This window comes from Heyndrickxia sp. FSL K6-6286, assembly GCF_038630395.1.
In the GTDB taxonomy this organism is placed as follows: domain Bacteria; phylum Bacillota; class Bacilli; order Bacillales; family Bacillaceae_C; genus Heyndrickxia; species Heyndrickxia oleronia.
This window is the reverse complement of record NZ_CP152029.1, coordinates 3,461,700-3,519,370: the sequence shown is the minus strand read 5'-3', so window position 1 is coordinate 3,519,370 and position 57,671 is coordinate 3,461,700. Positions and strand designations below refer to the sequence as shown.

Sequence of the window (57,671 nt, the reverse complement as noted above, 5' to 3'; positions counted from 1 at the left end):
CTTTTTATTCATTGCCCATGATTTAAGTGTTGTGAAACATATGAGTGACCGAATTGGGGTTATGTATCTTGGTAATTTAGTAGAGCTTGCTGACAAGGATAGCCTATATTCTGAGCCTCTACACCCATATACACAAGCATTGATTTCTGCGATTCCAGAACCAGATCCTCGGAAACGAAAAGAGAGAATTGTTTTACAGGGGGATGTACCTTCGCCCGCTAATCCACCAACAGGATGTCCCTTTCATACAAGATGTCCCGTTGCGAAAGAGGAGTGTTCGAAGGTTAAGCCTACTTTAAAGGAGGTGAAACCCGGACACCAAGTTGCATGTATTCTATATAACTAAAGAGAAAAAATGGGGGGAAATACCTTGAAAAGAAAATCAATACTATTACTAACTGCACTAATGCTAGTTATGTCTATGTTTCTAGCAGCATGTGGTAGTAAAGAGAAATCAAGCGAATCAACTGATGGTAAGAAATCTGCTTCAAGTGGTCCACAAGATGGTGGAACATTGGTATACGGTGTGGATACAGCACCTGAAGGAATCTTTAACTTTAATTTCTATGGCAATAAATCTGATTCCGAAGTTTTGCAATTTATTGATGATGATTTACTCACTTACGATAAAAACATGAAGGCGCAACCAAATATTGCTTCATGGGAAACAAAAGATAACAAAGTTTATACTTTTACATTCAAAAAAGGTGTGAAATGGCAAAATGGTGAAGAACTAACAGTTGATGACTGGATCTTCGCAATTGAAACTCTTGCTGATAAAGACTATGATGGCCCACGATATGTAAATGTTAAAGATATCGAAGGAGCTCCAGCATATCATGATGGAAAAGCTAAAGAAATTACTGGACTTAAAAAGATTGATGATTATACAATCGAGATTACATTTGATAAACCTCGTGTAAATAATCTTGAAAATTTATGGACACACCCACTTTCACGTAAAGAATTTGAAGGAGTGAAAGTGAAAGAAATGTCCGCATCACCACAAGTTCGTCAAAAACCAATTGGTACTGGCCCATATAAAATAAATAAAGTGGTACCAGGAGAATCAATTGAATTAGTACGTAATGAAGATTACTGGCAAGGTAAGCCACATATTGAAAAAATTATTATTAAAGTAGTTGACGCAAGCTTACTTATTGGTGAATTGAAAAACAATACAATTGATTTTTCACCATTTTCACCAGTTAGCTATGATGAGATCAAAAAGCTTGATAATATCAACATCCTAAAAACTCCTGGTGTATCTTACTACTATGTAGGATTCAGACTTGGAACTTGGGATGGTAAAACAAACGTAGCAAACTATGATAAGTATCAAAATAAAGAACTTCGTCAAGCGATGGCATATGCTATTAATCGTGAAGAGTGGAATGATGCATTCTTCTTCGGTCTTGGACATCCTGTAAACCGTCCTATACCTTCTTCTCACTGGATTGCAGCTGACAATAGTGAGTTACCAAATGATTATAAATATGATCCAGAAAAAGCGAAGAAAATGCTAGATGAAGCAGGCTATAAAGATAAAGATGGCGACGGCTTCCGTGAAGATCCTAAAGGTAAAAAATTTGTAGTGAATTTCAGCCATTATCAAACAACAAACCCAACATTTGAAGCTCGTGCAAAACAAATTGCTCAATATTGGGAAGAAGTTGGATTAAAAACAAAAGTTACTATGACAGAAGCAAACCTTTACTATGATATGTTAGAAAAAGGAGATAAATCTGTAGAAGTATTCTTTGGTGGATGGAGCACAGGATCTGATCCAGATCCATCAGGCTTATGGAGATCAGATGCTCTTTGGAACTATCCTCGTTGGGTAAATGCCGACTCTGATAAATTACTTGATGATGCGTTAGATGTGTCTATTGTAGGAACAGATCAAGAAAAACGCAAACAGCTGTATGTAAATTGGCAAAAATTATTCAATGAAGAAGTACCTGCTATTCCAATTTCTGAGTTAGATGATACGTTTGCATTAACAAAGCGTGTTAAAGGAGTAGAAGTAACTCCACTTGGTACGAATAGTCCACATGAATGGTGGATTGAACAATAATATCTACTTAAGCTGTAATATAGATAAGGGGAATGCACATGTTGAAATATAGCCTTAGAAGAATACTTGGCATGATCCCAATGTTACTCCTTATCTCCATTGTAGTATTTACCCTGGCAAAACTAATGCCAGGGGACTCCTTCAGTGGGGAGATTGATCCGACAAATACTGATCCGCAATATATCGAACAGATGCGTGAAAAACTTGGTTATAATGATCCTGTCTATGTTCAATATTTTAGGTGGATATCAGATTTTGTCCAAGGAGACTTTGGAAAATCTACACGTTATAAGATGGATGTATCTGATGTAATTGGGGAGAGAATACCAAATACTATTTTTCTTTCAGCTACATCATTAATTATTACGTATTTATTCGCATTTTTTATGGGTTCATACGCAGGGAGGAAACCTTATACACTCGGTGATAATCTTATAGGTGGTGTAAACTATCTTGGATTATCAATACCATCTTTCGTTGCTGCGGTATTTGCAATCTATTTCTTCTCATTTCAATTAAACATTTTTCCATCAAATGGATCAGTTGATATTACAGTAACTGAAGGTACATTTGAATATTGGTTAAGTAAAATTCATCATGTTATTTTACCAGCTTTAATTTTAGGATTATTAAGTACAGCAAGTTATACTCAATTTTTAAGAAATGATATTATCGAGAATAGTCGAAAAGACTTTGTCCGTACGGCAAGAGCAAAAGGAACAAAGGAAAGCAAAATTTACAATGTTCATATTTTGAGAAATTCTATCATTCCATTAGTTACATTTTTAGGATTTGATATTGTTTCATTAGTTGGTGGTGCCATTATCACAGAAACAATATTTACATATCCTGGTATTGGACAATTATTTATTGATTCAATTAGAAATAATGATTATCCAATTATTATGACTTTGACAATGATGTTCTCGTTTTTAACATTATTCGGGAATTTAATTGCTGATATATTATACGGGGTCGTTGATCCGCGTATCCGGTTAGATTAAGGGGGATGGACATGGAAATCGTTACAGATAAATCAATAGGAAAAGTAAATCAAAAAAGTCTTTCTCCATGGGCCATTGCTCGTCGTAAATTTATCAAAAATAAGCTAGCCATGGTCAGTTTAATTTTTTTAGTTATTGTTGCTATCGTTTCATTGTTAGCACCGATTATCACTACACAAGATATTACTAAGATTTATATTAGTCAAATGTCTTTATCTCCTTCAGCAGAGCATTTTTTAGGCACAGATAAAAGTGGACGAGATGTGTTTACTAGACTATTGTACGGTGGAAGAGTTTCGTTGTTTTTGGGGCTATCGTGTACTTTCTTAGTTATTTCCTTCGGTACGATTGTAGGAGCTATTGCTGGCTATTTTGGTGGCATTGTGGATAGTTTACTAATGCGCTTTACTGACTTTGTACTAAACTTTCCGTTCATGGTTTTTGTTATTGTATTAAATGCCATTTTATTCGGAAAGGTATCCGGTTTATGGGTATTGATTGGTGTAATTAGCTTTCTAAGCTGGGGCGGTGTAGCTCGTATTGTCCGAAGTAAGATATTAGCTGAAAAAGAAAATGAATATGTGTTATCATCCGTATCCATTGGCTGTTCATCATCAAAGGTAATAGTAAAACACTTACTACCTAATGTACTTTCCACTATCATTGTACAAGCAAGTATAACATTTGCCAGTATGATAGTAGCCGAAGCAGGATTAAGTTATTTAGGGTTTGGTGTTCCGCAGGAAATACCTAGCTGGGGAAACATGTTATCATCAGCGAATGAACCAGATGTCTTGCAATATAAACCGTGGATTTGGATACCACCTGCATTAATCATAACTTTGACGACTTTATCCATTAATTTTATTGGTGAAGGATTGAAAGATGCACTAAATCCTAAATCATAATAATCGATTCCCATCTAAATTGGTGGGGATTTTTTTGTGCCCAAAATATCCTTCTTTTTTCTACATTTCTCCGCAAAAGTCATCACAATATAAAATTTTTTTTAACAAAAAATCCTATTATTCTAATATATTAAACCTTCAATCTAGTTTAAAAGTTTAAAAAAGTCTTGCAAATGTAACGGTATTGTAATAATATTTATTCAAATATAATAACTTTCAGAATAATTAAAGAGTTTGAGGTGTAAAATGAGCACAAAAACAAACTTCAATAATCAGGCACCGATCTTAGAGGTAAAGAATTTAGAAACCGCCTTTAAAATTGATGGGGAGCTTTATAATGCAGTTGATAATGTATCTTTTAATGTTAAACCAAAACAAATTATTGGTGTTGTAGGTGAATCTGGCTGTGGGAAGAGTGTTATGTCCTTATCAGTAATGAAGCTATTACCCAAAGGAATAGGTTCTATCCGGAATGGTGAGGTCATATTTGAGGGTAAAAACATCGAGAAACTAACAGATAAAGAAATGAATAAAATTCGTGGGAAGGATGTTTCGATGATCTTCCAGGAACCGATGACATCGCTGAATCCTGTTTTCACGATTGGCTATCAATTACAAGAAACTCTCTTCAATCATATGGATATATCGAAAAAAGAAGCAAGACTGAAGGCCATTGCATTATTGAAAAGTGTTGGTATTTCACGTCCCGAGAAAATAGTGGATGAGTATCCCCACCAATTATCAGGTGGTATGAGACAGCGTGTGATGATCGCCATTGCAATTGCATGTCAGCCAAAGCTATTAATCGCAGATGAACCAACAACGGCATTGGATGTTACAGTTCAAGCACAGATACTTGATTTATTAAAGGAAATTCAAGAAGTCAATAATATGGCAATCATTTTAATTACCCATGATCTCGGTGTTGTTGCTGAAATGTGTGATGAAATAATAGTAATGTATGCAGGAAAAATTGTGGAAAGAACGGATGTAGATACATTATTTCATAATCCTAAACATCCATATACAGAGCTTTTAATGGGTGCAATTCCTAAAATGGATGAGGATGTAAAAAAATTAAGTACTATTGAAGGGATTGTTCCTTCATTGAAAAATATGCCTCAAGTAGGCTGTCGTTTTGCTAACAGATGTCCGAAGGCTATGCCGGAATGTAAAACAATTACTCCACAATTGGCAGAAACGGAAGCAGGTCATGAGGTTTCATGTTTACTCTATGAAACAAGTAAGCCGAAAGAGGGGTCGAAAATTCAATGAGCAATACGGCAACAATTAATCAAACCGAAGAGAAAGTAGAAAACTCTGAGAAATTATTACAAATTGAGAATCTAAAAACCTATTATCCTGTTAAAGGCGGTTTTTTAAGAAGAACGATTGCTGAAGTTAAGGCTGTGGATGATGTAAGCTTTGAAATAAATAAAGGCGAAACCTTGGGGTTAGTTGGTGAATCGGGATGTGGTAAATCTACAACAGGCAGAACCATTTTAAAATTGCTAAAACCAACTTCGGGAAAAATAATCTTTGATGGTAAAGATATTACTAATTTAAATGGAAAGCAACTTAGACTTGCAAGAAGGGATTTTCAAATGGTTTTCCAAGATCCATATGCTTCCTTAAATCCGAAGCAAATGGTTGGTGATATTGTGGCAGAACCAATTAGAAATTTCTCCAATAAATCCTTAAAGGATTTAAAAGACGAAGTAATGGAATTATTGCATAAAGTTGGATTGCCTGAAGATGCCTATTACAAATATCCTCATGAGTTTTCGGGAGGACAAAGACAAAGGATAGGAATTGCTCGTGCACTTGCTTTGAGGCCGAAGTTAATCGTTGCTGATGAACCGGTATCTGCACTGGATGTGTCGGTGCAATCCCAAGTATTAAATCTATTAAAAGAGCTGCAAGATGAATTTGATCTAACCTATCTATTTATTGCGCATGATTTGAGCGTAGTTAAACATATGAGTGATCGAATCGGTGTCATGTATTTGGGGAATTTAGTGGAAATTTCCGAAAAAAACAGTTTATATGCGGAGCCTTTACACCCATATACACAAGCATTAATTTCAGCAATACCAGAGCCTGATCCAAGAAAACGAAAAGAAAGAATTGTGTTACAAGGGGATGTTCCAAGTCCTGTCAATCCTCCATCTGGATGTCCTTTTCATACGAGATGTCCGGTTGCGAAAGAAGAGTGTTCGAAGGTCAAGCCATCTTTAAAGGAGGTGAAGCCAGGACATAAAGTTGCATGTGTGCTTTACAATTAATGACTAATAATTGGGGGGAAGAACATTGAAAAGAAAATCCATATTATTATTGGCAGCACTAATGCTAGTGATGTCAATGTTTCTTGCTGCCTGTGGAGGAAAAGAAAAAACAGGCACGGAAACAAAACCTAAAGAGGAAAAGACTAAAACCGAAGAAACTGGTGAAGGGCCAGAAGATGGTGGTACATTAATTTATGCGGTTGATACAGCTCCAGAAGGTATTTTTAATGTAAACTTCTATGGGAACGCATCTGATTCAGAGGTGCTTCAATTTATTGATGACAGTTTAATTAAATATGATGAAAAAATGCAAGCACAACCTAATATTGCTTCATGGGAAACGACAGATAATAAAGTGTTTAAATTTACTTTCAAAAAAGGTGTTAAATGGCAAAATGGTGAAGAGTTAACAGTAGATGATTGGATTTTTGCGATTAAAACACTTGCTGACAAAGATTATGAAGGTCCACGTTATGTAAATGTTAAAGATATTGAAGGTGCACCTGCCTACCATGATGGTAAAGCGGACGAAATTTCTGGACTTAAGAAAATTGACGACTATACTATCGAAATCACATTTGATAAAGCACGCGTAAACAATCTTGACAACTTATGGACAGCTCCACTATCTCGTAAAGAATTTGAAGGTGTGGCTGTTAAAGATATGATGAGTTCACCTCAAGTTCGCCAAAAACCAGTAGGTACTGGTCCATATAAAGTAAATAAGGTTATCCCTGGTGAATCGATTGAATTAGTACGAAATGAGGATTATTGGCAAGGAAAGCCTCATATTGAAAAGATTATTTTAAAAGTAGTTGATTCAAGTTTAATCATTGGAGAGTTAAAAAATGAAACAGTAAACTTCTCTTCATTTGCTCCTGTAAGCTATGACGAAATTAAAAAATTAAGCAATATTGATATTCTTAAATCTCCTGGTGTTTCTTACTACTATGTAGGTTTCAGACTAGGGACTTGGGATGGCAAGAAAAATGTTGCAAACTATGATAAATATAATAATAAACAACTTCGCCAAGCAATGGCCTATGCACTTAATCGTGAAGAATGGAATGATGCATTCTTCTTTGGACTAGGGCATCCTGTAAACCGTCCAATTCCATCATCTCACTGGATTGCGGCAGAAAATAGTGAATTACCGAACGCATATGAATATGATCCAGAAAAAGCGAAGCAAATTCTTGATGAGGCTGGTTATAAGGATACAGATGGTGATGGCTTCCGCGAAGATCCAAATGGCAAGAAATTTGTAGTAAACTTTGGACATTACCAAACAACAAACCCAACTTTTGAAGCTCGTGCGAAGCAAATTGCTCAGTATTGGGAAGAAGTTGGTTTGAAAACTAAAGTTACAATGACAGAAGTAAACCTATATTATGATCAATTAGAAGCTGGAGATAAAGCTGTTGAAGTCTTCTTCGGAGGCTGGAGTACAGGTTCCGATCCAGATCCATCTGGTCTATGGGGTTCAGAGGCACTTTGGAACTATCCTCGTTGGGTAAATCAAGACTCTGATAAATTGCTTGCTGACGCATTAGACGTTGAAGTTGTAGGTACAGACCAAGATAAGCGTAAACAATTATATGTTGATTGGCAAAAATTATTTAATGAAGAGCTACCAGCAATCCCAATTTCTGAACTTGATAACACAGTTGCTTTAACAAAGAATGTCCATGGTGTTGAACTTCGGCCACTTGGATTAAATAGCCCACATGAATGGTGGATGAGCAAAAAATAAGAAATATAAGTATTATTGATAAGGGGAATGAACCATGTTGAAATATAGCCTTAGAAGACTATTAGGCATGATTCCTATGCTACTCCTTATCTCCATTGTAGTGTTTACCCTGGCAAAGCTTATGCCAGGGGATTCCTTCAGTGGGGAAATAGATCCGACGAATACTGATCCACAATATATTGCAGATATGCGGGAAAAATTGGGTTATAATGATCCAGTCTATGTTCAATATTTCAGATGGATTTCGGATTTTGTTCAAGGGGATTTTGGGAAATCTACACGATATAAAATGCCTGTTTCTGATGTAATTGGTGAAAGAATTCCAAATACGATCTTTTTAGGAGCGATTACACTACTTTTAACTTATATATTTGCGTTTATTATGGGGATGTATGCAGGTAGAAAACCCTATACTATTGGAGATCACATTATAGGTGGGGTAAACTATTTAGGATTATCAATTCCTTCTTTTGTAGCAGCAGTATTTTGTATTTATTTTTTCTCCTTTCAATTAAATATTTTCCCTTCTAACGGGTCAGTAGATATTACTGTAACAGATGGGACATTTGAATATTGGTTAAGTAAAATTCATCATGTTATATTACCTGCCCTCATGTTAGGGTTATTAAGTACAGCGAGTTATACTCAGTTTTTACGTAATGATATTATAGAAAGTAGCCGTAAAGATTTTGTTCGAACAGCAAGAGCAAAAGGTACGAAGGAAAGCAAAATATATAATGTACATATTTTGAGAAATTCAATTATACCTCTTGTGACCTTTTTGGGATTTGATATTGTTTCAATTATAAGTGGTGCGATTATCACAGAAACAATATTTACCTATCCCGGAATTGGACAACTATTTTTTGATTCAGTAAATAATAATGATTATCCAGTATTAATGACATTGACAATGATGTTCTCGTTTTTAACTTTATTTGGGAACTTAATCGCTGATATATTATACGGGGTTGTCGATCCTCGTATTCGGTTAGAGTAGGAGGATGGACATGGAAATAGTTACGGATAAACAGATTAATAAGGGGTTGCAAAAAAGTCTTTCTCCTTGGGCAATTGCAAGAAGAAAATTTACAAAAAACAAATTAGCGATGATAAGCTTGTGCTTCTTGGTTTTTGTCATGATCATATCTTTTTTAGCACCTTTCATAACAACACAAGATATAACCAAAATCTATATCAGTCAAATGTCTTTATCTCCTTCAGCTGAGCATTTTTTAGGCACAGATAAAAGTGGACGTGATGTTTTTACTAGATTGCTTTTTGGTGGAAGAGTTTCACTGTTTTTGGGTTTATCTTGTACCTTATTAGTTATTGTTTTTGGAACACTTGTGGGGGCAATTGCAGGCTACTTTGGAGGAATAGTGGATAGCATGCTGATGCGCTTTACGGATTTTGTATTAAACTTCCCATTTATGGTTTTTGTTATGGTGATAAATGCTATTTTATTTGGGAAGGTTTCCGGGTTATGGGTGCTAATTGGTGTTATTAGTTTTCTCAGCTGGGGCGGTACAGCCCGTATGGTTCGTAGTAAAGTATTAGCTGAAAAAGAAAATGAATATGTTTTATCCTCGGTATCAATAGGTTGTACGTCATCAAAAGTCATCTTCAAACACCTATTACCGAATATTCTCTCAACGATTATTGTTCAAGCAACTATTACTTTTGCAGGCATGATCGTTGCTGAGGCAGGTTTAAGTTATTTAGGCTTTGGTGTTCCTCAGGAAATTCCAAGTTGGGGAAATATGCTGTCTTCAGCAAATGAACCGGATGTACTCCAATATAAGCCATGGATTTGGGTTCCACCTGCATTAATCATCACATTATGTACGCTTTCCATTAACTTTATTGGGGAAGGTTTAAAAGATGCTTTGAACCCAAAATCTTAACGTGTGAAAAATCCCACCTTTTGGTAGGGGTTTTTTATTAGTTTTTCATTCAAATAATACTATCATTATTCTGTTAAGCAAGGAATAATTTTACTTCCCTTTGCCCATACTGTTGGATAAACAGTTGATGCAAGGGGGTTAATAAAATGCTGTATCTTCATGATGTGTGGGTAAATTGGTTTGAAGGGGAAGAAAATGGATACAATGTTTGCCATTTTCACGAATGGAGAAGGGATGATACGATTGAATTATTAGATCAAGTCCCATTACTATTCGTTGAACCCGTATTATTTGATTACATAGAAAATGATTTAAGTGAAATTCCTTCTGAAATGATGAATGAGGTATATCAAAAAGCCTTTTTAAGAAAAAATCATGAACGAGTACAACTGGATTATTGTTTTGTTATTACTGATGGAAAAGGGATATTAGCAGTAGATACGATTGGTTATAATATCCCAATTAGAAAAAGTAGATTAATTCCACGACAAGAACAATTAGTTTATGAAATGATTGGTCAGCATGAACCGGCGAAATATGCTTTTGAAAAAGAACAGGTAGTTAAAGAGCATCATATTCTCTCACCTAATCCTGAAATTATGCAAGGTCTCACAAGAAAAGAAAGACAACTCAAACAATTGCTTTTTATGGCGTTGGACCAATTATATTCTTCTAAAAACGCTGCAGAAATACGTTACTGGTATACAGAATGGTCACCTGAGCTGTATGGGGAAATCCAAGTGATGGATTTTGAGGATGTTTGGAATCGTCTTTACGAAGATGTGAAGTATGGTTGGACAGAAAAACACTCTAATCTATGTGAGAATCTAATTAAGGGTCAAGCTTTTTTTGAAAAACTATGGGAGTTAGAACACGGACCGAAAGTAAATTAATAAAACAAAACAAGACTTTTGAAAGAAAGTCTTGTTTTGTTTTATTAACCTAGTACTACACAATTCCCTTTGTTATCACATTTTGGTGGTGTTTTACCACCACTTCCACCTATTGTTTCCTGATATGCATACGAACTAGTAGCAAGTGGAGTAAAAACTAAGCAGGCTATTAACAATATTCCAGTTGCAGTAGAAACTAACGACTTCTTCACAGTGTATCACCTCCTAGACTTTGGTATATATACATATTTCTACATTATTGGTTGAATCCCTCCAAATAAATACATAAAATTCGAAATATAAATAAAAATGCTACAGATTAACTGTAGCATTTAACAAAAAATTAAATTAAAATTTAGAGATTATCTTCTCTTTCTCCCTAAGCCCATACCATTTTCCATTTTCTTCACCATTTTACTAGCTACTTTATTTGCTTTTTCAGCACCCATGTCTAAAATTCTATCCAGCTCATCAGATTCGATTAATTGATAATATCTTTCTTGAATAGCTGAAAGTTTCTTGACGAGAACTTCAGCCAGGCCGCTTTTAAATTCGCCGTATCCTTTGCCTTCATACTCGGAAACAATATCATCAATTGGTCGGTTATCGATAATAGAATAAATGGATAACAGATTGGAAATTCCTGCTTTATTCTCCTTGTCAAAACGAACAACTCCATCTGAATCTGTAACTGAACTTTTAATTTTCTTTTCGATTGTCTTTGGATCATCAAGCAATGAAATAAATCCTTTCGTATTTGGATCTGACTTACTCATTTTCTTTGTTGGATCTTGTAAAGACATAATTCTGGCTCCGACTTTCGGTATGCGAACCTCAGGAATTGTGAAAATATCATTATATTTTTTATTGAATCTTTCAGCTAAATCTCTTGTTAATTCAAGGTGTTGCTTTTGGTCTTCACCTACTGGGACGAGATCCGTATTGTAAAGTAAAATATCTGCTGCCATTAATGGTGGATAAGTTAATAAACCGGCAGTAACTGAATCTTTACCTTGAGATTTATCTTTAAATTGTGTCATTCGTTCTAGTTCACCAATATAAGCAACACATTGTAGCATCCATGCAGCTTGTGCGTGTGCAGGAACTTCTGATTGAACGAAAAGAGTAACTTTTTCAGGATCAATCCCGACTGCGATATAAAGTGCAGCTAGACTGCGAATGTTTTTGCGAAGCACTAATCGGTCTTGAGGGACAGTGATAGCGTGTTGATCGACAATACAGAAATAACAATCATATTCATCTTGAAGCTCGACAAATTGCATTAATGCTCCGATATAGTTTCCTAATGTAATGGTGCCTGAGGGCTGAATCCCTGAGAAAATTGTTTTCATATTGTTTTTTCCTCCTAAGTTTCTTGATTGACATTTTAGTATGGAGTTAATTTATGAGAATCCTGTATAGGATTTTCATGATCAGTTCTTTTTCTCCAAACACAAAAAAACCATTCATCCCTACAAAAGTAGGGACGAATGGTTTGATCCGCGGTGCCACCCTAAGTGCTAAAAAATTAGCCAGCTTAGTACCATGTGTTAAAACATGGAATCTCGTTAACGAGAGATTAATCGCCAAAAACTAATAAGATCAAAAAAATCCGTTCATTTTTGATGCTCCAAAGTCCATTCCATAAGCTTCGCTTGTTTGTTTTCACCAACCACAAACTCTCTAAAAAGCAAAAATCAAATGTACTATTCTTTATCATAGCTATAACAATAATAAAATTTTACCATAGTATATCCGAGAGGGAACAAAATGTCAATAAAAAGGGAAAATTAATTGGAATTCGGTTTAAAGGAAAATGTGATGGGTAATATAATCATAAAAGTAATAGAGAGGAAATAAATGAATGCATTGGTATGAAAAGCTCAATCAATATTTTCCCATAGAGGAAATGAAATCAAAAGAGCATATGGAAGCTCTATTAAAGGAAAGAAAGGATATTTATCATAAAGATGAGGGGCCTTATCATGTTTTAATGTATGCAGAACTGCCAAACTTTATTTTTATCGATTATCTTTTTGTCTCAAAGGAATCCCGTGGGCAAGGCATTGGCCATAAATTGATGGAAAAAATGAAGAAAAAGGAAAAACCAATTATTCTTGAAGTAGAACCAGTAGACTATGAGGATTCAGATACTGAAAAACGATTAAAGTTCTATAAACGGGAAGGGTTTGAGCATGCGTCATCCATCGGTTACGCTCGTAGGTCATTGGCTACGAATGAAGTGAATAAAATGGAAATTCTCTATTGGTCCCCAGGACATGGCAATGAGGAGGAAATATATGAAGCGGTTGTAAAAACATATAATCTCATTCATACCTATAAAGATGAAAAATTCTATGGTGCCTCATATGAACCAGTACATGATGTTGTAACTTTTAATGAAAATAATCATGAAGATATTTTAAACGATCTATAAAATAGTGATTGAGATTGATAATCAATGATAGAAAATAGGTGTTGTTATTATAGGAAATATACGAAGTAGGGTGTAGTTATTTGGCAACACATCTATATGACTATTGTCACAGGGCTGTCATTTTTATAAGGGACGAAACTCATTTTTTGAAAAACTATATTCATTATTGTACAAATAGTGTATAATACATAATATAGATTTTTAATTTAAAGTCATTTTAATCTAAATGAGTGTGTTATAAGCTAAATTGACAATGATTTTAAATTTATTACTATAATATAAAATCCTTATTCATCATTTGTATTGAATGATGAATACAAAATATAGTTAAGGAGTGTGAATGATAAATGGTAACATTATACACTTCACCTAGTTGTACATCATGTAGGAAAGCAAGAACTTGGCTAGAGGAAAATAACATTGAATATAAAGAGAGAAATATTTTTTCTGAACCACTTAGTTTAGATGAAATTAAAGGTATTTTGAGAATGACTGAGGACGGTACAGACGAGATTATTTCTACTCGTTCAAAAACTTTCCAAAAGTTAAATGTAGATTTAGACACATATCCACTTCAAAAGTTATATAAATTAATCCAAAAAAATCCAGGATTGCTTAGACGTCCGATTTTAGTTGATGAAAAACGTCTTCAAGTTGGATATAATGAGGATGAAATACGTCGTTTCTTACCACGTAAAGTTCGTACTTACCAATTAATCGAGGCACAGAAACTTGTAAACTAAATTAGATTTAAATAAATGTTTTTTTATCGCCAAACGCCTTCATACCAGCATTAATTGGATGAAGGCGTTTTGTTTCATAACATGCTTGGAGCCTAGCGATTATTTTACAGAAAATTTTGTCTTGAATAATTTATATAAATCAGCTAAAATTAGCAAAACAATAAGCACATAACTAACACTCTGTTGTGAAGTGTAAAATTTGGCAGTAAGAATTTACTAAAAGTCTATATGGAATGCCCATCTTTGAAACATTGTTTCTAATGAAGTTAGGTTTTAAATAATAAATATCGGTTGAAGATTGCAACACCATTTTTATTACTAAGAAAAGTGCCGTAATCCCTAGAACTGCTGAATCATTTTTAGGTGTAAAAGCTGGATTTGGGCTTTGACCAAAGCATCAAATTACACCAACCTAGCTTAATGAAAAAACACTATGCATGCAAAAAAAAGAAGCTTTTAATAAGGTTAATAATAAGTAGTTAACTTCATCTTTTATGGGTATTAGTGGATTTTAAAATTGGGAAGATATTTTATTTCCAATTAACTCACTTTTATCATAAAATAGGAGTACAAGTGTAAAATATTATTTATTAAAGTGGAAGTTTTTCAAAATATAGTAACTTTTATTAACTATCATACACTGGCCTTTTTATGGGGGAACAGTCCCTTCATAACTTTCAAATAGAAGGGAGAGTAGATGTATGGAAATTGAACGAATTAACGAGAATACTGTTAAGTTTTATATATCTTATGTCGATATTGAGGAAAGAGGCTTTAATCGCGAAGAAATTTGGTATGATCGTGAACGAAGTGAAGAGCTCTTTTGGGAAATGATGGATGAAATTCATCATGAAGAAGAATTTGTTCCCGAAGGTCCTTTATGGATCCAAGTTCAAGCATTGGATAAAGGCCTAGAAGTACTTGTTACTAAGGCACAGCTTTCTAATGATGGTCAACGATTTGAATTACCAATTTCTGAGGAAAAATTAAAGGATTTACCTATCAATGATCGGATAGAAGAATTTCTTGATGAGCATTTTCAATCTAAGCAATTTTTAGATGATAATGATACATTAGAATTTATGTTGGGCTTCAAAGAATTTGAAGATGTAATCTCATTATCAAAGAGAACTGAATTAGATGAATTACAAACAAAATTATTTTCTTTCAAAAATAAATATTATCTATATGTTGAGTTTCCAGATGATCTATTCGAGGAAGAGGATATTGATAATTTATTAAGTATTCTACTTGAATATGGAGATGAATCGTCTTTAACCGTACATCGTCTCCAGGAATATGGTAATCTAATTATTGATGAAAATGTATTTGCAACTATTAATAAATATTTTCATTAGTAAAAAATGAGGATGGGCTTTTATAGATGCTCATCCTTTTTTGTTTATGTTTTTTTAAACTAAAACTGATTATGTTAATCGCTGTTTCTAGTAGGACTTTTAATTGAATCCATCGAATAGTAGTAAGAAAGGATGGTGATCAATTAAACATGCTAACGGCATTAAATGAAACTGGAGAGTTAGTTAATTTAATCTTTGCTCAGGAAAAAGGAACATCAATCAATAAAGATCAACCCTTTTTCTGTCCACATTGTAAAGCGAAAGTAGTCTTAAAAAAAGGAAATGTAAAAATTCCTCATTTTTCACATCTTCCATTTGCAATTTGTGGTTCAACCTCGGAACCAGAGAGTGCATTCCATCTACAGGGAAAAATTGATTTATTTAAGTGGCTACATTATAAAGGTTTGACTGTAGAGGTGGAAAAGTATCTACCTAAAATACAACAACGACCAGACTTATTGGTATGGAAAAAGAGAAAAATATATGCTATTGAATATCAATGCTCTTCCATACCGTTAGATAATATGATTAAACGAAGCAGGTGTTATACTTCTGTAGGTATAGAACCCTTTTGGATCTTTGGTGGAACGCTTGATATAAAAGGGAATCACCACTTAATGAATATATATCAGCTAAATGACTTTCACTGGGCATTTACCCAGTTTAATAGAGATGATCAAATACACCTTTTTAGTTATGACCCCAATACAAAAATTTTCTCCCTGTTATCCCATCTTACTCCCGTGACTGTAACAAAAGTATTAGCAAAGCAAACCACACTTCCACTTTCAAAGCTTGACTTTCCATTTGATTTTTCAACCAATTCCATCAATATTGATTATCGTTTTTGGTTAAATGAAAAGAGAAAATGGGTGCAAAAAAAGATGATCTATGCGAAAAACTTAAAGGATCCTTTCTTAAATGCTATTTACTATAACAACCATTCTCCTTTGCTATTGCCACCTCAAATTGGTATCCCCGTAAATTTCATGGGCATATGCAAGTCTCATCCGATCGAATGGCAATATTATCTTTGGACCGACGGCTTTATTCATACAAAAATAGGGGGAATGATTATTCTGTCAAATCTGGAAAGGATATTTCATAAACGTATACAAAGAAAACATATAAAAATGAGGCAGCTTCCACTAATAAAGCATGATTTTATTAAGCAGATGATCTACCATTATCTAAAAAAACTCACCTATTTAGGTCATTTATTTGAAATTCAAAAAGGACAGTTTCAAATGAATAAATCATTTTCCATTCCAAACAATATAGAGGATATGATAAAGCTTGAAAAAGAGATGGAAAAGAAATTATATAGTGAATAATCATATTTTTTGCAGGATTTTTTCATTTCGCATAGAATGTTATTATAGATATAAATTTCGATTTTCGAAAGAATGGAGGCATCATAATGACTAATACAACAACAAAATCACTACCAAGCCGAAATGAGGTTCAGGAAGAGCTAACTTGGAGATTAGAAGATATTTTTGCCAGTGATGAAGCTTGGGATAAGGAATATAAAGAAGTAAAGGAATTATTACCAAGTGCAGAGAAATTTAAAGGGAAACTAGGAGATAATGCAGAGAAACTTTTCGAAGCATTAACATTTCAAGATGAGGTTGCTGAAAGATTGGGTAAATTATATGCATACTCTCATATGCGTAGTGACCAAGATACTACCAATTCATTTTATCAAGGTTTAGATAGCCGCATGAATAGTCTCCTTGCGGAAATGGGGAGCGCATTTGCTTACTTAGTTCCAGAGATTTTATCTATTGATGAGGATAAACTAGCAAGTTTTCTAAATGAAAAAAGTGAATTACAAGTGTACAAACATGCACTTGAACAAATTAATCTCCAAAGACCACATGTATTATCTGCAGATCAAGAAGCATTATTGGCACAAGCAGCAGAAGTGATGAATGCTTCTAGTAATACGTTTGGTATGTTAAATAATGCGGATCTTGAATTTCCAACCATTAAAGATGAGAATGGCGAAGAAGTGCAAATCACACATGGTCGTTATACTCGTTTCTTAGAAAGTGCTGATCAACGTGTTCGTAAAGAAGCATTTGAAAAGCTATATGAAACATACGGTAATTTCAAAAATACATTTGCTAGTACATTAGGTGGTCAAGTAAAACGAGATAACTTCAATGCAAAAGTAAGAAATTATCAATCTGCACGTGAAGCGGCATTATCAAACAATAATATACCTGAAAGTGTTTATGATAATCTAGTGAATACCGTTAACAAGAATCTTCATCTTTTACATAAGTATGTGAAGCTGCGTAAAAAGGTATTAGGTGTTGATGAACTACATATGTATGATTTGTATACACCTCTTGTAAAAGATGTAGAAATGAAAGTAACATATGAAGAAGCAAAAGAAATGGTTTTAAAAGGTCTTGCCCCATTAGGTGAAGAATATCAAGAGATCTTAAAAGAAGGCTTTGAAAATCGATGGGTTGATGTGGTTGAAAATAAGGGGAAACGGAGTGGTGCCTATTCATCCGGAGCATATGGAACAAATCCTTATATTTTGATGAACTGGCAGGACAATGTGAATAATCTTTTTACCTTAGCACATGAATTTGGTCACAGTGTTCATAGTTATTACACAAGAAAAAATCAGCCATATACGTATGGGGATTACTCAATTTTTGTTGCTGAAGTGGCTTCTACATGTAATGAAGCTTTACTAAATGATTATTTATTAAAAACGATTGATGATGAGCAAAAGAGAATTTATTTACTTAATCATTACCTAGAAGGCTTCAGAGGTACAGTTTTCCGCCAAACGATGTTTGCAGAGTTTGAACATTTAATCCATCAAAAAGAACAAAATGGAGAAGCATTAACTGCCGAAATGCTAACGAAAGAATATTATGAGCTGAATAAAAAATATTTCGGTGGAGATGATATTGTAATTGATGAACAAATAGGATTAGAATGGTCACGAATTCCACATTTCTACTACAATTATTACGTTTATCAATATGCAACAGGTTTTAGTGCTGCAACTGCATTAAGTGCTCAAATTCTTGAAGAAGGGAAACCTGCGGTTGAACGTTATATTAAGAATTTCTTATCTGCGGGTAGTTCAGATTATCCAATTGAAGTGCTAAAGAAAGCAGGCGTGGATATGACTTCTTCACAACCAATTGAAGCAGCATTGAAGGTGTTTGAAGAAAAACTTAATGAGCTTGAAAGCTTATTATCATAATAAAAGGAAAGAGAGGGTGCCAATAATTTGGTACCCTCTCTTAATGGAAACCACGAAATTGATTTCGGTTGTTTAAGTAAAGAAGAAAAATAAATAAAGCTATAAAAAGAATGGGACTCGTAATAAAAAGGGGAAGGAGCTTCATGAGTCCAAGAATGTTCATACAAAATGCAAGGAGGATAAAAACACTGAACATAGGAATCATAAATTTTTTCATTTGAAAGTAAACTCCTTCCGAATATTCTTTCTCTTATATAAGCATATGATCAATCGGATTGCATTATCACTTGTTTTTGACAATATTGTGAAAGTCTTAACATAGACTTGCACATACAAGTTAAATCATGCTATAGTAAGGGTGTGAAGTTGATCACAAACAAACATATACCCCTTTGTTTGACCGTGAAAAATTTCTCCCATCCCCTTTGTTCGTGTTGAAAAAGGCCTTGTATTTGCAAGGTCTTTTTCTTATGCAATAAAACCTTGGTGTTTAAACAAGGACTGTTTTCGTATAGTTTCCTACTCTTGTAAAAGTTATACTATCGGCTTATAGGATCTTATAAAGGTTTGATCGTTCATATATCGTTTGCAGCTATTTTCTCAGTGAAGTGAAGGACTTGTCGATGTATTTTTTTTAGTATCTAAATAGCAAAAGAGCTTAAACAAAAAAAGAATTTGACGCTTAGCCAAATTCTTTTTTTTTATTAGATATGAAAGAATAACTTTAGTACAGTTTCTAAATGGTTCATCGCCTAGCACCTTGAGGTCCAATATAGAGAAGACTTCATTAGGGAAATCCAGAAACCATTATTCCTTTTAAGAAGGTTAAAGTTCAACCTTCTTGGATCAATTGCTTGTTAAGACTAACCAAAGCACTTGTGCTTTAATTATTAAGGATAACCTATTTAGTTTCTTTATCAATATAGCTCCAAAAAGTACCGTATTTCCCTTTTATTACTCTTACCTTCTGTTGTAATACCCATTTTTTTAATTCTTTTTCTACCTCGGTAATTGACATATCATAGACCATTGCTATTTCCTTAGAAGCTACAAGCTTAAAAATTTTTAGAAACTGTTCCAATGATGGTAACTGGGCGGGCACTGGTTTTTCATCTAGCATTTCTTGAATAATTTGAACATAAACCTTATATGGATAAAGACCGGTTATTTTTAATCCTTCATCTTCAATATTTTCATTGAAAAATACAAGCGAAGGAAATTCTCTTACTTCCATTTCAGATAATATTTTTAAATCACATTGAAAAGCTTTTGCTGCACTATCTGAATGGATATCATTCAAAAATTCATCAATATCTAAGTTGATACTCCGAGCACACTCAGTAAGAATATCTAAATTCGATACATTTTGCTTTTCCAGAAACAAAACCTCTTGGACTTTTCGCAGAAACCTGATACCCGCTTTTTTTCCCTGTAATTCAGCAGCTTTAATAGCAATAGATGGAAGATAGGGGGTTGATATAGGGTTTTCAAACCACAGATTACCATCACACGACATTCCAGTTCTATTTGCTGTTTTCTCCCAAAGTTGTGCAATTGATTCATACTTCTTAGAGCTGAAATTCAACCGGGTTAGATCGGTGCTTAAAACATGCTTTAAGCGGAAGTATTTCCCGTATTCAAGCTGTAGCTTTTTGATGATTGGCTCTAATGCCCAACATTCAGGACATAACGGATCAACAAATATATAAATTTCCAAAGGCTTCTTTTCTGCATTTAAACAGCAATGATAGTTAGGAAGTAGATTATCTTTCAATTTTCTTCACCCATCACTGTGTCAGGTGTGTTGACCATATGTCTTGCGGTAAGTACTAATCTAGAAAAAAACTCATCACGTATTGTTCCATCTAATTTTATTTCATCCATAGCTTCACTCATACATGATAACCACGCTCTCGCACGTGTTGGCGTAATCTCATGTGGAAGATGGCGTGCACGCATCATTGGATGCCCATGTACTTCAGTATAAAGTTTCGGTCCACCTAAGTATTCAGTTAAGAACATTTTTTGTTTTTGTGCAACTTCCGATAAGTCATCTGGAAAAATTGGGATTAGATCGGGATGTTTCGCTACTTTAGAGTAAAATGCATCAACAAGATTATGCAGTGCTTTTTCCCCGATTACCTCATACGGTACAATACGTTTACCTACCATATGAATATCTCCTTTTAATATATAATTGATCATGTACGTTTATTGTAGCAATGGGAGTAAAATAACTCAAACAAATCGCTTTTTCATTATTATATTTTGTTTTTTGGCGCAAAATATCCAGAAAAGACTAAAAAAACGCTACTCTTATTCATCAATAGGAATAGCGTTTTCGTCAATATTAACTATAAAAATGATCTGTTACCTTTTTTACGTAATTTTGTGTTTCTTTAAATGGAGGAATTCCATCATACTTGTCCACATTTCCTGGTCCGGCATTATAAGCCGCAAGTGCTAATGAAACATTTCCATTGTATCGGTCAAGCATGCTTTTTAAATATTTGCTCCCAGCCAATACATTTTGCTCGGCGTCGAAAACGTCGGTTACCCCTAAGCTTTTGGCTGTCGATGGCATCAGTTGCATTAAGCCTGCTGCACCAGACCGACTAACAGCATTTGTGTTGAAGCCAGATTCTTGATGAATTACTGACTGGATTAATTTTGTAGGCAAATTAAATTGCTCACTTGCCTTTTGGATAATAGCTTCAATATCTTTAGGCGCAGTGATTTGTTTTACGGCATTCATTGGTGTAGACTTTACCTGCGTATAATTGAAATTTATTGGCAGTGGAGTGCTTAATGAACGATATAGACTGGAGGATTGGTCCTCTTCGCTTGCAGAATTTAAAGAGTTTTGTAATACACTTGCTAACACCTCTTGAAAGAGTGAACTAGTATCAAAACTTTGTGAAGGTGTAGAGTTTGAAAAATTTTGAAATGCTTGAAGCTCTAATAATGTTCTAAATTGGTTAACTGTTGTCATTTCATTGTTCCTCTTTTATTTATAGATTGTTGCTTTCGCACTTAGAATAATCCTTTAAAAAATCAGGCTTCGAGCTCTTTTTTTAGATATGGTTAACCTTTAATAACAAAAGTAACAAAGTATTAGAAAAGAGCCTTATAGAATCGTACAATTTTATTATCGGTTTTTCGAATCGGAATGTTTAGCTGATTCATTAATGAATGAAAATTCTTCTTTCCTTGGTGATAGTCAGTCACTTCATATTCTATCTCATAATCTGTTACATTTAAATAGGAACTAATGTCAAATACAAGTAATCCATTTAACACTTTTTTTTCAGCACGTTTGGTTGTTAAACAACCAAAATAAGTTAAATCATCAAGTGGTATGTTCATTCCTTCAAGCTTTGCCCGTACTTCATTATTTGGAAGTTTTCCAATAGAAATCATTTCGTTAAAATCATTCTGAGTAATGATTTCATTGATTTCTAATAAACCAACATCAGCAGGCTGTTTTAGTGTTAACTCATAAACATCCTTTTTATGTCGTATCCTTAGGGCACAGCTTTTTTCTTTTAATAAAAAGGATGGAGTATCAAAATAATAATTATCCTGACTGTGAAAATCCTGATCTTTTACTGAAAATGTACTTTTAATTTGTTCAAATTCTGATTCAGTAACGATGTTCTTAAATTCAATTTCAATTTCACTACTCATTTTTTTCTCCTATAGTCTCATAGTATAATTCATGTCTACATGCATTTTATCAATTGTTGTCTTGCGTGTGCAATCTAGAAATATGGTAAAATGATAATGAAAAGGAAAATGGTCTCCATATTGAGTTTTGTGTTAGAGGTGATGGGAATGAATCATTGGGATCAGTTTTTGGCTCCTTATAAGCAAGCGGTAGATGAGCTTAAGATTAAATTAAAAGGTATGCGTACTCAGTTTGAACAGGAACATATTCACTCGCCAATTGAGTTTGTAACAGGACGTGTAAAACCAATTGCGAGTATTTTAGATAAAGCAATGCAAAAGGGCATTCCTCTTGATCAATTAGAATCAGAAATGCAAGATATAGCAGGTCTTCGAATGATGTGTCAGTTTGTGGATGATATAAAAAAGGTAGTCGAATTGATTAGAATGAGAAATGATTTTAAAATTATTGAAGAAAGAGATTATATTTCAAATAATAAGCCTAGTGGATATAGATCCTACCATGTTGTTATTGAATATCCAGTCCAAACGATTCATGGCGAAAAAAGAATTTTAGCCGAAATTCAAATCAGAACCTTAGCGATGAATTTCTGGGCAACCATTGAGCATTCATTAAATTATAAATATCGAGGGCAATTTCCTGAAGACATAAAAATGCGTCTTCAACGAGCAGCAGAAGCAGCATTCCTACTTGATGAAGAAATGTCTGAGATCCGTGAAGAAATACAGGAGGCTCAGGTATTTTTTACAAAAAATAAAGAAAAACATAAAAGTGGAACGAAGAAGACTATGGAATAGAAACAATTGTTAGGGGAGAAGGTGAGTGGATATGAAGTTTTCAATCACTTCAAAAGGAAATGCAGAATCGAATCGCTTAATGCATAAAATCCGTACATACTTACAAGATTTTGGTCTAGAATATGATGAATCACAGCCAGATATCGTTATTTCTGTAGGTGGGGACGGTACATTACTATACGCCTTCCATCGTTATAGTTCACGATTAGATAAGACCGCATTTGTTGGAATACATACTGGTCATTTAGGATTTTATGCCGACTGGGTTCCAGAAGAAATAGAGAAGTTAGTTATTGCCATTGCAAAAACACCCTACCAAGTGGTGGAATACCCTTTACTTGAAGTTATTATTAGGTATCAACATGGTGGGAAAGAAACTAGATATTTAGCTTTAAATGAGTCCACCGTTAAATGTGTCGAAGGTACATTAGTAATGGATATAGAGGTAAGAGGGCAACATTTTGAACGATTCCGTGGAGATGGTTTGTGTATTTCAACTCCATCGGGAAGCACAGCATATAATAAAGCCCTTGGTGGAGCGATAATTCATCCTTCACTAAAGGCAATTCAATTAGCTGAGATGGCATCAATTAATAATCGAGTCTTTAGAACAATTGGCTCTCCATTAATTTTTCCTGGTCATCACACCTGTACGTTAAAGCCTGTGCGAGAACAGGATTTTATGATCACGATTGACCATTTGACTCTATTACATAAAGATGTAAAGGCAATTCAATTCCGTGTCGCGGATGAAAAAATTCGATTTGCCCGTTTTCGTCCATTTCCATTTTGGAAAAGAGTGCATGATTCATTTATTGCTGATTAAAGGATAACGGAGGATTACAGTGGCATCATACTCATTACAATGGTTCATAGATAGTAAAGATGAAGGTAAAACCATCAAACAATTTTTAAGTGAGCAGTATATATCACGAAGACAACTAACGGATATTAAATTCTCTGGTGGAAGAATTTTGGTGAATGGTAGGGAAGAAAATGTTCTCTACCATTTACGTAGTGGGGATAGTCTTGATATTATTTTTCCGCCAGAAAAAAGCAGTGAAACATTAATCGGTGAAGACATAGCATTAGATATTCGTTATGAGGATTCAGATATATTAGTCATTGAGAAGCCTCCTTTTATGAATACCATACCTTCCAGGGAGCATCCGAAGGGAAGTCTTGCTAATGCAATTATCGGTTATTATCAGAATAAGTCAATAGAAGCAACAGTTCATATTGTCACGCGACTTGATCGAAATACATCGGGGTTAGTTCTAGTGGCGAAACATCGTTATATGCATCATTTATTAAGCCAAATGCAGCAAAAACGCCAAATCAAACGGACTTATGAAGCACTTGTTAGCGGTGTAATGGGTAATCGAAGCGGAACGATCGATGCACCAATTGGCCGTAAAGACACAAGTATTATTGAAAGAGAAGTAAGAGCAGATGGTCAAAGTGCGCGGACGAATTTTGAAGTGTTAAAGCAGTACAAAGAGTATTGCCATTTAAAAATATGGCTAGACACAGGTAGAACACATCAAATTCGTGTTCACATGTCTTATATAGGACATCCTTTGTTAGGAGATGAATTATATGGGGGAGACATCTCAAAATATGATCGGCAAGCGTTACATTGCAGTCAGTTAGAATTTTGTCATCCGATCTCAAAGCAGCAATTTATCCTTCATAGCAAGTTCCCATTTGATTGAATTATTTATACTTAGTCGGACAGTGTTAAGTTTAAAATCAGGCGGTAGAGCTTTTATAAAAGCAAATAGAAAAAAATAGTCTTGTTTACTTACAGTAAACTAGGAGTTGAACGGACATTAGGTACAATATTTGCGGAAAAGTAAAGAGGATGTACGCTAATTAACCAAATAACGGTACCTATGTCCGCAACCAAAAGATATAATCTCACATATTAGGGAAAAAGCTATCCGAAAAATTCAATTAAATGTTCGAAATTTCTCCGAAACAAAAGGCATGGAGGATGGGACAGATACAACTTCCATCTCCGGATAGCGTAATGCAGTTAGTTGTCCACCGAAGACGGCTCCAGTATCAATGTTCACTGTGTTTCCCACAAATCTTGCCTCACATACAGGTGTATGGCCGTAGACGATGAATGGCTTACCTGTATACTGCTTGGCCCAATCTCTTCTAACAGGTGATCCATCTTCATGCTTTTCCCCGGTAATATCTCCATATAAAACAAAGGTTTTAACACTTTTATGGAATTCACCTATGTAATCTTGTTTTATGCCTGCATGAGCAATAAGTAGTTTTTTATTATCTAGCACTTGATAGAGTGGTGATTCCTCATATAACTGCATAAACATTTTTTTATAATGATATTCTTCTTTGTTTGTGCATGCTTCAAGCTCTGCCACGGTCGTTTCCAATCCATGTGTGATTTGAACTTTCCTTCCTAAAAAGTAACGATAGAGTTTATTACAATGATTTCCAGGTACATAATAGGCAAGCTGTTGGTTCCACAATTTCCATACAATTTCAATAATTTTTAATGAGTGTGGTCCACGATCTGTTAAATCACCAACAAAACCTAGTTTTCTTTGGTCATGGATAGGGTAGCCGGAACTCCAATCATATCCAAGTTTTATCGTTAGATTGTAAAATTCTTCGTAGCATCCATGTATATCGCCAATAATATCTATTTTCATCCCAAGTCTCCTTAGTTACATCATTTTTTACTATATTTTTTATGATTCTTTTAGGTTTCATGCAAAATAATAATAATTAGTGGAAATATAAAAATAGTTAAAATAAATTGTAACAAATTTTAATGGTTATTTAACGACAAGCAATAAAAGTTTTGTTAGTATATTGAGATATAAAAAGAAGGCTGTTTTCTTTTAATATCGATTAATGAAGTGTAAAAGCTCCACTACTGGCTTTTTACACTTCACTAAGGGTTCAGCGTTCTTATGAAGTGTACAGCTCTTTTCTCAGTGGAATGAAGGACTGGTCGATCTTCAAGCTATTTTATTAGTTCCTAATAGAGAAAAGAGTAGAAAAGAAAGGGGAGGAATTATGGAAGGTGGATCACTTACTTCAATTGTAATAGTAGTTGTAGCAGCGTTCCTAACGCCACTGTTGCTTCACCGCTTTAAATTGAATGTTATACCTGTAGTAATAGGTGAAATAATTGTTGGTTTAATAATAGGGAAAAGTGGATTTGATTTAATCGAGAAGGATATGTGGCTTCAAACATTATCGACTTTAGGATTTATTTTTCTAATGTTCTTAAGTGGCTTAGAAATAGATTTCACCGCATTTTCTGGTGGGAAAAAGTCAATAACCTTACCAAATGGGAAAAAGGAGCCGAATCGATTAAAGATAGCAACCATCATATTTATTGGTATCCTAATCGTTTCTATCCTACTTGCCTACTTGTTTGTATTTATAGGATTAATGGATGATGTCATGTTGTTAACATTGATTATTTCTACGATCTCATTAGGTGTGGTTGTACCGACATTAAAGGATGCCCACATAATGAAAACGGGAATTGGTCAGATCATTTTGTTAATTGCAGTGATTGCAGATTTAGTTACGATGATTTTACTGACCGTTTATGTCTCTTTAACGAGTGGTGGCGAAGGGAATTTATGGTTAATATTGATTTTATTTGCTGCAGGGGTTTTTCTTTATTTCATTGGAAAACGATTTAAGACAAGGGCTCTCTTTGAGAAGCTTTCAAGGGGAACAACACAGATTGGAACTAGAGCTGTTTTCACCCTGATACTTGTTCTTGTTGCACTTTCAGAATCTGTTGGAGCGGAAAATATTTTGGGGGCATTCTTAGCAGGAACACTTGTCTCATTGTTAGCACCGAATCAGGAAATGATTCGCCAACTTGATTCATTTGGGTATGGTTTTCTTATTCCTATATTCTTTGTTATGGTTGGGGTTGATCTAGATCTTTGGTCACTACTCAGCGATAAACACTTGCTCTTATTAATTCCATTATTGATTCTAGCATTTTTAATCTCTAAGTTTATTCCAGTATTCTTATTGAAAAAATGGTATGATACTAAAACTGTTGTCTCATCTGCATTCTTGCTAACGTCAACATTATCATTGGTCATTGCCGCAGCAAAAATTGCTGAAAGAATTGGGGCAATTACAGCAGCAATGAGTGGAACATTCATATTAGTAGCTGTTATTACTTGTATCATTACACCGATTTTATTCCGAAAGATTTTTCCAAAGGAAAATTTACAACAGAGAAAATTAAAGGTTTCACTTGTAGGAGCGAACCAACTGACATTATCAGTTACAAGGGAGTTAAGTTCGAAATTATATGAGGTAACACTCTACCATACGATTTTAGACAAAGAAGAAAAACAAATAGCGAGTTCACTTTTTAATGTTAAAGAAATTCATGATTATGAGGTTGCTACTTTACAAGCAGAAGGTATTTTTTCATCTGATATTATTGTGATAATGTCTGGAGACGAGGAAGTAAATGCTCCACTTGCGATTGAAGCAAAGCATCGGAAGGTAGAACGAGTCATTGCACGAATTGAGACACCGGATCTTCAAGAGATGCTGAGAAATCAAGAAGTAGAGGTATTTTCAACATTGCTTTCAACGCAAGCCTTGTTGAGATCACTGATCGAATCACCGAGTGTAATGAAAATATTGACAAACCAAGATACATCATTACATGAAATTAATATGCTCAATCATGAATTCGAGGGCATGACATTGAGGAAGTTTCCATTTACAGGAGATGTCATCTTTGTACGGATTTTCCGTGGAAAGGACTCCATTGTTCCGCACGGAGATACGGAATTGCATATGAATGATCGATTAATAGTTACCGGTTCTAACGAATATGTAGATGATTTAAAGAGAGAATTAGAATTTTGTGAATGGTGTTAGGTTATAAAATAGAAAGAAGCTGGTTATTTCATTCATACTAGCTTCTTTTCTATCAATAATCATATATTTGCTTTGCAAGAGGAGTTAAATCATGTAATATTAGTACTAGGTACTAATAACTTGTGATAACTTGTTGCGAAATTTACATAAAAAGTAACAAATATAATTGTACTTATACATAAACGAGGAGGAATATTCAAAGATGAATCTTTCTTTACAAGGAAAAACATATGTAGTGATGGGTGTAGCTAATAAACGAAGTATTGCATGGGGAATTGCACGTTCCTTACATGAGGCTGGTGCACGATTAATTTTTACTTACGGACGAGAACGTACGGAGAAAAGTGTTCGTCAGCTTGTCGAATCATTAGAAACAACAGACTCAATTATTTTACAGTGTGATGTAACAAGTGATGAACAAATTCATTCTTGCTTTAGCAAAATTAAGGAAGAAGTTGGTACGATTCATGGAATTGCTCACTGTGTGGCCTTTGCTAATAAAGAGGAGCTAAGCGGTGAATTTTTAAATGTTACACGTGAAGGCTTCCTTCTTGCACAAAATATTAGTTCTTATTCACTTTCTGCTGTGGCAAAGGAAGTGAAGAATTTAGAGTTAATGTCTGAAGGTGGAAGTTTTGTTACGTTGTCCTATTTAGGAGGAGAACGGGTGATGACGAACTACAATGTTATGGGTGTGGCAAAAGCTTCACTAGAAGCTAGTGTGAAGTATTTAGCAAGTGATCTTGGAAAATATGGAATACGTGTTAATTCTATATCAGCAGGACCAATTCGTACGTTATCTGCTAAAGGGGTTAGTGACTTTAACACCATTTTAAAAGAGGTTGAAGAGAAAGCTCCTTTACGTCGTGTAACGACACAGGAAGAAGTAGGGGATACAGCTGTGTTCCTATTCAGTGAGATGTCTCGTGGTATTACTGGTGAAAATATTCACGTGGACTCTGGGTATCATATTATTGGGTATTAATGAATCTCAAAATAAAAAAACGGGGTAGTCTGAGTTTATCAATAGACTATCCCGTTTTTTTGTATGTTTCAGGCTTAACACCTATTTTTGTATTTTTCGACAACTGTACCTTACGGGCAAGGTCTAATATTTATATAATACATTAACCCGACAGATAAGGAGGTAAAGTTTGATTATTAGAACAAATCTTGATGTATTTCAAAAGAATATAGAACATTCTGGAATTGGATTATACAGTTATCGGAGGAATTCATTTTGAAAATTTTAGCACTAATGACCTTTGATATATTCAGGTTTTCACTTGGAGCAGCACTCGAAAATTTAGGTCATGAGGTAAGATATTTAGGGGAATTTGATGCTAGTGATCTTGAGAAGGAAATACTTGATTTTAAACCAGATATGGTAATCGATATGGGATGGGATGTTTGGCAGCAAGATAAATATCAAGATGGAGAACTTGAGTCTATTCGTGACGTGATAAAAAAATATCAATTATTTCATTTATATTTTGCCGAAGAGGATTGGCTCCATTTTGAACGATGGTCAAAACGTTATTGTAAAATTATGCAACCATCCTTTGTACTAACTAGAAGTCCATTAACCATTCGTGGATATGAAGAAATGGGTATTCCAGCCACCTTTTTTGATGTTGGTACCAATCCAGATTTTCATAAACCATCTGCTTTTAATCCTGAATTTGCATGTGATGTAGCTGTTGTCGGTACGGGTAATTTTACAATCGGAGAGATACGCTATAAGAGTGTAAATGATTTAGTCGTGCCATTAATAGATACAGATTTTGATGTGAAAATATGGGGAAGAGATTGGGACGTATTAGATTGGTGTTATTTAAATAAGAAGATACCTGAACACATGCTTAAAGGAAAACTACCATTCACGGAAACTCCTTCTGTTTTTAGCTCCGCAAAAATTTGTATTAGTTTACAAACCTGTAATGATCAACTTAGCAGTCGCACACTAGATATATTATCCTCAGGAGGATTTTTGTTAACTTCCAATACAAAGGCTGTTCGAGAGAAACTTCTTCCTGGTGTGAATTGCGCCGTTACTAATTCACGTGAAGAAACACTAGAATTAGTTTCCTATTATTTGCAAAATGAGCAAGAAAGAATACAAATCGCTAGAGAAGGTCATAAAACTGCAATTGAGAAATTTTCCTATCAAAAATCACTTTCCACCGTTTGGCCAGAAATTGAGAGGGAATGGGCAAGAAACCAACCACTTCAATTAAGATCATCCTTACAAAATTTAATAAAGAATGGGGATTTTAAAGAACCACTGGAACTAGATTGGGTTACTCATCAGGCAGAATTAGTAGAAGATAAGGGATATAAAGGTTCTGGAAGTATTAGGTTTATGGATGGAGAGGAAAATGCATTTATTCAACAGAAAGTTACCGTTGCACCTTATAAGAACTACCTTTTATCCGCTTGGTTGGCTAAAGAAGGGGAAAAGGTTGGAGCACCTATAAATATAATCATTTATTATTATACAAAAAATCATGAAATTATAGAAATTGGTTTATATACGTCCCTTTTCTCAACTGACATGAGTGATGTATCCGAAAATAAATGGTTTGGTTTTCGTGCAGTAACATTAAATGTACCGGAAAATGCGGATTATGCGCAAATTTTAATAAATAAGCTTCCTCACAAGGATAGTGCACCTGTTCTTCTTTCATTATGTGAATTAAGGGAAATTGTTTTATAAGTGTAATATGAGGAGCCTATTAACATACAAAATGATTATTTTTTCGGCATGAAAACCTAACTTCAACTACTATTTATCGAAAAATAGTGTCTTGTACCTTTCGAAATAATTATACGAAACATAATTTGTAAAAGAACATTTCAGAAAGGGGCAACAAAGTGATAAAAGACAAAACACAAAAAATAGCAGTGATCGGTTTAGGATTTGTAGGGCTTCCATTAACGATGCTTTTAGTTGAAAAAGGTTATAAAGTCATTGGTATTGATATTGATAAGAAAAAGATTGAATCCATTAGAAATAGCAAAAGTTATATTTCAGATATAAGTGATGATAGCTTAAAAAATGCAAATCAGTCTAAACGATTTTTGGTCACTACAAATAATGACGAGATCAAAAATGTGGACACAGTCATCATTTGCGTACCAACTCCATTAAATGGTGATAAGTCACCCAATTTGGATTATGTAGTAAGCGCAGCAGAATCAATTCAGAAAAGGATTCAAAAAGGTCAATTAATTGTTTTAGAAAGCTCAACATTTCCTGGAACGACAAGAGAAATCGTTCAACCAATTCTTGAGAAAAGTGGCTTACAAGCAGGTAAAGATTTTCATCTTGCCTATTCTCCAGAAAGAGTAGATCCTGGAAATCAGCATTTTGGTATTGAAAATACACCTAAAGTAGTGGGTGGCATTACTGAAACATGTAAAAGTGTTGCAGTTGAACTCTATTCACATATCTATAATGATGTGGTACCTGTCTCTTCATCAGAGGTTGCAGAGTTTACGAAACTATTAGAAAATACTTATCGATTTGTCAATATTTCTTTTATTAATGAAATGGCAATGCTATGCAATGAATTGGGCATTAATTTATGGGAGGTTATTGAAGCTGCAAGTACAAAACCTTACGGATATCATCCGTTTTATCCAGGTCCTGGTGTAAGCGGCCATTGTATTCCAGTTGATCCCCTCTATTTACAGTATATTATTCAGCAAAAAGGATTAAATAGTCAGTTTATACATTTATCAGATCAGATGAATAAAGAAATCGTTGATTATATCGTTAAGCTTACATTTAAAATAGCAAAGAAAGAGAATCCTACTATTCTTATTTATGGGGTCACTTATAAAAAGGATATTAGTGATGTAAGAGATTCCAGAGCCATCGATATTTTTAAGGAACTATTAGTACAAGGGGCACAAGTTGATTATCATGATCCCTTTGTTCCGGAAGTAAATATTAGCGGGAAAAGAATAAAAGGTACTGTGATTAATCCACAAATGATAAGTAAATATGATGTGGTTCTTATTTTAACAGATCATACACAAATTCCTGCAGAAGCAATTGCTCAACATGCAAAAGCGATTTTTGATACAAGAGCTGTGTATAAAGACGTCGATCTATTAAAAGGAAAAATTAAGCAGTTAGGAAATGGGTTATTTGTATGAGTCGATTAGCATAAAAGTACAATTTGCTACACTGTTAGTTTAATATGAAAAATTATCTTTGAAAGTGGGATATTTGTAAATGGAGAAAATTACAGTGTTGAAAAATACTTCGAAAATGATTCAAAAAGAAATGAAAAGAGTTACGAATCAAATTTCCAGTAATTTGTCTCTTGGTTTAAGTTCACTGCCAATAAAAATATCAAGGGAAAAGGAAATAGAAAATACTTTAAATATTCAAATTAGTAAACCAAAACCTCCAGATTTTCTAAGAAAAAACATTGAAGTGTTAACAGAAATCATCGATCAAAAAATACAAGAGAATTCGATCTTAATGGAAGAGTTACTTTACGGAAAGAAAACACAAATGAAAGACCCAGAGAATGAACAGGAAAAAAAAGAGGTTGTAAAACCTGCAGTTAAAAGCAATTTAAGCTTAGTGAATTTAAGCGAAAAGCAACAGGATGAGGCAAATAAGAAAATTAATGTAGAAGCTACCTCTGAGCCAAAAACTAGTACTAAAAGTGATTCAAACTTGGTGAATATAAACAAACCGCAACAGGATAAGGTAAATAAGAAAATGAATGTAGAAACTGCATCTCATCCAAAAACTAGTACTAAAAGAAATTCAAACTTAGTGAATTTAAGCGAACGGCTGCACGATTTGGTAAACAAAAACATTCATGTGGAAACAGCATCTGAGACAATAACTGGTACATTATTAGAGGTTAAAGAGGATTATATTATTGTCGGGTATACAATATTAATACCACTCAATCAAATAATAGGAATATCAGAAATAGTGGAGGAGGAAATCTAATGGCTGAAGCTTATTTTAAGGATGAGTTGGCTAGTTATATTGGATCAGATATCGAATTAGGGATGCAATCTGAAATGACCGATGGCCTATTAGAAGAAGTTAATAATAATGGTGTGAGAATTGCTAGATGGATAAACTATGGTTCGAAAATAAATAATGACATCGCATATGATACGATTCATTATGTACGCATTCTATAAAATGCTATAGCTCTTTGATTGTTTTACTAGTAAGAGAATGATTCCACTCGCAATGCATATCTAATGTGCCATAGCCATTTTTTACATTGAATATTGTATTGTGGTGGAAGTCTTTTTTGATTTTTTCGGTCCCTTTTGTTTCTTTATAGTGAAGGCAATAATTATATAGCATGTAATCTTTATAATAATTGGACTCTCTACCATTGGACAAAGCACGGTTCAATTATTAGATATAAATGCTATATATAGCTAAAGAAAAGGAGTTAAAGAAAATATGTCCAATATGTCTACTGGCTATATGACAGCCGAACAACATTCTATCACCAATCATATATGTGTGTTACCTGTAGGGGATTTTTTAAATAAGGAAATGGGGAACTGGTCGACAGAGGAATTGAAGTATTGCCAATACTATTTCGAAAATGGCCAACCACTTGATACATTTTTCCGTTCATATATATTTGATCCCATTCGCATAAGAGATGATTATTATATCCATGCTATGCACACAGGACTAGGTAAACAAGCGAGAATTAGTGATTGGATGTTAGTGACTGATCATTTATTTGATGAAAATGTTAATCTTCATGCATTAGCACAGAATACAAATGAAGGAGAAGTTAATGAAGTTTGGGTTACCATTCCTTACCCCCATCCCCTTCAAGAAAACTTTGGTACAGTATTAGAAGAGAAATTAGATTTTACAAATGATGAAGATCGCTTAAAAGCCATTAAGTGGTGGATTGAATGCTTCCTCATACGTTGGCAGAAGGAAGAAGGGCTACATCAGAAGTTAGCTTTTAAAGGATTTGTTTGGCAGAGAAGTTCGATAAATACAGGAGATGAACAAATTGTAAAGGACACGAATGATTATATTCACCAAAAAGGATATCTGACATTGTGGTTATTTAATTTCGGTTCACCAGGATGTGCACAATGGGATACTTTAAACTTTGATGCGGCTTGTGCTAATCCTAACTATTATGGTAATACAGAAGTTGACACTAATTGGATAAAAAACACAACCGTTTTTTCACAATATTATCATACAGGGATCCAAATAAGTTTTGGGACTGGGATGTTATTTAATAATACTCATCTATATGATTATCTCAATTTTGGTGTAAGTGAAGGATATATGATGAATAGTCTAATTGCTTTTCAATTTCCAAACCAAACGTTGAAAAAAATTTATCTGAACCATCCTGATGAGTATAAAAATATGTACTTATTTACTAAAAAACAATATGAACCTATTCAGCAATAATAGATTATTTATGAAAAAAAGCAACCTATTAAAATAGTTTGAACTGCGCCCTAAATTTCGGACAGTTTAATAAAAGTAACCCTGCTATTTAAGCAGCGATTAGATGACTTCGGTATTCTGCCGGAGTCATCTTTTTTAAATTCCATTGTCTTCTTGATGCATTATAGAAAATCATATATTGATTAACTAATTGTTTTAGTTCTTCAAATGTATGAACTTCTTTATAGTCCATTTCATCTTTCATATGTCCAAAGAAGGATTCCATTGGTGCATTATCGATACAGTTCCCTCTACGTGACATAGATTGTTTCAAATTCATCTGTTTCACCCTTTTTTGAAATTCTGGATGCGTGTAATGGAAACCTTGATCAGAGTGTATCATGGCTTCTGGATGTACATTTTTCCCTAATTTCTCTTCTAATTTTGCTAGAGTATTGTAAACAATCGACATTTTCAATGTTTGTGATAATTCATATGCCACTATTTCACGTGTAGCGACATCCTTAACACAGGATAGATAGGCTGTTTTTCCTCGATACTTTAAATAGGTAATGTCAGTTAAAAATACTTTTTCCGGCTCGTCTTGTGTAAATTCACGGTTTAATCTATTTGGTAATGTCTTATGTTCTTGAGTAGCTTTTGCAATATTTTTATATGGGTTTGCACGTCGCACTTTCGCAAAGAAATTATACTTGCGCATTAGACGGCGTATTTTCTTTGGGTTCATTGGGTTTTCAAGTAATTCACATACTTTCATATAAAGTCCACGATAGCCAACTTTCCCTTTGAATGCATCATAGATGCACTTTAAAAAGAGATAATCCTCATAATCATTGTTCTCACGAATGGCATGTTTTTCAGTATTCTGCAGCCATGCATAATAACCACTGCGACTAACATGTGCGACAGTACATAGCTCAGAGACACTATTGATTAGTTGATATTTACGAATTACTTCATTGATGACTGCGTATTTTTCATGTGGAGCTACTTGTGTTTCTTCGCCTTCCTTTCGAGTTCCTCTAGCTTTTTTAGTAATTCAATTTCAGCTTCGAGATAACGAATACGAGCCTCTGCTTTTTCTAGCTTCTTATCAGCGGATAACTCACTAGTTGTTGGTCTTCCCGTACTTCCTTTTCCTCGACGTTCTTCCAAAAAACCATTTTCTCCATATTGATTAAAAGTATTTCTCCAACGCTTCAAAGCTGATTTAGCTTTTTTAGGGCCAATCATTTCAAGATCAAACCCATTTTCTATAAAGATTTGAGTAGGTCCTTTCCCAGCTAAGTTCTCATTTACTGCTTTAATTTTAAATTCAGGTGTATATTGAATCGCTCGATCAGATACTGAAGCAACATTGGGATTGGCTTCTAATAGTTGACGTTGATGTTCATTAAAATAGATTTTACTCATAAGATAACTCCCGTTCAAATTAATTATGTTAAGTATAACGGGCTTTTCCCATAGAAAAAACCCCGAATAGGGCACTTTTTTTTAAGTGTCTACTATTCGGGGTTCAGTTCAGTTTTATTTAATAGGTTGCTTTTTATTTTTTTGATTTAATCTCATTTGTTAAACATTTAAGTAATGTTATAACTATATAAATAAGTTGGAGAATGAGGAGCTCATCAATACACTAAAGAAAAAGATCTGCAAACTTCTTAAGAGCATTGAATCCTTAATTAGGGAGAAAAGTTGTCAGTAGATCCTTCAACAAACTATCTTAAAACAGCTTATTATAATTGTGAATAAATAGACAGGAGCTGATCAGCAACAGCGTGGTGTCCATGCACACGTATTGCATATTCTCTTCCAAGAATACCTACATTTAAACGTAACATCGGATTATCAAGTAATAATTTAATTTGATTATATAAATTATCGGGATTGGCATTTACAATTGGCAATACACTTGGAAATTTTGTAATGAGATCCGGACGAATATATGTGATGACAGGTTTTCCGAGTGCCATCGATTCCACACTCAATAGACCGTATGAGCCACATAATACTTGATCAACAATAATATCGGCTTTTTCATATAGCTTAATAACTTCATCATGATTCATTTTTTCTATTCTTTGGTAGTCAAAAGTATGTGTTTTTCGTAATTCCGCTAGAGTATTCTCGATATAGGTGGTGCCTTTGAAATCAGGATTAGTTGGTGCATGTAAAATTAAAGGTTTATCTTTATCCACTTTTGGAAAATGAGGATAGAACTTACTGATATCGATGGCAATGGGTACGACATGAACTTTTTCATAATAGTCTTTGACATAATCATATACCTCATAATCCTGAACAATTGCATGTTTAATATACTTAGATATTTTTGTTAAATTTTCGTGCATAACTTCATTTGGAGGAGAGTCACCTGTATATGCATATGGATTATTTACTTTAGCAAGGTCATGGAATCTAACATCATTCCCCCAGTGATGCATAATCATTTTTTTTCGCTTTGACTGTAAATAAGGAAGATCCTCATGATTTTCATGTAGTGTTGTATTGTAATGGAAATGAAAGATATCAAACGAATTAATAATATCCTCTTGATTTGCTTTAATTTGATTTAAGTCTGTATTAACTAAGTGGTCTTTATACCCTAAGTATGAATGAAATGTATTATAACCTACAGAGTAATGCCCTTTTGCTTTGAGAGCATCACTCAATATTCCCATTTGTCCAGCTATTTCAACAATTCCATGAAAAATATTCACGGGGTTTCACCTCTATTCAGCCAGGCATAGGTTTTAGTCAAACCAGTAACAAGATCATTTTTACAACTCCAACCATAGCTTTTAAGTAGAGTATTATCTAGGCAGCGTCTTTGAACAATGTCCACGCTTCTTTTTGGTTGGAAATTTAATCTGACATTTGTTAATCCGGTAATGGTTGTAATATTTTTAGCTAATTCTAAAATACTTGTTTCCTTTTTTGTACCAACATTAAATACGCGCCCAATCATTTGGTCATTAGATGCAGCTAAAAGGATGGCATCCAGAGCATCATCGATATACGTGAAATCTCGAGTCTGTTTTCCATCATCATAGATGGTTAATGGTGCATCATTGCCTGCCTCTTCAAAAAATTTAGCTACAACACCACAATAAGGATTACTAATTAGTTGACCTGGCCCATAAACATTGGATAAACGGAGGATTGTAGTTGGTAATTGATACATATGATGGTAAACTTGACAATAATGTTCGGTTGAAAATTTACTTGCTGAATAAGGTAACTTGATATTGTAGTAAGATTCCGGAGTAGGTAACATACTTGCATCGCCATATACAGATGCGGTGGAAGTATAGATAAATCTTTTTAGCTTGGGGGATAATTCCTGAGATTTTTGCAGAAGAAGCCAGCCCCCATAAAGATTAGTATCAAAATCCTCCTTCACATTGTTATAGGATAATACTAGATTTTTACAAGCTAAATGAAATATAAAGTCTACTTTTGGAAGAATTTTATTTAGAATAGCTTCATTTGTGATGCTTTCATGATAAAAAGTGATTTTTGGATCTTTGGGAACGGAAGAAATGTTACCAGTAGAAAGATCATCAATGATATAGATGGAATCAGATAAAGGAAGTAATTTTTTAACTAATTGTGACCCTAAAAAACCAGCTCCACCAGTGACTAGAACATGACCAAAATTCATTTTGCACTTCCACCTCCATCGGATTTCATCGTTGCTGTTGAAAAAGAATGAATAGGGAGATCGATGGGTAAATGATTTAAATATGATTGATAAATGGCAAAGATGGTTTCGATAGCTTTTTTTCCTTCATTCCCATCAACAAGGAGTTGCTCCAAAGATTGAATGGATTGAATCACGTTTTCATACATGTATTCCTCTTCATTATGATCCTTTAGTAATTGTTCTAATTCATCAATATCCACCTCTTCACCTTCGATATACCACCGGCTTATTTTATTTAATGAAGGTCCTTCCAAAGACATACAACCTTTTTCACCGAAGATGGATAACTGATAACCGAGATTATTTGGTTGGGTAACTACATTTGCTTCAATTAATCCTTTTGTTCCATTTGTAAAAGTTAAAATTCCTAATGCAATATCTTCAGTTTCTTTCATCCTGGTAAAGGAGGAAATGTCTCCATAAACAGTTTTTACATCCCCTAAAAACCACTGTAATAAATCAATCATATGAATCCCTTGGTTAAGGAGCATCCCTCCGTCTTGTTTCCAATCTCCACGCCATGGAGCTTCTTGATAATATTCAGGGGAACGATTAATCCGTATTGAAGCCACCCCTAAATAAGGAGTACCGATTCGTCCTTCATCAATCACCTGTTTAATCCGCTTCATGATCGGTTTAAAGCGCATTTGATGGCAAATACAAAGTTTTAAATGATTGACCTTGGCGAGCTGAATTAGTTCATCAGCTTCTTTTAAAGATAAGGTCATGGGTTTTTCAAGAATGACATGTTTTCCGGCGATTAATGCGATTTTAGCCATTTCTGCATGTAAGCCAGAAAGAGTGGAAATAATCACAGCATCTACTTCATTATATTCTAGTAAATCACTATAATTCTCGAACATTTGAAGGGAGTGATTTTTATTTGATTGAGTCTGATATTTTTTTATTGCAATATTCATTCGATCTTTATTAAGATCACTAACCGCCACAAGTTTTGCTTCAGGACAATTAGCTAACGCTTCTATATGACGGTCAGATATATAGCCGCAGCCGATTAATCCAAAATTAACAACCATCTTGATTGTCCACCTCATTTAATAGTATAGAAATCACCTGATCCTGATCTTTTTCAGATAGAAAAGGGGACATTGGTAATGCGAATAGTGTTTCTGAAAGACCTTCAGCTATAGGGAAATCTCCCTTTTTGTATGATAAGTTGGAGTATACCTCCTGCAAATGAAGACATAGTGGATAGTAAATGCCTGAATGTATATCATGATTTTGTAATGTTTGAAGTATTTTTTCACGTAATGTAGATCCAACACAATACAGGTGGAAAATATGGGAACGATTTTCTTTTATTTTCGGAAGTTTGAACAGATTGGAATTTCCAAGCCCCTTGTTATAACGAGCTGCTAAGTCATTTCGTTTTTCATTCCATTCATCAATTTTATCTAATAGGACTAATAAAATAGCTGCATGTATTTCATCTAGTCGACTATTATATCCAATCGAATTATGAAAGTATTTTTGCGTTGTTCCATGTGTGCGAAGATTGCGTAGCTTAGAAGCGAGATTGAGATCGGATGTAGTTATAATGCCACCATCACCCACAGTACCTAAATTTTTGGTCGGGAAAAATGAAAAGCATGCAGCATCTCCTATAGAACCTACAGGTTGATTCTTATAGGTCGCTCCAAAAGCTTGACAAGCATCTTCAATGACGATTAATTGATGTTTTTTCGCAATTTTTTTGATTTCATCCATATCAGCTGGTTGACCGAATAAGTGAATAGGTATAATGGCTTTAGTTGCTGAAGTTATTTTATCTTCAATTTTTAAAGGATCCAATGTATATGATTCCGGTTCAACATCTACAAATACAGGGGTAGCTCCTACACGTGAGACTGCTTCCGCACTAGCAAAGAAAGTAAATGGAGAAGTGATGACTTCATCTCCAGGGCCAATACCATATGCATCCAATGTAAGAACAAGGGCATCGGTTCCGTTAGCTACAGCAACAGCGTCTAATGTTCCAAGTTTCTTCGCTATTTTTCTCTCGAGTTCATCTACTTTGGGTCCTAACACATATTGACCACTTTCTAATACCTTTTCTATCTCTTTTAAAATTTCATGTTTTACTGAAAGGAATTGTTCTTTTAGTTCTATTAATTGAATCATGTTGTTCCTCCTAACTTTATTTCCTGTCATCAACATAATTTATGTTCAGAAAGGTTGTAGTGTAACGGCAGCTACACATACAATCATTAAGTCTAGTAGTAATTGTTTGTAATTCAACATTTTCATTGATACCGTTTTTCCAATGAAAGTTTTATTGAAGGGACATATATAATATTAGCGAGGAAAGGCTTTTAATCTTCTATCATACAAAAAACTACCATTTAATGGCAGTTTTTCATGTAGGATTTTTTTTATTCATATTTAATTTGTCTTCTAGTAATTTCTTATTGTGAAGAATTCTTTCATCGTTTGGACGATAAGAATAAGCTTTTTCATTGTGTTCATATGAATTCTGAAAATCTCCTAAATTATAATAGCAAACGCACATTTGTAAATGTGGATACCAAGTATAATAGGCAGGATACGTGAAGCTCCATTGATTGGTATCGGCTTCACTTTGCGCAGCTATTGAATACCAATAAATCGCATTCTTATATTCTCGCTTACGTTGGAAATTGTAACCGATTCGGCTACAGGCCTCTGGACGGGGTGTTTTGGAATACACAAATGATTGAAATAGGCTCTTTAGCTCATTATCTAAATCTCCAAGAAAGCGATAGCAATCAGCCTTATTAATACATGCGTATACTTTATCTTCAATCCATCCTTCTTTTATAGACAAGTTTTGATCATAGCTTTCAATTGCCTTTTCATAATGACCATTTTCTCTAAGTTCATTTCCATAATAAAAATAATCTCTTGCCGAAAAAGTATCGCCACGATCAATTTTTGTTTGATATATATTTAAATTACGTCCTGTTGAATGACTGATTTTTTTGTGTTTAATTGCAATATCAGAATTAATAATCTTTCCATAAACTTCGAGGTAGTTATGGCAATCGCCTTTCCATAGAAAATTTCTTGATCGTTTAACTAAACGATTTCTCCGATAACGCAAGGTAACATTTCCGTACTCGTCAGTACCTGCATCATAAAACATTGAAACAGAATCCACAGAAGGGTCCAAGGATTCTTTTAATTCCTTTAGCTTTTTCTGGTCTTCCTCAAGCAATACATCATCCGCGTCTATATAGAAAATATAGTCTTTTGTAGCGTGTCTAAAAGACTCGTTTCTAGCGTCTGCAAAGTTTCCCGTCCACTCAAAGAAATAAACACGATCTGTATATTCTTTTGCTATTTCCACTGTTCGATCAGTTGAGCCTGTATCAACGATATTAATTTCATCAACAATATCTTTTACAGTTTCTAAACACCGAGCTAGGACCTCTTCTTCATTTTTTACAATCATACATAAGCTAATTGTTACCAAATAAAAGCACACTCCTTTATTACACATTATTTTTTGCACGGATTGTGTTGCATTTTATATCTTTTACATTTAACTTTACTGCTTCTAAATCTTATATGGTTTGAAATTTTATAGAAGTTAACTAAAAAAAATTTACATTGGTATATTTTATATCGCTACCTTATTAATTTACTCAATGCGATCATTTTTGCTTGTATATAAACCTATACTATTGATAAAGAAACATACTTTGTTTTGGGAGGAGGGTACTTAAAATACCCTCAACATTTAGGTGAAGACAATCAAGTTTAAATTTCGGTTAATTGCATTAACAGCTGTAACATTACTTTCTGCCGTACTTATAACTCGAATTTGATAGGTTGTAGATGCAGTAGCAGGTGCAGTATCCACGTAGGTATCTGCCATATTAAATCTTGCTGTACCTGCTCCTGGTTGATTTCGAATTAATTCTCTTGTTTGGAGCAGTGTGGTGCCGCGATATAAACGAACCTCTATTGTGAAGCTGTTGTTTGCTGTGGCTGTTACTTCAATCGTCAATGCACTATCAATCTTGATATTTTGATTTGCTAATGGTGTTGCTGTAACACTGGCAACGGTAACTTCGGTATTTATAGGTGTAATTGCAATAGAAGCTGTATTATTTTGAAATCCTAATCTAGTGGATGTTCCAGTTGGTCCTCTAGCACCGGTCGATCCTCTAACACCGGTTGGTCCTCTAACGCCCGTGGGTCCGGTAATGCCAGTGACTCCAGCAACGCCGGTTGGCCCAGTAATGCCCGTAGCCCCAGTACATCCAGAACCTTCGATAGATAATAATTCAATATCATCAATAACTATTTCTGAACTTCCTGCTAATGGAAGTTTATTTACAACAACTAATGCATAGGTAGCACCTAATGGGGCTAGTCCAGTTGTTTGATAGATTTCTAGCCATGTTTGATTTTCTTGAGCATTAGGTATTTTATCTGGAATGATATTTGTTATTAATCCATAATTTAAAAAGTTTAATGAATCATCATAATAAATTATCAATAAGGCCAAAGGAGGAGAAGGCGAAGGGTTAGTTTTTGCAAGAGAGATTAAGAACTCAAACCTTTCCAAGGAATTAATGGATATAAATTGACCGATATATGAATTTACAGAACCGCCCTGTAAAAGAGCTGAATAATATCCAGAATGTGTATAAAGATTGGTAATTGAGGTATTAGTGGAGAACCAAGGAGTTAATGTTCCATTTTCAAAATCTCCATTTACTATTAAATTGTTAATAGTCAACAGGTTACCTCCTTCCCATAAAAAGTTCTTTATAGCATATGAAAGGAATGATAATGCTGTAACGACACTTTCATTATAAGAGGATTGTATTTTGTAAATGGACATTCATCAGTTACCACATAGTATTGCTTTCATAAAGTAATAAATAGGGGAATAGGGAGGGTTGAAATGAGTAATTTTGAGAATTTAGTATATACGTCTATAAAAGAAAATAATCTCGAATTAACAAAAGAATTATTGATGCATAATGATACCAAACTGCTTAACAGTCCAGAGTATTACTTCTTAAATTCTTGTTTTTATTTAAAAAAGGGGAATTTCACTAATTCTTGGTTATGGTTATGGAGAGGGTTAGAAAAGCATCATGACAACCGAAAATTAGTGTATTTGATGTGGAAGGTGAATTATTTACTTAACCGGATAGATGCTGCAAATTACTTTGAAAAAAAGTACAAAAGCTTGTCACTAGGTCTTGTAACAGATCCTATACTCCCTTTTGAGATAGAAAATTTAACAAAAGCTACAAAAAATAATAGCTTTTCTGTAATGCAAGGGAGTATGGAAGTGGCAAATCAAATGGCTACCTTATCAAAAGGTTTAATAAAACAAGGAATTGTCTCGCATACATTAAACTACTATCCATACTATTTAAATTATGATTCGGATTACGAATGGTCGTTAATTGGTCAACACAGCACCCCCATTTTAAATACGAAATTAAGAAAACTGACACAGGAACTACTTCCGTTTTATGATCTTTTTCATTTTCATTGGGGAACAACATTGACCTTTGATTATTCAGATTTACCAATGTATAAGAAATTTGATAAAAAGTTGATTATGCAGCATTGGGGAAGTGATGTCCGTCTTTATTCTGAAGCTAAGAAATTAAATCCATATGCACTAGTGAAAAATAGGAATGAGGATCAAATTAAGTGGAGACTTCAAACACTTTCTAAACATGTGAATGATTGCATAGTTTTTGATATGGAATTATTTCATTATGTAAAAGATTATTATGAACATATTACAGTTATTCCAGCAATGGTGAATTTAGAAAATTACAAACCTATTGAGAATGAGGGCAGAAATAACAAAATAATCATTGCTCACGCTCCAACGTCACCATATATAAAAGGAACAAAATATATTCTAGAAGCTATTGAAAAGTTAAAAGATCAATATCGTTTTGAGTTTATTATGGTACAAGGAAAAAGTCATAGGGAAGCAATAAAGATATATCAAGAGGCAGATCTTATAATAGATCAGTTACATGTTGGCAGTTATGGACTTTTTGCCGTTGAAACAATGGCCATGGGAAAACCGGTCATTTGTTGGATAAGCGATTATATGAAGGAAAAATACCCTTCTGATCTTCCGATAATAATAGCTAACCCTGAGACGATAAAGGATGAATTGGAAAAGGTGTTAAAAAATATAGATATGCTTCCTGAAATAGGGAGGAAGGGGAGAGCGTTTGCAGAGAACCATCATGATATGCTAAAAAATAGTCAAAAGTTTATAAGGATATATAAGTCATTATTAAATTAAAAATATTTGGATACTTCATTTCCTAATATAATTAATATGCTCGTAGAAATATTTTGCAATTATTTATTAATGGATAAACAAATATTTATTAATGGATAAACATAAAAGGTGAATAATTATTAAGTTGGTTTCTTACTAATAATAAGATTTATTATGATACTACGATCATGAGTAAATATGATTGAACCTTTGATCCATCAAACTTTATTGTGAATTCCTAAAAACATTATGTAGTTTATTAATGGTAAGCCATCCTTAGTGATTATGAAGTATTATATTAAAATTTATTATTTTTTAAAAGGACTCTAGATAAACAGTTTTACACTGGTTATCTAGAGTCCTAATAACTTGTTTTATTAATTATTAAATACTAATAGGATAGAATATTCGTTGCTTAAGGTCCTGTTGGTCCTGTTGGTCCTGTTGGTCCGGTAGCGCCAGTGACTCCAGTAGGGCCGGTCACGCCAGTAGCGCCAGTGACTCCCGTAGCGCCAGTGACTCCCGTAGCGCCAGTGACTCCCGTAGCGCCAGTGACTCCCGTGGCACCAGTAGCGCCAGTAGCGCCAGTAACGCCGGTAGCGCCAGTAGCGCCAGTAGCTCCAGTAACACCAGTGGCCCCAGTAACGCCCGTGGCTCCAGTAACGCCCGTGGCTCCAGTGGCCCCAGTAACGCCGGTCACGCCAGTAGTGCCGGTTGCCCCAGTAGCGCCAGTGACTCCCGTAGCGCCAGTGACTCCCGTGGCACCCGTAGCCCCAGTAGCGCCAGTGACTCCCGTAGCGCCAGTGACTCCCGTGGCACCAGTAGCGCCAGTAGCGCCAGTAACGCCGGTAGCGCCAGTAGCGCCAGTAGCTCCAGTAACACCAGTGGCCCCAGTAACGCCAGTGACTCCCGTAGCGCCAGTAACGCCAGTAGTGCCGGTAGCCCCAGTAGCGCCAGTGACTCCCGTAGCGCCAGTAACGCCAGTAGTGCCGGTAGCCCCAGTAGCGCCAGTGACTCCCGTAGCGCCAGTGACTCCCGTGGCACCCGTAGCCCCAGTAGCGCCCGTGGCACCCGTAGCGCCAGTGACGCCGGTCACGCCAGTGACTCCAGTAGGACCGGTAGCGCCAGTAACGCCAGTGACTCCAGTAGGGCCGGTCACGCCAGTAGCGCCAGTGACACCCGTAGCGCCAGTGACTCCCGTGGCACCCGTAGCCCCAGTAGCCCCAGTGGCCCCAGTAACGCCGGTAGCGCCAGTAACGCCCGTGGCTCCAGTGACCCCAGTAGCGCCAGTAACGCCCGTGGCTCCAGTAACCCCAGTAACCCCAGTAGCGCCGGTAGCGCCAGTAGCGCCAGTAGCGCCCGTGGCTCCAGTAACCCCAGTAGCCCCAGTAGCCCCAGTAGCGCCAGTGGCCCCAGTAACGCCGGTAGCGCCAGTAACGCCCGTGGCTCCAGTGACCCCAGTAGCGCCAGTGACTCCAGTAGGGCCAGTAACGCCGGTCACGCCAGTAGCGCCAGTGACTCCCGTAGCGCCAGTGACTCCAGTAGCCCCAGTAGCTCCAGTAGCGCCAGTAACGCCCGTGGCTCCAGTAACCCCAGTAGCGCCAGTAACGCCGGTGGCACCAGTAGGACCGGTAGCGCCAGTAACGCCGGTAGCGCCAGTAACGCCCGTGGCACCGGTAGCGCCAGTAACGCCGGTCACGCCCGTAGCGCCAGTGACTCCAGTAGGGCCGGTCACGCCAGTAGCGCCAGTGACTCCAGTAGGACCGGTCACGCCCGTAGCGCCCGTGGCTCCAGTGACTCCAGTAGGGCCGGTTGCCCCAGTAGCGCCGGTAACACCCGTGGCTCCAGTAACACCCGTGGCCCCAGTAACGCCGGTAGCGCCAGTAACGCCCGTGGCTCCAGTGACCCCAGTAGCGCCGGTAACGCCCGTGGCTCCAGTGACCCCAGTGACTCCAGTAGCGCCGGTAGCACCCGTTGGTCCAGGAGGCCCAGGTATTCCCACTGCATCACTTACTAGTAAAGATACATCATCTACTAATATATCTGCACTTCCTGCAAGAGGAAGTTTATTGATTATGACATAGGCTTGAGAAGTTTCAGCTGGAGCTGGTGAAGTAGTTTGATAGATTTCTATCCATGATGCATTCTGTTCAACATTTGGTATTCTTTCTACAGCAATATTGATTAGCTCACCAAACCCAAGTAAATTTAATTGTTCATCGAAATATAGTTCTTGTATTGAAATTGGTGGTGATGGTTTCGGTCCAATTTTAGACAGAGAAAATTTTATTTCATGACTTTCTCCAACATTAACTGGGATGAATTGAGCAATAAATGAATTAAGATCTCCTCCCAATAATAAAGCCGAGAAAAAACCCGAATGTGAGAATGAAGCTGTGGGAAATGCGTTTATTGCATTCCACGGTGTTAATGTTCCTGTTTCGAAGCTTCCGTTAACAATTAAGTCTCTTAAACTCATTTGGCTCCTCCTTTCTTAAAATTATGCTCCATCTAAATGAAGCATAGTACATACTATGTTTTATTCTTTTTTTTGCTTGAACAGATAAACTATATTGGATGGAATTGTAGCAAAATAATAAAAATTCCCTTGAAGAGTTAATTTGGAATCTAAATTTATAGTAGAGAATAGAAAATTATTATTATTTCAAAGTTTTACCTGGGTTTCCTACTACAGTTTTATTATTTGGGACATCTTTTGTCACCACTGCGCCTGCTCCTACAATTGAATTTTCCCCAATTACGATAGCAGGAAGTAAAGTAGCGTTATTACCTATTTTTGCCCCTCTTTTTACAATTGGACCTTGAAGTTCAAAGTTGCCCATTCCCATATATTTGTCGTTAGATGTAGAGCAACATGGACCAAAAAATACTTCATCTTCAATTTCCATATCCGCAGTGATATAGCATCCGGTTTGGATCGTTACACGTTTTCCGATCGTGGTATTGTTTTCAACCATAACGTTCCGACCAATTATACTATCCTCTGCAATTGTTACATTTTCACGTATACTAGATAGATCCCCTACAAATACCCCACGTTTTAATAAAACAGATCGATAAATAACACAACTGCATCCAATAATTACATCATTTTCAATAATAAGTGGGTCTAATTTTGTTGATGGCTTTCTTGCCATTTTTTTATTAGTGGATGTTCCTTTACCAAGTATCGTTAGATCATTAATTTGAACGTTATCCCCAATTTTTGTATTTGCTTTTATCGTCACATTATTTCCGATGCTGACATTATCACCAATGGCAACATGTTCTTCTATTATGGTATTTTTGCCGATTGTTACATTTTTGCCGATTATAGCTGACTCGTGAATCACGATATCCATCCCTCACTCCATTAATCTAATTTGTTATAGATAGAGATCAATTGCTGTGCTACTTTATCAGAGGCATGATAGTCTCTAACGTATTTTCTTCCTTGTTGACCAATCTCAAAACGTTTTTCAGGGTTATCGATTAGATCGGCTAATACATCATGAATATTTTCTGGAGTTGCCGTTACAATTGGAAGCTTATATGGAAGCTGATTTCTGACATCTTCTCGAATATATCCTACGACGACTTTCCCCATCGCCATTGCTTCAACACTAAGCATTCCATATGTTCCTATTAAAAGTTGGTCAATAATGATATCTGAGTTCATATACATATCAAGCGCTTCTTTATGATTCATTTTTTCAATGAGGGTATAGTTAAACTGTTTTGTGCCTCTTAATTTTTCAATGGCATTATCAATGTAATCAGTGCCTTTAAATTCACGATTCGTTGGAGCGTGTATAATTAATGGTTCACTTTGATCTTTTCGAGGGTATGAAGGTGTGAACTTTTTTATGTCAATGGCTAGAGGCAAGACATGTACATATTTATAATAATCTTTTACATATGGATATACTTCATAATCTTGAACAATAGCGGTATCAATGTATTTACTAATTTCACTTAAGCGCTCGTGAATTTCTTCATCGGAAAAATAGCTTGGTGGGAGTGGATATGGATTAAGTTCCCTTGTTAATTTTGTCGTTCTTACATCATTCCCCCAATGATGCATGACCATTTTTTTACCAGCTTCCTTCATATGAGGTAGGTCTGAAAATCCTTGGAAGAACGTTTCACCATTATGGAAATGAAATAAATCTGCGTGATGAATAAGTGTTGGAATTTCTTTTCCGATTTCAAATAAATCTGTATTAATAATATTGCTATTATAATTTAAATAGGTGTGGAACCAATTATATCCTCCAGCCTGATGACCATTATTTCGTAGCTCCTTACATAGTATTCCTATTTGACCCGCTATTTCAGTAGGTCCATGAATTATTCGCATAATATCTCTCCTTCCCCTACACTATATTCATTTAGATGAAAGGTGAAATAAGGAAACCGCATACTTTTTAGAAATCTCTTAGTATATTTGGTTAATTTATATAGTACGTAAGTGTTGAAGAATAACCATTATTAGAACAAATAACTATTTTTAATAGAACGAACTTAATGTGGAATCCTCCTAGGTCTGTATTTGTTTTTGAACCCAAAATAAAAGTTTAATAGGCAAATCCACTTACAAACTACTAAAAATATGCGAATGTACTCCTCTATTGGCGGAAACAGATTGTGCAAATGTGTAATACCCTATAAGTAGAAGATAAGGAGGTGATGGTTAATGGCGGAAGAAAGAAAAGGGACGGATGGCGAAGTTCAAGTTAATGTCAATGGAGAGCAATTAACCGAACTTGATGACGAGCAAGTCAAACAATTATTAAATACAATTACAAGTAATATCGAAAGAACCATGGAAACTATGAATAAAACCTTAGCAACTGCGTTAAGTGATATAAATATGAATGGATTACCAAAAACAAATTTATTTAACATGATGCATCAATTTCCCAATCAATTAGCGAATATAGATCCAGTTAAATGGAAGGAGAAACTTCCTTCATTAGAAGCAGCAAATGATGAAGGTAAAATTCAACTTCTATTAAATAAGAAAAAAATTGTTGAGTTTGATTTATCGAACCTCATGAATGATGAATAAAACCAACAATTGTCCTGCGTTAAATGCGGATACAATGAATTTAATAGAACATAGACTATGGTATCAAGGACAGGAGGTGAATGGAATGTCGGTAAAAACAAAGCCTTATAGAATTTATAATTGTGATTCAGCTGGTCACTCTAGTGATCGTAAACATGATAAAAATAATCGTGAAAATGATGGTAAAGGAAATGGTAATGGAAATGGCAATGATGTAGTTAAATTACAAGGGGTTAGTTTTGGAGATTTACGCTCAACTGGAGGTAATGGAGGACCTGCAATTGCTACAGCAGGTACAAATTTTAGCATTTTAGCTAATAGTTCAGCTATTGCTGCTGGTGCAAATGGTGGTTTAGGTGGTGCCATTACAACGAATACAGCTAATACACCAATTAGCTTCTTAGATGGAAGCTTAAATGGAAACTTAAACGGGTTATTAAATGACAATTTGAATGATAACTTAAACGGAAATTTAAATGACAACTTTAGTAAAAATGAGAACTTTAGTGAAAATGAAAATAAAGCGATTGATAATGATGGAATTGATGTAATTTAAATAATTTTTCCTTAGACGTTCATAAGAAAGGAGGAGTGATGCGAATGAGTGAAATAAATAGTGTAGAATTAATGAAGGAAAAATTAATCGATTTAGGTTTGCCAGGAGATGTTGCAGCTAATTTGGTAGAAGGATTGGATGGGGCTACACCAACTGTTCATTCACATGCACAAGGGGGAAGGGGCGGTCATGCGTTAAATCTAACATACGTTGATAACTACTCAACCTTAATGCTTGTGTATACGTTCCTCTTAAATTCTTTGGACGATAAGGAAGAATCTAGAGTATTAAATCAATCCCTATTATCAACTCTACAAGCTGTAATCATTGAACAGCAGAAATATCGCGATGCATTTTTGGATGCAGTTAGAAATATAAATCAATATTAAATTCATGGGGCTGTCTTATAAAAGAATGTGTTAGTTCTAATAAGACAGCCTTAATTACAAAATATGTAATGATAAAATATAGTCATTCATATACATTATAGTAACCGATCTAGGCACCTTCCCCAATTCTAATGCATACACATAATACGTAATACTTACTATAGAACGGAGGAGCCATGTTGAGTATTCGTAAAAAACATTTTGAAGAAAGAAAACCTCTCCTATATATTATCCAGCCAAATTCGCAGTCTATTCCAGTCGATATGCAAAAGACATATATAAGTAAGGTATCCAATGAAAAACATGTGGAAGAAATAGACGATAGTGTTGAAAATGAACCTATTGTAGAAACTGTACAATTACAAAAAGAAGTTGAAATCGAAACTCCTTCAGAAGATCAAATTAATAGTGAAAGTTCCTCTTTCATCGTGTCAGAGATACTTACTGAAACAATTCCTGAAGAAACCATAACTGAATTTTATCAGGAGCAAGAGGAAGATTCTTTACAAAGAGAAAACTCTAATCATCTTTTAGTTGAATCTGGATTTCGTAGAAAATCTTTTAGATCAATGGAGATAGGTGAAAAATTATATTTTTTAATTAATAAACCACGCTATTTGCCTAATTTAACCGTTGAAATTAGAACAGAATCTGTGAAATATACAGGGGTTGTATTAAGCTTTAATAATGGGATTGTACAGTTAGACCAATTACAAATGGGTGAAAGACCTATTGAAATCAATATGAACGATATAGTAGATATTAAAATTGCTACAAATTAAAGGAAAAGTCGATAAGAACTTTCTTATCGACTTTCCAGGTAATGGTCATTTTTCGTTTGAGGGGACGATAAATTTGAACCAACCATTTTTTATGATCTTTCCTGTTAGCAGTTTGGTAAGTGAATGTCATCTAAGCATTGAATCGCGATAAAGTTTCTTAAGTCTACTGTAATACAAGAATCTGAAAGGTGTAAATTTTCTTCAGGGTGATCAATTTGAGGGCAAGGGCTAGTTGTACATTCAGGTTCTAATACACGTAATACGGCGCAGCAACCTTCGACATTTTCTACTCTAAAGAAAATCGATTTACAGAAGAAATCAATTTTGTCATGAATTTTTTTACCGTCCTTCTCGCATGGGCAATCATGACATCCTCCATCTGTAGGCTTGAAGAAGGCTTCAAATGGACCATCCTCTGTGTAAAGAATAAAAGGTCTTGTATTTTTTCGATGATGATGTTTTTTATGGGAATTAGCACCTAGTACAGGATTTAAACAATTTGTTGGGCAATTATTTTCATCTTCTTCTACAGCATCTTGTAAATCATTTATGAAGTTTACAACATCGCATACACAATTTGTATGTTCATCGTGATTTTTGCAACCCATTTATAATTCAACTCCTTTGGTTTTTGTAATGTACATCACATTAATAGAATATTGAAATTGACCTGATTTTGTTACGAATGTCCTCGCTTTTTTTGAAAAATAGGCATAGGGTTATTCACCTATATACCAATCCTTTTTTTATAACCTCTTTCTTTTACTAGACTATTGCCTAGTTGAAGTAGGAGGTTACCTATTCTTTTCGAACATTTATATCATATGAATGTTTGCTTAAAGGGGAAGATGTATATGGTTCATTCTTGGCTTTTATTTTTTGTGTTTGGTTTAGCTAGTTTTCGTTTAACGCGGCTGATTGTTTTTGATAAAATAACATCTTTTATCCGTAAACCATTTCATGAGGAAATTGAGATATCTGATGATGAAGGAAATATTGATACATACATAAAAATCAAAGGAACTGGCTTGAGGTCATGGATAGGTGAATTATTAAGTTGCTATTGGTGTAGTGGTATATGGTGCACGTTGATTTTATATGGTTTATGGTGGTTTTTTCCACAAGCTGCAGAACCATTAATTATCATTTTAGCTGTAGCTGGGTTAGCTGGAATTATTGAATCAATTATTTCAATGATTATAGACAAGTGACGTGAACAGGTCATAGTCAATAACATAACATAAACATATACAGTGATTCATTTTTAGAAAGGATGAATAAAATTGAAAAAAATAAGTTCAAAACTTCCTGTTTTACCATCTAGCGTAAAAAATACGAATGTCTCAACTGGAACCTGGATTAAAAAAAGCGGATGTGGCTGTGGGAAAAAAAAGGGGAAATAACAGGCTAACGGGCCTGTTATTTTTTTGCATTAAAAGATAATATGACACTACCTATATTTTCCTCTTTATGAATGAACATAATTTGACCATTTTAGTTAAAAATAATGAATAACTTTTTGAATTTTACTTGAGGGGAATAATGAATGAGAAAACAGGGATTAGTACTAACCATTACAATTTTTTTTGCATTCAATTTAATAGGCTGTGATCAGCAGAAGGATAGCAAAGAGAGTAAGCTTGCCCTTATGAAAACAACTCAACCAGCACCAATTGATATTGACACAAAAACAAATAAGGAATCACTCTCTGAAGAAGTAAAACAGACTGTATTAAACAATCAAACGATATATGATGTGGCTGTAATCGAAGGAAAGAAACAGATCTTGGTTGCATATAAAGTGCGACACTTCTATCGCTTCAAAATGAAAAAAGTCGAGAAAGATTTAAAGGAGCAATTGGAAGCTAAATTTCCTGGAAAAAAATTTATTGTTTCGAGTGATTATAAAATATTCCTTGAATCTGTAAGACTTAAAGAAGCAGTAAAAGATCAAACCATTTCTCATGAAGAAGCGAATAAAAGGTTTAAAGAAATTATCAGGCTAACAGAAGAATTAACATAGGGGTGTGTAAAATGGCAAATAAAAATAAAACAAAAACTCCAGAACAAATTAAATATGACAAAATTGAAAAGAAACACGAAATAAAGCGTCCATTATTACAGAACTGTATTCGTGCCTTTTTGATTGGAGGGTTAATCTGTGTGATTGGACAGGCAGTTACATATTTTTATATTTACTTTTTTAATTTTACAGAACAGACGGCAGGTAATCCAACTGTTGCAACCATGGTATTTTTTGCAATGCTGTTAACTGGATTTGGTGTTTATGACCGATTAGGGCAATTTGCAGGAGCAGGAAGTGCCGTCCCAGTCATTGGTTTTGGAAATGCAGTTATTTCATCGGCAATCGAGCATCAAACGGAGGGCTATGTTTTAGGTGTAGGTGGAAATATCTTTAAATTAGCAGGTTCTGTTATCGTATTTGGTGTGTTTTCTGCTTTCGTAATTGCATTAATTAAAACCATCCTCATACAATGGGGGGGATTCTAATGTTAAAAGGATCACAAACATGGGTGTTTGAACAGCATCCTGCTATCCTTTCAACCGGAGTGGTTGGAGGGCCGTTTGAAAAGAATGGAAATATTGCAGAGGATTTTGATAAATTTCATGATGATCTTTGGATGGGACAGGATTCATATGAAAAAGCTCAAAAAGTTCTCATAGAAGATGCGGTTGAAGTACTCTTAAAAAAAATAGGGATAAAGGAAGAAGAAATCCGATTTTTCTTAGCTGGTGATTTAATCAATCAAATTACACCTTCAAGCTTTGCAGCACGAACAAATCAAATTCCTAATCTTGGTTTATTTAGTGCGTGTGCAACCTCTATGGAGGGTTTAGCATTATCTGCGTTTCTCATTAATTATAAGGGTGCAGATAAGATCATCACAGGTGCATCTAGTCATAATGCATCTGCTGAAAAACAATTCCGTTATCCAACAGAGTATGGTGGTCAAAAGCCTCCTACTGCTCAATGGACTGTTACTGGAGCTGGATTTGCTTTAGTTGCTTCGGGTGAAAATCTTCAGAAGCCTCATCCTAGGATAACTTCAGCAACGATTGGAAAAGTAATTGATATGGGAATTTCTGATCCTTTTAATATGGGGGGAGCGATGGCTCCAGCAGCTGTAGATACAATCGAAAGACATTTACAAGACCTTAATATTGAGCCTCAATTTTATGATTTAATCATTACAGGTGATTTAGCAACAATTGGGCGCAATATTGCTTTAGATTTATTTCAGCAAAAAGGCCTTCCTATTGATGAAAGTTTTTTTAATGATTGTGGGTTGCTCATTTATAATAAAAATCAACCTGTATTAGCTGGAGCAAGTGGACCAGGCTGTTCGGCTACCGTTTTATATGGGCACTTATTAAATCAAATGAGAAAAGGCGTATATAAAAGGATACTAGTTGTTGCTACAGGTGCATTATTATCTCCATTATCGTTTCAACAAAATGAGACGATTCCATGTATCGCACACGCGGTATCAATAGAATACATGTAAATCGATTGCAACGGAAGGGTGGAATAAAAATGTTAGCAATGTTTTTTTGGGCATTTATCATTGGAGGAATCATTTGCTTAATTGGCCAATTACTTTTTGATGTAGCAAAATTAACACCAGGCCATACATTAAGTCTTTTAGTCGTTATAGGAGCTATTTTATCAGGATTAGGATTATATGAACCACTAATTGACTTTGCTGGTGCAGGCGCAACGATACCAATTACTAGTTTTGGTAATTCTCTCGTTGAAGGGGCAATGAATGAAGCAGATAAACATGGAATTGTTGGTGTCTTAACAGGAATGTTCGAGGTCACTTCATCTGGTATTTCAGCTGCTATTATCTTTGGATTTATAGGTGCATTAATTTTTAAGCCTAAAGGGTAATGCTCAACATTCATCTTGCCACAAATTTACAGGGCAGTTTTTTTCCGGCGCCCATACACATTACCTTTGCCTAACATATTCTATTGATGAGAATAGAAAGTGAGGTGAACAGTCGATGTTTGGATACGGCGGATATGGTTGTGTAAATAGTTGTGGATACGGTGGTTATGGATATGGAGGATTTAGAGGCGGCAGCACGTTTGTGTTAATTGTTGTTTTATTTATCCTTTTAATTATTGTAGGAGCAAGCTTTTGTTAATGTAATGCTTGAATAAGGATGAAGTGAAACGGAAGGTTTTACTTCATCCATTTTTTTAAGCTCTTTTCTGTGAAAATAAAACTCCGCCTTTAAGAATAATTTATTGAGTTTAAACTTGATTAAAATTGTGCAAGCTATAAATAATTTAATTTGGGCAATAGGAAAGCAGAGCTACCGAGTTTTTCGGTTTCTCGTTTAACTTTTCTGTTGTTTGTCTATAATGCTAATTTAAGTTGACTCGTGGTAGGGTTCCTTATTCTGAAGCATATGATAGACAATAGTTAGCATTCGATGTCCGATGGCAACGAGTGCTTTTTTCTTTCCCCTTCTTGCAGCTAGTGACCAATATTTGATTCCTAATCTTTGTTTCCGACTTCTTGAAACAGCCCACGCAGCCTCACACAATGCAGATTTAATATGAGGATTTCCTTTAACCGTTTTAGTGTTTTTTTTCCTTCCGGCACTTTCGTGATTTCCGGGCGACAATCCTGCCCATGATGCAAGATGTTTAGAGGTTGGAAATTGTCCCATATCTACTCCTATTTCCGCAATGATAACAGCTGCCGTGTCTTTCTTAATTCCCGGCATTGTAATCAGAAGCTGTACTTCCTCCTGATAGTTGGATAAAATGACGTCGATTCTTTTCTCGATATCTGATATTAATTCTTCTAAATTAACAATGTGCATCCAAGATTGCTTAATAAGAAATAGCTGGTGATCATTTAATGTTCCAAATAGTGAGTCGGTAATCAATTGCTTTTTATGGGCCATTCTTCCATGTATTTTTTGTTCGACATCTTCTTGGTCGATATAACCTTCATTCATGAGTTGTTCCAACAGTTTTCGTCCTGATACTCCAAATACATCTGAAATAACTGTGCTTAATTTGATATTTGAGGACTCTAGTACCTTTTGGATTCGGTTTTTTTCGGATGTCATGTGTCCAATCCATTTTTTTCTGAGGCGAGTCAAATCTCTTAAATTTCGAAAGTCTTCAGAAGGGACAAAACTTTTCTCTATTAAGCCATGTCTTAATAATTTAGCAATCCATTCAGCATCCGAAACATCTGTTTTCCTTCCAGGGACATTTTTAATCCTTTGAGCATTTGCCAAAGTAATATCAAAGAAATCCTCCAAGATATTGTATACAGGTTTCCAGTAGACGCCTGTACTTTCCATTGCGATGTGGGTTACTTCCTTCTCCTCAAGCCATTTAAGAAGATGAAACAGATCCTTCGTCAAAGTAGGAAATGTTTCGGTCTCCTTAATCAAGTCAGTTTCTGATTCTCCAAGAATGACACAGGCAACTATTGTTTCCGAATGAACATCTAGGCCTGCACATCGTTTGTGCAATGTTTCCATTTCACTCCACCTTCTGAAAATATTCCACAAACAGTGGAATGAATTTGAAATTAAACATTTTTCTGTTCGTAGTCATCTCTCGAAATGAGAGAGCTAACAATGGGTTGTGCACCAAATTCATTCCAACAGTTTTCTCAACAGGGTAAAACCACCAATAAGAGCTACGTCATATACTCACTGTTTGTGGTATCTACATTATGGGGCAGTGAACCCATTTTCATTCTGGGTTGAGAGCGAAAGATCATGAAAGTTTTCTCAAACATTGTTATTATAAAAGTAAAGTTTTAACTAATAACGATCGGCTGAAGACCGATAGACCTCTCACTGAGAAAATTGCTGCAAACTCCATTAAGAATCTCGAAAAAAATTTTTGTGTTAACGCCGGCTAGCGCCTTTATAAAAACAACAAACTATTCGAAAACAGTTATTTTTATACATATAACCTATTATGATATTGGTATCATCTTACTTTCTTGTCCGCAAATGTTTTCACCTTTTATGTTCTCCCTTCATAACATAATGTAGTCTGAAAGGGAGGGCGAGAGAAAACATGGAAAATAATTTCTTTAAAAACATTGAGAAAAAAACAGGCGTAAATATGAATGATATTTTTGAATTGGCTAATTCTTTGCAAAATGCGAACTTTAAGGATGAAAATACGGTACGTGGAATCATTAAACGAGTTTCCCAAATTGCCAATAAGCCAGTTTCTAAGGAACTTGAAGACAAGATGGTTCAATCTATTGTAAACGATGGAAAGAAGTTGGATATGAACACGATTTCCAAAATGTTAAACAATAAGAAGTAGTTTATTTAGAGGGGTGTCTTCACAAAAAACTATATCTAGAACGGATTGGTTTAGAGATGTAGTGTGGGATAACCCCAATACATATGTTTGAAATCACT

General features: G+C 35.0%; 56 protein-coding genes and 1 other annotated feature (1 of these 57 only partly in view). Of the genes, 37 read left to right on the top strand and 19 right to left on the bottom strand.

The annotated features are described in order from the left end of the window. The 10 genes from MHI39_RS17695 to MHI39_RS17650 form a co-directional block, all read left to right on the top strand. Window positions 1–346, top strand: partial view of a dipeptide ABC transporter ATP-binding protein gene (locus tag MHI39_RS17695; protein WP_259549561.1) — the 3' end only. It extends 668 nt beyond the left edge of the window; only the last 346 of its 1,014 coding nucleotides appear in the window; its start codon lies beyond the left edge, outside the window; it ends in the stop codon at window positions 344–346. A gap of 24 nt (window positions 347–370) precedes the next feature. Further along, complete coding sequence (gene opp4A / locus MHI39_RS17690) at window positions 371–2,077, top strand: oligopeptide ABC transporter substrate-binding protein (RefSeq protein ID WP_278890268.1); 1,707 nt, start codon at window positions 371–373, stop codon at window positions 2,075–2,077. Window positions 2,078–2,115: 38 nt separating this feature from the next. Then, complete coding sequence (gene opp4B / locus MHI39_RS17685; protein WP_216384499.1) at window positions 2,116–3,081, top strand: oligopeptide ABC transporter permease; 966 nt, start codon at window positions 2,116–2,118, stop codon at window positions 3,079–3,081. A gap of 11 nt (window positions 3,082–3,092) precedes the next feature. Continuing rightward, window positions 3,093–3,989 carry an oligopeptide ABC transporter permease gene (gene opp4C, locus MHI39_RS17680; RefSeq protein ID WP_058004806.1) on the top strand — a complete coding sequence of 299 codons (897 nt, stop codon included), beginning with the start codon at window positions 3,093–3,095 and terminating at the stop codon, window positions 3,987–3,989. 246 nt (window positions 3,990–4,235) lie between these two features. Then, window positions 4,236–5,264 carry an ABC transporter ATP-binding protein gene (locus tag MHI39_RS17675; RefSeq protein ID WP_058004807.1) on the top strand — a complete coding sequence of 343 codons (1,029 nt, stop codon included), beginning with the start codon at window positions 4,236–4,238 and terminating at the stop codon, window positions 5,262–5,264. Further along, entirely contained in the window at window positions 5,261–6,274 is a 1,014-nt protein-coding gene (locus tag MHI39_RS17670; protein WP_216384495.1) for an ABC transporter ATP-binding protein, read from the top strand. Before MHI39_RS17675 ends, MHI39_RS17670 begins: the two co-directional genes overlap by 4 nt. A 25-nt stretch (window positions 6,275–6,299) precedes the next feature. Beyond that, a complete protein-coding gene (gene opp4A, locus MHI39_RS17665) occupies window positions 6,300–8,027 on the top strand; it encodes an oligopeptide ABC transporter substrate-binding protein (RefSeq protein WP_216384493.1) in 1,728 nt (575 codons plus the stop codon). 34 nt (window positions 8,028–8,061) lie between these two features. Then, entirely contained in the window at window positions 8,062–9,027 is a 966-nt protein-coding gene (gene opp4B / locus MHI39_RS17660) for an oligopeptide ABC transporter permease (protein ID WP_058004810.1), read from the top strand. A 10-nt stretch (window positions 9,028–9,037) separates the two neighbouring features. Next, window positions 9,038–9,934 carry an oligopeptide ABC transporter permease gene (opp4C, locus tag MHI39_RS17655; RefSeq protein WP_058004811.1) on the top strand — a complete coding sequence of 299 codons (897 nt, stop codon included), beginning with the start codon at window positions 9,038–9,040 and terminating at the stop codon, window positions 9,932–9,934. Window positions 9,935–10,080: 146 nt separating this feature from the next. Next, window positions 10,081–10,827, top strand: a complete 747-nt coding sequence (locus MHI39_RS17650; RefSeq protein WP_058004812.1) for a YjbA family protein — start codon at window positions 10,081–10,083, stop codon at window positions 10,825–10,827. A gap of 44 nt (window positions 10,828–10,871) precedes the next feature. Here the strand turns inward: MHI39_RS17650 and MHI39_RS17645 are convergent, their stop codons facing one another. Beyond that, a complete protein-coding gene (locus MHI39_RS17645) occupies window positions 10,872–11,039 on the bottom strand; it encodes a hypothetical protein (RefSeq protein WP_216384491.1) in 168 nt (55 codons plus the stop codon). A gap of 150 nt (window positions 11,040–11,189) precedes the next feature. Next, window positions 11,190–12,179, bottom strand: a complete 990-nt coding sequence (gene trpS / locus MHI39_RS17640; RefSeq protein ID WP_058004813.1) for a tryptophan--tRNA ligase — start codon at window positions 12,177–12,179, stop codon at window positions 11,190–11,192. Window positions 12,180–12,306: 127 nt separating this feature from the next. Then, window positions 12,307–12,556: a binding site (T-box leader), on the bottom strand. Window positions 12,557–12,691: 135 nt separating this feature from the next. On the opposite strand from trpS, the gene MHI39_RS17635 reads away from it, so the two are divergent. The 5 genes from MHI39_RS17635 (at window position 12,692) to pepF (ending at window position 18,603) form a co-directional block, all read left to right on the top strand. Further along, complete coding sequence (locus tag MHI39_RS17635) at window positions 12,692–13,264, top strand: GNAT family N-acetyltransferase (protein WP_058004814.1); 573 nt, start codon at window positions 12,692–12,694, stop codon at window positions 13,262–13,264. Window positions 13,265–13,611: 347 nt separating this feature from the next. Further along, window positions 13,612–14,007: a transcriptional regulator SpxA gene (gene spxA, locus MHI39_RS17630; RefSeq protein ID WP_058004815.1), complete on the top strand. Its 396-nt coding sequence runs from the start codon at window positions 13,612–13,614 to the stop codon at window positions 14,005–14,007. 701 nt (window positions 14,008–14,708) lie between these two features. Continuing rightward, window positions 14,709–15,365, top strand: a complete 657-nt coding sequence (gene mecA / locus MHI39_RS17625) for an adaptor protein MecA (RefSeq protein WP_058004816.1) — start codon at window positions 14,709–14,711, stop codon at window positions 15,363–15,365. Window positions 15,366–15,514: 149 nt separating this feature from the next. Then, window positions 15,515–16,699 carry a competence protein CoiA family protein gene (locus tag MHI39_RS17620; RefSeq protein ID WP_342539859.1) on the top strand — a complete coding sequence of 395 codons (1,185 nt, stop codon included), beginning with the start codon at window positions 15,515–15,517 and terminating at the stop codon, window positions 16,697–16,699. Window positions 16,700–16,785: 86 nt separating this feature from the next. After that, on the top strand, window positions 16,786–18,603 hold the full coding sequence (pepF, locus tag MHI39_RS17615) for an oligoendopeptidase F (protein ID WP_071976864.1): 1,818 nt from the start codon (window positions 16,786–16,788) through the stop codon (window positions 18,601–18,603). Window positions 18,604–19,504: 901 nt separating this feature from the next. Here pepF and MHI39_RS17610 read toward each other — a convergent pair. The 4 genes from MHI39_RS17610 to MHI39_RS17595 form a co-directional block, all read right to left on the bottom strand. Next, window positions 19,505–20,377: a ClpXP adapter SpxH family protein gene (locus MHI39_RS17610; protein ID WP_342539858.1), complete on the bottom strand. Its 873-nt coding sequence runs from the start codon at window positions 20,375–20,377 to the stop codon at window positions 19,505–19,507. After that, the gene (locus MHI39_RS17605; protein WP_259546031.1) at window positions 20,374–20,775 is read right to left on the bottom strand and encodes a globin; all 402 of its coding nucleotides are present in this window, start codon (window positions 20,773–20,775) and stop codon (window positions 20,374–20,376) included. The genes MHI39_RS17610 and MHI39_RS17605 overlap by 4 nt, the downstream gene beginning before the upstream one ends. Window positions 20,776–20,953: 178 nt before the next feature. Beyond that, the gene (locus MHI39_RS17600; RefSeq protein WP_259546030.1) at window positions 20,954–21,595 is read right to left on the bottom strand and encodes a lytic transglycosylase domain-containing protein; all 642 of its coding nucleotides are present in this window, start codon (window positions 21,593–21,595) and stop codon (window positions 20,954–20,956) included. 122 nt (window positions 21,596–21,717) lie between these two features. Then, window positions 21,718–22,290: a CYTH domain-containing protein gene (locus tag MHI39_RS17595; protein ID WP_259546028.1), complete on the bottom strand. Its 573-nt coding sequence runs from the start codon at window positions 22,288–22,290 to the stop codon at window positions 21,718–21,720. Window positions 22,291–22,437: 147 nt separating this feature from the next. Here MHI39_RS17595 and MHI39_RS17590 point away from each other — a divergent pair, with 147 nt between their 5' ends. The 3 genes from MHI39_RS17590 to MHI39_RS17580 are packed head-to-tail and all read left to right on the top strand — an operon-like array spanning window position 22,438 to window position 24,803. Continuing rightward, complete coding sequence (locus MHI39_RS17590; protein WP_058004823.1) at window positions 22,438–23,088, top strand: GTP pyrophosphokinase family protein; 651 nt, start codon at window positions 22,438–22,440, stop codon at window positions 23,086–23,088. 31 nt (window positions 23,089–23,119) lie between these two features. Continuing rightward, a complete protein-coding gene (locus MHI39_RS17585) occupies window positions 23,120–23,914 on the top strand; it encodes an NAD kinase (protein WP_342541459.1) in 795 nt (264 codons plus the stop codon). Window positions 23,915–23,933: 19 nt separating this feature from the next. Then, complete coding sequence (locus MHI39_RS17580; RefSeq protein WP_342539857.1) at window positions 23,934–24,803, top strand: RluA family pseudouridine synthase; 870 nt, start codon at window positions 23,934–23,936, stop codon at window positions 24,801–24,803. Between the two features lie 237 nt (window positions 24,804–25,040). Here MHI39_RS17580 and prpE read toward each other — a convergent pair whose 3' ends face one another. Continuing rightward, a complete protein-coding gene (gene prpE / locus MHI39_RS17575; protein ID WP_342539856.1) occupies window positions 25,041–25,775 on the bottom strand; it encodes a bis(5'-nucleosyl)-tetraphosphatase PrpE in 735 nt (244 codons plus the stop codon). Between the two features lie 370 nt (window positions 25,776–26,145). On the opposite strand from prpE, the gene MHI39_RS17570 reads away from it, so the two are divergent. From MHI39_RS17570 to MHI39_RS17540, 7 genes are all read left to right on the top strand, one after another. After that, window positions 26,146–28,002, top strand: coding sequence for a monovalent cation:proton antiporter family protein (locus tag MHI39_RS17570; RefSeq protein WP_342539855.1), 1,857 nt, complete (start codon window positions 26,146–26,148; stop codon window positions 28,000–28,002). Between the two features lie 202 nt (window positions 28,003–28,204). Further along, window positions 28,205–28,987, top strand: a complete 783-nt coding sequence (fabI, locus tag MHI39_RS17565; protein ID WP_212942385.1) for an enoyl-ACP reductase FabI — start codon at window positions 28,205–28,207, stop codon at window positions 28,985–28,987. 255 nt (window positions 28,988–29,242) lie between these two features. Continuing rightward, window positions 29,243–30,718 (top strand): NTTRR-F1 domain, encoded by a 1,476-nt coding sequence (locus MHI39_RS17560; protein ID WP_342539854.1) that lies wholly within the window; start codon window positions 29,243–29,245, stop codon window positions 30,716–30,718. Window positions 30,719–30,876: 158 nt separating this feature from the next. Next, entirely contained in the window at window positions 30,877–32,166 is a 1,290-nt protein-coding gene (locus MHI39_RS17555) for a nucleotide sugar dehydrogenase (RefSeq protein ID WP_242598124.1), read from the top strand. A 79-nt stretch (window positions 32,167–32,245) separates the two neighbouring features. Continuing rightward, window positions 32,246–32,983 (top strand): hypothetical protein, encoded by a 738-nt coding sequence (locus MHI39_RS17550; protein ID WP_342539853.1) that lies wholly within the window; start codon window positions 32,246–32,248, stop codon window positions 32,981–32,983. After that, a complete protein-coding gene (locus MHI39_RS17545) occupies window positions 32,983–33,183 on the top strand; it encodes a hypothetical protein (RefSeq protein WP_212942381.1) in 201 nt (66 codons plus the stop codon). Before MHI39_RS17550 ends, MHI39_RS17545 begins: the two co-directional genes overlap by 1 nt. Window positions 33,184–33,457: 274 nt before the next feature. Next, the gene (locus MHI39_RS17540) at window positions 33,458–34,450 is read left to right on the top strand and encodes a DUF4855 domain-containing protein (RefSeq protein ID WP_342539852.1); all 993 of its coding nucleotides are present in this window, start codon (window positions 33,458–33,460) and stop codon (window positions 34,448–34,450) included. 88 nt (window positions 34,451–34,538) lie between these two features. Here the strand turns inward: MHI39_RS17540 and MHI39_RS17535 are convergent. The 7 genes from MHI39_RS17535 to MHI39_RS17505 all read right to left on the bottom strand — a co-directional run bounded on the left by MHI39_RS17535 (window position 34,539) and on the right by MHI39_RS17505 (window position 42,903). Next, window positions 34,539–35,863 (bottom strand): IS3 family transposase gene (locus MHI39_RS17535; protein WP_342539851.1). Its coding sequence is split into 2 segments (ribosomal slippage): window positions 34,539–35,485 and window positions 35,485–35,863, totalling 1,326 coding nucleotides; the frame shifts between segments, so codons are not numbered across the junction. Between the two features lie 323 nt (window positions 35,864–36,186). Beyond that, the gene (locus MHI39_RS17530) at window positions 36,187–37,170 is read right to left on the bottom strand and encodes a glycosyltransferase family 4 protein (protein ID WP_212942379.1); all 984 of its coding nucleotides are present in this window, start codon (window positions 37,168–37,170) and stop codon (window positions 36,187–36,189) included. Beyond that, window positions 37,167–38,114, bottom strand: a complete 948-nt coding sequence (locus MHI39_RS17525; RefSeq protein WP_212942378.1) for an NAD-dependent epimerase/dehydratase family protein — start codon at window positions 38,112–38,114, stop codon at window positions 37,167–37,169. Before MHI39_RS17525 ends, MHI39_RS17530 begins: the two co-directional genes overlap by 4 nt. Further along, window positions 38,111–39,193, bottom strand: coding sequence for a Gfo/Idh/MocA family oxidoreductase (locus MHI39_RS17520; protein ID WP_342539850.1), 1,083 nt, complete (start codon window positions 39,191–39,193; stop codon window positions 38,111–38,113). The genes MHI39_RS17525 and MHI39_RS17520 overlap by 4 nt, the downstream gene beginning before the upstream one ends. Further along, complete coding sequence (locus tag MHI39_RS17515) at window positions 39,183–40,298, bottom strand: DegT/DnrJ/EryC1/StrS family aminotransferase (protein WP_342539849.1); 1,116 nt, start codon at window positions 40,296–40,298, stop codon at window positions 39,183–39,185. Before MHI39_RS17515 ends, MHI39_RS17520 begins: the two co-directional genes overlap by 11 nt. 235 nt (window positions 40,299–40,533) lie before the next feature. Then, window positions 40,534–41,628, bottom strand: coding sequence for a glycosyltransferase family 2 protein (locus tag MHI39_RS17510; RefSeq protein ID WP_278890282.1), 1,095 nt, complete (start codon window positions 41,626–41,628; stop codon window positions 40,534–40,536). Window positions 41,629–41,895: 267 nt separating this feature from the next. Next, a complete protein-coding gene (locus tag MHI39_RS17505; protein ID WP_310795808.1) occupies window positions 41,896–42,903 on the bottom strand; it encodes an NTTRR-F1 domain in 1,008 nt (335 codons plus the stop codon). 168 nt (window positions 42,904–43,071) lie between these two features. On the opposite strand from MHI39_RS17505, the gene MHI39_RS17500 reads away from it, so the two are divergent. After that, complete coding sequence (locus MHI39_RS17500) at window positions 43,072–44,454, top strand: glycosyltransferase (protein WP_259545997.1); 1,383 nt, start codon at window positions 43,072–43,074, stop codon at window positions 44,452–44,454. Between the two features lie 394 nt (window positions 44,455–44,848). Here MHI39_RS17500 and MHI39_RS17495 read toward each other — a convergent pair whose 3' ends face one another. The 3 genes from MHI39_RS17495 to MHI39_RS17485 all read right to left on the bottom strand — a co-directional run bounded on the left by MHI39_RS17495 (window position 44,849) and on the right by MHI39_RS17485 (window position 48,793). Continuing rightward, window positions 44,849–46,912, bottom strand: coding sequence for an NTTRR-F1 domain (locus MHI39_RS17495; RefSeq protein WP_342541458.1), 2,064 nt, complete (start codon window positions 46,910–46,912; stop codon window positions 44,849–44,851). A 181-nt stretch (window positions 46,913–47,093) separates the two neighbouring features. Further along, window positions 47,094–47,786 (bottom strand): N-acetyltransferase, encoded by a 693-nt coding sequence (locus MHI39_RS17490; protein ID WP_259549560.1) that lies wholly within the window; start codon window positions 47,784–47,786, stop codon window positions 47,094–47,096. Between the two features lie 20 nt (window positions 47,787–47,806). After that, entirely contained in the window at window positions 47,807–48,793 is a 987-nt protein-coding gene (locus MHI39_RS17485) for a glycosyltransferase (protein ID WP_259545996.1), read from the bottom strand. Window positions 48,794–49,129: 336 nt separating this feature from the next. On the opposite strand from MHI39_RS17485, the gene MHI39_RS17480 reads away from it, so the two are divergent. The 4 genes from MHI39_RS17480 to MHI39_RS17465 all read left to right on the top strand — a co-directional run bounded on the left by MHI39_RS17480 (window position 49,130) and on the right by MHI39_RS17465 (window position 51,231). After that, entirely contained in the window at window positions 49,130–49,504 is a 375-nt protein-coding gene (locus tag MHI39_RS17480) for a hypothetical protein (protein ID WP_259545995.1), read from the top strand. Window positions 49,505–49,589: 85 nt separating this feature from the next. Then, a complete protein-coding gene (locus tag MHI39_RS17475; RefSeq protein WP_212942366.1) occupies window positions 49,590–50,060 on the top strand; it encodes a hypothetical protein in 471 nt (156 codons plus the stop codon). Window positions 50,061–50,104: 44 nt separating this feature from the next. Further along, a complete protein-coding gene (locus tag MHI39_RS17470) occupies window positions 50,105–50,449 on the top strand; it encodes a hypothetical protein (protein ID WP_259545994.1) in 345 nt (114 codons plus the stop codon). 179 nt (window positions 50,450–50,628) lie between these two features. Then, the gene (locus MHI39_RS17465; protein WP_259545992.1) at window positions 50,629–51,231 is read left to right on the top strand and encodes a spore coat CotO family protein; all 603 of its coding nucleotides are present in this window, start codon (window positions 50,629–50,631) and stop codon (window positions 51,229–51,231) included. A 104-nt stretch (window positions 51,232–51,335) separates the two neighbouring features. On the opposite strand, the gene MHI39_RS17460 is transcribed toward MHI39_RS17465, so the two are convergent. Beyond that, on the bottom strand, window positions 51,336–51,839 hold the full coding sequence (locus MHI39_RS17460; RefSeq protein ID WP_342539848.1) for a CotY/CotZ family spore coat protein: 504 nt from the start codon (window positions 51,837–51,839) through the stop codon (window positions 51,336–51,338). A gap of 246 nt (window positions 51,840–52,085) precedes the next feature. On the opposite strand from MHI39_RS17460, the gene MHI39_RS17455 reads away from it, so the two are divergent. The 6 genes from MHI39_RS17455 to MHI39_RS17430 all read left to right on the top strand — a co-directional run bounded on the left by MHI39_RS17455 (window position 52,086) and on the right by MHI39_RS17430 (window position 55,403). After that, window positions 52,086–52,442, top strand: coding sequence for a DUF1360 domain-containing protein (locus tag MHI39_RS17455; protein WP_342539847.1), 357 nt, complete (start codon window positions 52,086–52,088; stop codon window positions 52,440–52,442). A 335-nt stretch (window positions 52,443–52,777) separates the two neighbouring features. Further along, window positions 52,778–53,254, top strand: coding sequence for a YhcN/YlaJ family sporulation lipoprotein (locus MHI39_RS17450; RefSeq protein WP_212942359.1), 477 nt, complete (start codon window positions 52,778–52,780; stop codon window positions 53,252–53,254). A gap of 11 nt (window positions 53,255–53,265) precedes the next feature. After that, a complete protein-coding gene (gene spoVAC / locus MHI39_RS17445) occupies window positions 53,266–53,742 on the top strand; it encodes a stage V sporulation protein AC (RefSeq protein ID WP_212942357.1) in 477 nt (158 codons plus the stop codon). Then, window positions 53,742–54,758, top strand: coding sequence for a stage V sporulation protein AD (spoVAD, locus tag MHI39_RS17440; RefSeq protein WP_212942355.1), 1,017 nt, complete (start codon window positions 53,742–53,744; stop codon window positions 54,756–54,758). The genes spoVAC and spoVAD overlap by 1 nt, the downstream gene beginning before the upstream one ends. Before the next feature lie 29 nt (window positions 54,759–54,787). Further along, window positions 54,788–55,144: a stage V sporulation protein AE gene (spoVAE, locus tag MHI39_RS17435; protein WP_058006515.1), complete on the top strand. Its 357-nt coding sequence runs from the start codon at window positions 54,788–54,790 to the stop codon at window positions 55,142–55,144. Between the two features lie 115 nt (window positions 55,145–55,259). Continuing rightward, window positions 55,260–55,403, top strand: a complete 144-nt coding sequence (locus MHI39_RS17430; protein WP_071976890.1) for a YjcZ family sporulation protein — start codon at window positions 55,260–55,262, stop codon at window positions 55,401–55,403. A 228-nt stretch (window positions 55,404–55,631) separates the two neighbouring features. On the opposite strand, the gene MHI39_RS17425 is transcribed toward MHI39_RS17430, so the two are convergent. Next, window positions 55,632–56,765 (bottom strand): IS110 family transposase, encoded by a 1,134-nt coding sequence (locus tag MHI39_RS17425; RefSeq protein ID WP_259544588.1) that lies wholly within the window; start codon window positions 56,763–56,765, stop codon window positions 55,632–55,634. 550 nt (window positions 56,766–57,315) lie between these two features. On the opposite strand from MHI39_RS17425, the gene MHI39_RS17420 reads away from it, so the two are divergent. Then, window positions 57,316–57,573 carry a stage VI sporulation protein F gene (locus MHI39_RS17420; RefSeq protein ID WP_251338065.1) on the top strand — a complete coding sequence of 86 codons (258 nt, stop codon included), beginning with the start codon at window positions 57,316–57,318 and terminating at the stop codon, window positions 57,571–57,573. Window positions 57,574–57,671: the final 98 nt, after the last annotated feature.

What these genes read in the sequence shown, in the direction of transcription:
- opp4B (WP_216384499.1), top strand. Translation starts at nt 2,116, where the DNA reads ATGTTGAAATATAGCCTTAGAAGAATACTTGGCATGATCCCAATGTTA.
- opp4C (WP_058004806.1), top strand. Translation starts at nt 3,093, where the DNA reads ATGGAAATCGTTACAGATAAATCAATAGGAAAAGTAAATCAAAAAAGT.
- MHI39_RS17675 (WP_058004807.1), top strand. Translation starts at nt 4,236, where the DNA reads ATGAGCACAAAAACAAACTTCAATAATCAGGCACCGATCTTAGAGGTA.
- MHI39_RS17670 (WP_216384495.1), top strand. Translation starts at nt 5,261, where the DNA reads ATGAGCAATACGGCAACAATTAATCAAACCGAAGAGAAAGTAGAAAAC.
- opp4B (WP_058004810.1), top strand. Translation starts at nt 8,062, where the DNA reads ATGTTGAAATATAGCCTTAGAAGACTATTAGGCATGATTCCTATGCTA.
- opp4C (WP_058004811.1), top strand. Translation starts at nt 9,038, where the DNA reads ATGGAAATAGTTACGGATAAACAGATTAATAAGGGGTTGCAAAAAAGT.
- MHI39_RS17650 (WP_058004812.1), top strand. Translation starts at nt 10,081, where the DNA reads ATGCTGTATCTTCATGATGTGTGGGTAAATTGGTTTGAAGGGGAAGAA.
- trpS (WP_058004813.1), bottom strand. Translation starts at nt 12,179, where the DNA reads ATGAAAACAATTTTCTCAGGGATTCAGCCCTCAGGCACCATTACATTA.
- MHI39_RS17635 (WP_058004814.1), top strand. Translation starts at nt 12,692, where the DNA reads ATGCATTGGTATGAAAAGCTCAATCAATATTTTCCCATAGAGGAAATG.
- spxA (WP_058004815.1), top strand. Translation starts at nt 13,612, where the DNA reads ATGGTAACATTATACACTTCACCTAGTTGTACATCATGTAGGAAAGCA.
- mecA (WP_058004816.1), top strand. Translation starts at nt 14,709, where the DNA reads ATGGAAATTGAACGAATTAACGAGAATACTGTTAAGTTTTATATATCT.
- MHI39_RS17620 (WP_342539859.1), top strand. Translation starts at nt 15,515, where the DNA reads ATGCTAACGGCATTAAATGAAACTGGAGAGTTAGTTAATTTAATCTTT.
- pepF (WP_071976864.1), top strand. Translation starts at nt 16,786, where the DNA reads ATGACTAATACAACAACAAAATCACTACCAAGCCGAAATGAGGTTCAG.
- MHI39_RS17605 (WP_259546031.1), bottom strand. Translation starts at nt 20,775, where the DNA reads ATGGTAGGTAAACGTATTGTACCGTATGAGGTAATCGGGGAAAAAGCA.
- MHI39_RS17600 (WP_259546030.1), bottom strand. Translation starts at nt 21,595, where the DNA reads ATGACAACAGTTAACCAATTTAGAACATTATTAGAGCTTCAAGCATTT.
- MHI39_RS17595 (WP_259546028.1), bottom strand. Translation starts at nt 22,290, where the DNA reads ATGAGTAGTGAAATTGAAATTGAATTTAAGAACATCGTTACTGAATCA.
- MHI39_RS17590 (WP_058004823.1), top strand. Translation starts at nt 22,438, where the DNA reads ATGAATCATTGGGATCAGTTTTTGGCTCCTTATAAGCAAGCGGTAGAT.
- MHI39_RS17585 (WP_342541459.1), top strand. Translation starts at nt 23,120, where the DNA reads ATGAAGTTTTCAATCACTTCAAAAGGAAATGCAGAATCGAATCGCTTA.
- prpE (WP_342539856.1), bottom strand. Translation starts at nt 25,775, where the DNA reads ATGAAAATAGATATTATTGGCGATATACATGGATGCTACGAAGAATTT.
- MHI39_RS17570 (WP_342539855.1), top strand. Translation starts at nt 26,146, where the DNA reads ATGGAAGGTGGATCACTTACTTCAATTGTAATAGTAGTTGTAGCAGCG.
- fabI (WP_212942385.1), top strand. Translation starts at nt 28,205, where the DNA reads ATGAATCTTTCTTTACAAGGAAAAACATATGTAGTGATGGGTGTAGCT.
- MHI39_RS17550 (WP_342539853.1), top strand. Translation starts at nt 32,246, where the DNA reads ATGGAGAAAATTACAGTGTTGAAAAATACTTCGAAAATGATTCAAAAA.
- MHI39_RS17545 (WP_212942381.1), top strand. Translation starts at nt 32,983, where the DNA reads ATGGCTGAAGCTTATTTTAAGGATGAGTTGGCTAGTTATATTGGATCA.
- MHI39_RS17540 (WP_342539852.1), top strand. Translation starts at nt 33,458, where the DNA reads ATGTCCAATATGTCTACTGGCTATATGACAGCCGAACAACATTCTATC.
- MHI39_RS17525 (WP_212942378.1), bottom strand. Translation starts at nt 38,114, where the DNA reads ATGAATTTTGGTCATGTTCTAGTCACTGGTGGAGCTGGTTTTTTAGGG.
- MHI39_RS17520 (WP_342539850.1), bottom strand. Translation starts at nt 39,193, where the DNA reads ATGGTTGTTAATTTTGGATTAATCGGCTGCGGCTATATATCTGACCGT.
- MHI39_RS17515 (WP_342539849.1), bottom strand. Translation starts at nt 40,298, where the DNA reads ATGATTCAATTAATAGAACTAAAAGAACAATTCCTTTCAGTAAAACAT.
- MHI39_RS17500 (WP_259545997.1), top strand. Translation starts at nt 43,072, where the DNA reads ATGAGTAATTTTGAGAATTTAGTATATACGTCTATAAAAGAAAATAAT.
- MHI39_RS17495 (WP_342541458.1), bottom strand. Translation starts at nt 46,912, where the DNA reads ATGAGTTTAAGAGACTTAATTGTTAACGGAAGCTTCGAAACAGGAACA.
- MHI39_RS17485 (WP_259545996.1), bottom strand. Translation starts at nt 48,793, where the DNA reads ATGCGAATAATTCATGGACCTACTGAAATAGCGGGTCAAATAGGAATA.
- MHI39_RS17480 (WP_259545995.1), top strand. Translation starts at nt 49,130, where the DNA reads ATGGCGGAAGAAAGAAAAGGGACGGATGGCGAAGTTCAAGTTAATGTC.
- MHI39_RS17475 (WP_212942366.1), top strand. Translation starts at nt 49,590, where the DNA reads ATGTCGGTAAAAACAAAGCCTTATAGAATTTATAATTGTGATTCAGCT.
- MHI39_RS17470 (WP_259545994.1), top strand. Translation starts at nt 50,105, where the DNA reads ATGAGTGAAATAAATAGTGTAGAATTAATGAAGGAAAAATTAATCGAT.
- MHI39_RS17460 (WP_342539848.1), bottom strand. Translation starts at nt 51,839, where the DNA reads ATGGGTTGCAAAAATCACGATGAACATACAAATTGTGTATGCGATGTT.
- MHI39_RS17455 (WP_342539847.1), top strand. Translation starts at nt 52,086, where the DNA reads ATGGTTCATTCTTGGCTTTTATTTTTTGTGTTTGGTTTAGCTAGTTTT.
- MHI39_RS17450 (WP_212942359.1), top strand. Translation starts at nt 52,778, where the DNA reads ATGAGAAAACAGGGATTAGTACTAACCATTACAATTTTTTTTGCATTC.
- spoVAC (WP_212942357.1), top strand. Translation starts at nt 53,266, where the DNA reads ATGGCAAATAAAAATAAAACAAAAACTCCAGAACAAATTAAATATGAC.
- spoVAD (WP_212942355.1), top strand. Translation starts at nt 53,742, where the DNA reads ATGTTAAAAGGATCACAAACATGGGTGTTTGAACAGCATCCTGCTATC.
- spoVAE (WP_058006515.1), top strand. Translation starts at nt 54,788, where the DNA reads ATGTTAGCAATGTTTTTTTGGGCATTTATCATTGGAGGAATCATTTGC.
- MHI39_RS17430 (WP_071976890.1), top strand. Translation starts at nt 55,260, where the DNA reads ATGTTTGGATACGGCGGATATGGTTGTGTAAATAGTTGTGGATACGGT.
- MHI39_RS17425 (WP_259544588.1), bottom strand. Translation starts at nt 56,765, where the DNA reads ATGGAAACATTGCACAAACGATGTGCAGGCCTAGATGTTCATTCGGAA.
- MHI39_RS17420 (WP_251338065.1), top strand. Translation starts at nt 57,316, where the DNA reads ATGGAAAATAATTTCTTTAAAAACATTGAGAAAAAAACAGGCGTAAAT.